This is a genomic window from Pseudomonas sp. MWU13-3659 (assembly GCF_023757525.1).
GTDB classification, from domain to species: Bacteria; Pseudomonadota; Gammaproteobacteria; order Pseudomonadales; family Pseudomonadaceae; genus Aquipseudomonas; species Aquipseudomonas entomophila_E.
This window is the reverse complement of the sequence record NZ_JAMSHW010000024.1, coordinates 1-56,815: the sequence shown is the minus strand read 5'-3', so window position 1 is coordinate 56,815 and position 56,815 is coordinate 1. Positions and strand designations below refer to the sequence as shown.

52 protein-coding genes and 1 tRNA gene (1 of these 53 cut by a window edge) are annotated in these 56,815 nt (G+C 62.4%); 28 read left to right on the top strand and 25 right to left on the bottom strand.

Going from position 1 to position 56,815, the window contains the following annotated elements; all coding sequences use genetic code 11:
• Positions 1 to 206 carry the beginning of an OsmC family protein gene (locus tag NGM28_RS22595; protein WP_213659316.1) on the bottom strand. 217 nt of this gene lie to the left of the window's left edge, so 206 of the gene's 423 nt are visible here — the first part of the coding sequence; it begins with the start codon at positions 204 to 206; its stop codon lies beyond the left edge, outside the window.
• Positions 207 to 395: 189 nt separating this feature from the next.
• On the opposite strand from NGM28_RS22595, the gene crp reads away from it, so the two are divergent.
• On the top strand, positions 396 to 1,040 hold the full coding sequence (crp, locus tag NGM28_RS22590) for a cAMP-activated global transcriptional regulator CRP (protein ID WP_011531862.1): 645 nt from the start codon (positions 396 to 398) through the stop codon (positions 1,038 to 1,040).
• On the opposite strand, the gene NGM28_RS22585 is transcribed toward crp, so the two are convergent.
• The 4 genes from NGM28_RS22585 to NGM28_RS22570 form a co-directional block, all read right to left on the bottom strand.
• Positions 1,037 to 1,741 carry a lipoate--protein ligase family protein gene (locus tag NGM28_RS22585; protein WP_240063876.1) on the bottom strand — a complete coding sequence of 235 codons (705 nt, stop codon included), beginning with the start codon at positions 1,739 to 1,741 and terminating at the stop codon, positions 1,037 to 1,039. The two genes, crp and NGM28_RS22585, sit on opposite strands and share 4 nt — an antisense overlap.
• Before the next feature lie 149 nt (positions 1,742 to 1,890).
• A complete protein-coding gene (trpC, locus tag NGM28_RS22580) occupies positions 1,891 to 2,727 on the bottom strand; it encodes an indole-3-glycerol phosphate synthase TrpC (protein WP_252091549.1) in 837 nt (278 codons plus the stop codon).
• A complete protein-coding gene (gene trpD / locus NGM28_RS22575) occupies positions 2,724 to 3,773 on the bottom strand; it encodes an anthranilate phosphoribosyltransferase (RefSeq protein ID WP_011531859.1) in 1,050 nt (349 codons plus the stop codon). The genes trpC and trpD overlap by 4 nt, the downstream gene beginning before the upstream one ends.
• Positions 3,774 to 3,782: 9 nt before the next feature.
• Positions 3,783 to 4,376: an aminodeoxychorismate/anthranilate synthase component II gene (locus NGM28_RS22570; protein ID WP_240063878.1), complete on the bottom strand. Its 594-nt coding sequence runs from the start codon at positions 4,374 to 4,376 to the stop codon at positions 3,783 to 3,785.
• 377 nt (positions 4,377 to 4,753) lie between these two features.
• Between NGM28_RS22570 and estP the strand changes: the two genes are divergently transcribed.
• On the top strand, positions 4,754 to 6,655 hold the full coding sequence (gene estP / locus NGM28_RS22565; RefSeq protein WP_252091548.1) for an esterase EstP: 1,902 nt from the start codon (positions 4,754 to 4,756) through the stop codon (positions 6,653 to 6,655).
• 171 nt (positions 6,656 to 6,826) lie between these two features.
• Here the strand turns inward: estP and trpE are convergent, their stop codons facing one another.
• The 9 genes from trpE to NGM28_RS22520 form a co-directional block, all read right to left on the bottom strand.
• Positions 6,827 to 8,305, bottom strand: coding sequence for an anthranilate synthase component I (gene trpE / locus NGM28_RS22560; protein WP_252091547.1), 1,479 nt, complete (start codon positions 8,303 to 8,305; stop codon positions 6,827 to 6,829).
• 70 nt (positions 8,306 to 8,375) lie between these two features.
• Positions 8,376 to 9,194 carry a phosphoglycolate phosphatase gene (locus NGM28_RS22555; RefSeq protein WP_252091546.1) on the bottom strand — a complete coding sequence of 273 codons (819 nt, stop codon included), beginning with the start codon at positions 9,192 to 9,194 and terminating at the stop codon, positions 8,376 to 8,378.
• Entirely contained in the window at positions 9,191 to 9,865 is a 675-nt protein-coding gene (gene rpe / locus NGM28_RS22550; RefSeq protein ID WP_252091545.1) for a ribulose-phosphate 3-epimerase, read from the bottom strand. The genes NGM28_RS22555 and rpe overlap by 4 nt, the downstream gene beginning before the upstream one ends.
• A 210-nt stretch (positions 9,866 to 10,075) precedes the next feature.
• Positions 10,076 to 10,903 (bottom strand): ABC transporter permease, encoded by an 828-nt coding sequence (locus NGM28_RS22545; RefSeq protein ID WP_240063883.1) that lies wholly within the window; start codon positions 10,901 to 10,903, stop codon positions 10,076 to 10,078.
• Between the two features lie 11 nt (positions 10,904 to 10,914).
• On the bottom strand, positions 10,915 to 12,162 hold the full coding sequence (locus tag NGM28_RS22540) for an ABC transporter permease (RefSeq protein WP_240063884.1): 1,248 nt from the start codon (positions 12,160 to 12,162) through the stop codon (positions 10,915 to 10,917).
• Between the two features lie 116 nt (positions 12,163 to 12,278).
• Positions 12,279 to 13,313, bottom strand: coding sequence for an ABC transporter substrate-binding protein (locus tag NGM28_RS22535; protein WP_240063885.1), 1,035 nt, complete (start codon positions 13,311 to 13,313; stop codon positions 12,279 to 12,281).
• 40 nt (positions 13,314 to 13,353) lie between these two features.
• On the bottom strand, positions 13,354 to 14,475 hold the full coding sequence (locus NGM28_RS22530; protein WP_252091543.1) for an ABC transporter ATP-binding protein: 1,122 nt from the start codon (positions 14,473 to 14,475) through the stop codon (positions 13,354 to 13,356).
• Positions 14,476 to 14,755: 280 nt separating this feature from the next.
• The gene (locus NGM28_RS22525) at positions 14,756 to 15,388 is read right to left on the bottom strand and encodes a response regulator (protein ID WP_240064082.1); all 633 of its coding nucleotides are present in this window, start codon (positions 15,386 to 15,388) and stop codon (positions 14,756 to 14,758) included.
• Positions 15,389 to 15,397: 9 nt separating this feature from the next.
• A complete protein-coding gene (locus NGM28_RS22520) occupies positions 15,398 to 17,785 on the bottom strand; it encodes a PAS domain-containing sensor histidine kinase (protein ID WP_252091541.1) in 2,388 nt (795 codons plus the stop codon).
• Between the two features lie 95 nt (positions 17,786 to 17,880).
• Here NGM28_RS22520 and NGM28_RS22515 point away from each other — a divergent pair, with 95 nt between their 5' ends.
• Positions 17,881 to 18,879 (top strand): alpha/beta hydrolase family protein, encoded by a 999-nt coding sequence (locus tag NGM28_RS22515; protein WP_252091539.1) that lies wholly within the window; start codon positions 17,881 to 17,883, stop codon positions 18,877 to 18,879.
• A 186-nt stretch (positions 18,880 to 19,065) separates the two neighbouring features.
• Here the strand turns inward: NGM28_RS22515 and NGM28_RS22510 are convergent, their stop codons facing one another.
• Genes NGM28_RS22510 through NGM28_RS22500 form a run of 3 tightly spaced genes read right to left on the bottom strand, consistent with a single transcriptional unit; the run spans position 19,066 to position 21,519 of the window.
• Positions 19,066 to 19,830 (bottom strand): TerB family tellurite resistance protein, encoded by a 765-nt coding sequence (locus NGM28_RS22510; RefSeq protein ID WP_240063889.1) that lies wholly within the window; start codon positions 19,828 to 19,830, stop codon positions 19,066 to 19,068.
• Position 19,831: 1 nt separating this feature from the next.
• On the bottom strand, positions 19,832 to 20,503 hold the full coding sequence (gene murU / locus NGM28_RS22505; RefSeq protein WP_240063890.1) for an N-acetylmuramate alpha-1-phosphate uridylyltransferase MurU: 672 nt from the start codon (positions 20,501 to 20,503) through the stop codon (positions 19,832 to 19,834).
• Positions 20,500 to 21,519: an aminoglycoside phosphotransferase family protein gene (locus NGM28_RS22500; protein WP_252091538.1), complete on the bottom strand. Its 1,020-nt coding sequence runs from the start codon at positions 21,517 to 21,519 to the stop codon at positions 20,500 to 20,502. Before NGM28_RS22500 ends, murU begins: the two co-directional genes overlap by 4 nt.
• A gap of 132 nt (positions 21,520 to 21,651) precedes the next feature.
• Here NGM28_RS22500 and NGM28_RS22495 point away from each other — a divergent pair, with 132 nt between their 5' ends.
• From NGM28_RS22495 to NGM28_RS22445, 11 genes are all read left to right on the top strand, one after another.
• On the top strand, positions 21,652 to 24,486 hold the full coding sequence (locus NGM28_RS22495; RefSeq protein ID WP_240063892.1) for an LPS-assembly protein LptD: 2,835 nt from the start codon (positions 21,652 to 21,654) through the stop codon (positions 24,484 to 24,486).
• Positions 24,467 to 25,786, top strand: coding sequence for a peptidylprolyl isomerase SurA (gene surA / locus NGM28_RS22490; protein WP_252091536.1), 1,320 nt, complete (start codon positions 24,467 to 24,469; stop codon positions 25,784 to 25,786). Before NGM28_RS22495 ends, surA begins: the two co-directional genes overlap by 20 nt.
• Complete coding sequence (pdxA, locus tag NGM28_RS22485) at positions 25,783 to 26,772, top strand: 4-hydroxythreonine-4-phosphate dehydrogenase PdxA (RefSeq protein ID WP_252091534.1); 990 nt, start codon at positions 25,783 to 25,785, stop codon at positions 26,770 to 26,772. Before surA ends, pdxA begins: the two co-directional genes overlap by 4 nt.
• Positions 26,769 to 27,569 (top strand): 16S rRNA (adenine(1518)-N(6)/adenine(1519)-N(6))-dimethyltransferase RsmA, encoded by an 801-nt coding sequence (gene rsmA, locus NGM28_RS22480; protein ID WP_252091532.1) that lies wholly within the window; start codon positions 26,769 to 26,771, stop codon positions 27,567 to 27,569. Before pdxA ends, rsmA begins: the two co-directional genes overlap by 4 nt.
• 152 nt (positions 27,570 to 27,721) lie before the next feature.
• Positions 27,722 to 28,102 carry a Co2+/Mg2+ efflux facilitator ApaG/CorD gene (apaG, locus tag NGM28_RS22475; RefSeq protein ID WP_011531838.1) on the top strand — a complete coding sequence of 127 codons (381 nt, stop codon included), beginning with the start codon at positions 27,722 to 27,724 and terminating at the stop codon, positions 28,100 to 28,102.
• Positions 28,102 to 28,959, top strand: coding sequence for a symmetrical bis(5'-nucleosyl)-tetraphosphatase (locus NGM28_RS22470; RefSeq protein ID WP_252091530.1), 858 nt, complete (start codon positions 28,102 to 28,104; stop codon positions 28,957 to 28,959). Before apaG ends, NGM28_RS22470 begins: the two co-directional genes overlap by 1 nt.
• A gap of 13 nt (positions 28,960 to 28,972) precedes the next feature.
• Positions 28,973 to 29,302 (top strand): thiosulfate sulfurtransferase GlpE, encoded by a 330-nt coding sequence (glpE, locus tag NGM28_RS22465; protein ID WP_240063896.1) that lies wholly within the window; start codon positions 28,973 to 28,975, stop codon positions 29,300 to 29,302.
• 285 nt (positions 29,303 to 29,587) lie between these two features.
• Positions 29,588 to 31,510: a PrkA family serine protein kinase gene (locus tag NGM28_RS22460; protein ID WP_240063897.1), complete on the top strand. Its 1,923-nt coding sequence runs from the start codon at positions 29,588 to 29,590 to the stop codon at positions 31,508 to 31,510.
• Between the two features lie 141 nt (positions 31,511 to 31,651).
• Complete coding sequence (locus NGM28_RS22455; protein WP_213659292.1) at positions 31,652 to 32,923, top strand: YeaH/YhbH family protein; 1,272 nt, start codon at positions 31,652 to 31,654, stop codon at positions 32,921 to 32,923.
• The gene (locus NGM28_RS22450) at positions 32,920 to 34,488 is read left to right on the top strand and encodes a SpoVR family protein (protein ID WP_252091528.1); all 1,569 of its coding nucleotides are present in this window, start codon (positions 32,920 to 32,922) and stop codon (positions 34,486 to 34,488) included. The genes NGM28_RS22455 and NGM28_RS22450 overlap by 4 nt, the downstream gene beginning before the upstream one ends.
• Before the next feature lie 54 nt (positions 34,489 to 34,542).
• Positions 34,543 to 35,670, top strand: coding sequence for a multifunctional CCA addition/repair protein (locus NGM28_RS22445; RefSeq protein ID WP_252091526.1), 1,128 nt, complete (start codon positions 34,543 to 34,545; stop codon positions 35,668 to 35,670).
• Positions 35,671 to 35,738: 68 nt separating this feature from the next.
• On the opposite strand, the gene folK is transcribed toward NGM28_RS22445, so the two are convergent.
• Positions 35,739 to 36,248, bottom strand: a complete 510-nt coding sequence (gene folK, locus NGM28_RS22440) for a 2-amino-4-hydroxy-6-hydroxymethyldihydropteridine diphosphokinase (protein WP_240063900.1) — start codon at positions 36,246 to 36,248, stop codon at positions 35,739 to 35,741.
• Positions 36,239 to 36,595 carry a dihydroneopterin aldolase gene (folB, locus tag NGM28_RS22435; RefSeq protein WP_011531830.1) on the bottom strand — a complete coding sequence of 119 codons (357 nt, stop codon included), beginning with the start codon at positions 36,593 to 36,595 and terminating at the stop codon, positions 36,239 to 36,241. The genes folK and folB overlap by 10 nt, the downstream gene beginning before the upstream one ends.
• 74 nt (positions 36,596 to 36,669) lie before the next feature.
• Between folB and plsY the strand changes: the two genes are divergently transcribed.
• A complete protein-coding gene (plsY, locus tag NGM28_RS22430; RefSeq protein WP_240063901.1) occupies positions 36,670 to 37,239 on the top strand; it encodes a glycerol-3-phosphate 1-O-acyltransferase PlsY in 570 nt (189 codons plus the stop codon).
• 20 nt (positions 37,240 to 37,259) lie between these two features.
• Here the strand turns inward: plsY and tsaD are convergent, their stop codons facing one another.
• Positions 37,260 to 38,285 (bottom strand): tRNA (adenosine(37)-N6)-threonylcarbamoyltransferase complex transferase subunit TsaD, encoded by a 1,026-nt coding sequence (tsaD, locus tag NGM28_RS22425; RefSeq protein WP_252091523.1) that lies wholly within the window; start codon positions 38,283 to 38,285, stop codon positions 37,260 to 37,262.
• A gap of 205 nt (positions 38,286 to 38,490) precedes the next feature.
• Here tsaD and rpsU point away from each other — a divergent pair, with 205 nt between their 5' ends.
• The 5 genes from rpsU to NGM28_RS22400 all read left to right on the top strand — a co-directional run bounded on the left by rpsU (position 38,491) and on the right by NGM28_RS22400 (position 46,843).
• The gene (rpsU, locus tag NGM28_RS22420; protein ID WP_003255575.1) at positions 38,491 to 38,706 is read left to right on the top strand and encodes a 30S ribosomal protein S21; all 216 of its coding nucleotides are present in this window, start codon (positions 38,491 to 38,493) and stop codon (positions 38,704 to 38,706) included.
• A gap of 279 nt (positions 38,707 to 38,985) precedes the next feature.
• Positions 38,986 to 40,968, top strand: a complete 1,983-nt coding sequence (gene dnaG / locus NGM28_RS22415) for a DNA primase (protein WP_240063903.1) — start codon at positions 38,986 to 38,988, stop codon at positions 40,966 to 40,968.
• A 67-nt stretch (positions 40,969 to 41,035) separates the two neighbouring features.
• The gene (gene rpoD / locus NGM28_RS22410) at positions 41,036 to 42,886 is read left to right on the top strand and encodes an RNA polymerase sigma factor RpoD (RefSeq protein ID WP_252091521.1); all 1,851 of its coding nucleotides are present in this window, start codon (positions 41,036 to 41,038) and stop codon (positions 42,884 to 42,886) included.
• Positions 42,887 to 43,005: 119 nt separating this feature from the next.
• Complete coding sequence (locus NGM28_RS22405) at positions 43,006 to 46,749, top strand: bifunctional diguanylate cyclase/phosphodiesterase (protein WP_252091519.1); 3,744 nt, start codon at positions 43,006 to 43,008, stop codon at positions 46,747 to 46,749.
• 17 nt (positions 46,750 to 46,766) lie between these two features.
• Positions 46,767 to 46,843: transfer RNA gene (locus NGM28_RS22400), tRNA-Ile, on the top strand.
• A gap of 61 nt (positions 46,844 to 46,904) precedes the next feature.
• Here NGM28_RS22400 and NGM28_RS22395 read toward each other — a convergent pair.
• Together NGM28_RS22395 and NGM28_RS22390 are read right to left on the bottom strand one after the other, a co-directional pair.
• The gene (locus NGM28_RS22395; protein WP_252091517.1) at positions 46,905 to 47,975 is read right to left on the bottom strand and encodes a phage integrase; all 1,071 of its coding nucleotides are present in this window, start codon (positions 47,973 to 47,975) and stop codon (positions 46,905 to 46,907) included.
• Positions 47,976 to 47,978: 3 nt separating this feature from the next.
• Positions 47,979 to 48,197: a helix-turn-helix domain-containing protein gene (locus NGM28_RS22390; protein ID WP_252091516.1), complete on the bottom strand. Its 219-nt coding sequence runs from the start codon at positions 48,195 to 48,197 to the stop codon at positions 47,979 to 47,981.
• Positions 48,198 to 48,308: 111 nt separating this feature from the next.
• Between NGM28_RS22390 and NGM28_RS22385 the strand changes: the two genes are divergently transcribed.
• The 8 genes from NGM28_RS22385 to NGM28_RS22350 all read left to right on the top strand — a co-directional run bounded on the left by NGM28_RS22385 (position 48,309) and on the right by NGM28_RS22350 (position 53,518).
• The gene (locus NGM28_RS22385; RefSeq protein ID WP_252091514.1) at positions 48,309 to 48,527 is read left to right on the top strand and encodes a hypothetical protein; all 219 of its coding nucleotides are present in this window, start codon (positions 48,309 to 48,311) and stop codon (positions 48,525 to 48,527) included.
• A gap of 10 nt (positions 48,528 to 48,537) precedes the next feature.
• Positions 48,538 to 51,222, top strand: coding sequence for a toprim domain-containing protein (locus tag NGM28_RS22380; protein ID WP_252091511.1), 2,685 nt, complete (start codon positions 48,538 to 48,540; stop codon positions 51,220 to 51,222).
• 492 nt (positions 51,223 to 51,714) lie between these two features.
• A complete protein-coding gene (locus NGM28_RS22375) occupies positions 51,715 to 52,077 on the top strand; it encodes a DUF7673 family protein (RefSeq protein ID WP_252091509.1) in 363 nt (120 codons plus the stop codon).
• A complete protein-coding gene (locus NGM28_RS22370; RefSeq protein WP_252091507.1) occupies positions 52,074 to 52,346 on the top strand; it encodes a hypothetical protein in 273 nt (90 codons plus the stop codon). The genes NGM28_RS22375 and NGM28_RS22370 overlap by 4 nt, the downstream gene beginning before the upstream one ends.
• 2 nt (positions 52,347 to 52,348) lie before the next feature.
• A complete protein-coding gene (csrA, locus tag NGM28_RS22365; protein WP_252091505.1) occupies positions 52,349 to 52,543 on the top strand; it encodes a carbon storage regulator CsrA in 195 nt (64 codons plus the stop codon).
• 68 nt (positions 52,544 to 52,611) lie between these two features.
• Complete coding sequence (locus tag NGM28_RS22360; protein WP_252091503.1) at positions 52,612 to 52,851, top strand: hypothetical protein; 240 nt, start codon at positions 52,612 to 52,614, stop codon at positions 52,849 to 52,851.
• A 14-nt stretch (positions 52,852 to 52,865) separates the two neighbouring features.
• The gene (locus NGM28_RS29050) at positions 52,866 to 53,255 is read left to right on the top strand and encodes an Arc family DNA-binding protein (protein ID WP_286089068.1); all 390 of its coding nucleotides are present in this window, start codon (positions 52,866 to 52,868) and stop codon (positions 53,253 to 53,255) included.
• Positions 53,252 to 53,518 (top strand): hypothetical protein, encoded by a 267-nt coding sequence (locus NGM28_RS22350; protein ID WP_252091501.1) that lies wholly within the window; start codon positions 53,252 to 53,254, stop codon positions 53,516 to 53,518. Before NGM28_RS29050 ends, NGM28_RS22350 begins: the two co-directional genes overlap by 4 nt.
• A 401-nt stretch (positions 53,519 to 53,919) precedes the next feature.
• Here the strand turns inward: NGM28_RS22350 and NGM28_RS22345 are convergent, their stop codons facing one another.
• From NGM28_RS22345 to NGM28_RS22335, 3 genes are all read right to left on the bottom strand, one after another.
• The gene (locus NGM28_RS22345; RefSeq protein ID WP_252091499.1) at positions 53,920 to 54,174 is read right to left on the bottom strand and encodes an ogr/Delta-like zinc finger family protein; all 255 of its coding nucleotides are present in this window, start codon (positions 54,172 to 54,174) and stop codon (positions 53,920 to 53,922) included.
• A 71-nt stretch (positions 54,175 to 54,245) separates the two neighbouring features.
• Positions 54,246 to 55,106 carry a phage portal protein gene (locus tag NGM28_RS22340; RefSeq protein WP_252088560.1) on the bottom strand — a complete coding sequence of 287 codons (861 nt, stop codon included), beginning with the start codon at positions 55,104 to 55,106 and terminating at the stop codon, positions 54,246 to 54,248.
• Positions 55,018 to 56,815 (bottom strand): terminase large subunit domain-containing protein (locus tag NGM28_RS22335; protein WP_252091497.1); only part of this gene is annotated, 1,798 nt, incomplete at its 5' end. The genes NGM28_RS22340 and NGM28_RS22335, both read right to left, overlap by 89 nt.

Genomic DNA, 56,815 nt, shown 5'->3' with positions numbered 1-56,815 from the left:
CTTTCCACGGCCTGGCGCGACTTCTTCAGGATGCTGACCACGTCGAAGCTGCTGCAGCCACCGAGGCCCAACAGCAGCATCTCCATCGGGCGTACGCCCAAGTTGCGGCCGCCGGCTTCGGGTGGGCCGTCCATCACGACGACATGGCCGCTCCCCGACTCGCCGAGGAACATCGCTTCACCGGCCCACTGGATGCGTGCCTTCATCTATCCGGACTCCCGATTTCGTAAAAGGGTGTCAGCTTAGTCCTTGTGGCGCTGTCGGAAAAGCTCAAGACACGTCGCTTTTATGCCGATACAAGCGAAAGTGTCTGATAAGCTGGCGCCAAATGCCTGGCGCACCGTGCCAAGCCAACTCTATAAAAGCCAATGCGTCGCATCGAACAGGATTTCGTGATGGTCTCCTCAGCCCTTCCCGCCAAGATCAAGAACATCGACAAACTGCTCGGACACTGCCAGCGCCGCCGTTATGCGGCCAAGAGCAACATCATCTGCGCGGGCGACCGGGCCGAAACGCTGTCGTTCATCGTCAAGGGTTCGGTGACCATCCTGATCGAGGACGACGAAGGCCATGAAATGATCATCGCCTACCTCAACAACGGCGATTTCTTTGGCGAGCTGGGCCTGTTCGAGCCAGTTGGCCAGGAGCATCAGCGCAGTGCCTGGGTGCGCGCCAAGACTGAGTGCGAAGTGGCCGAGATCAGCTACGACAAGTTTCGCGAACTGGCCCGCCAGGACCCGGAAATCCTCTATGCACTCGGCAGCCAGATGGCCCAGCGCCTGCGCAACACTACACGCAAGGTGGGTGACCTGGCCTTCTTCGATGTGACCGGCCGGGTTGCCCGCTGCCTGCTCGAACTGTGCAAGCAGCCCGACGCCATGACCCACCCTGATGGCATGCAGATCAAGATCACCCGCCAGGAGATCGGCCGGATCGTCGGTTGCTCCCGTGAAATGGTCGGCCGCGTGCTCAAGGACCTCGAGGAGCGCAGCCTGGTGCAGGTCAAGGGCAAGACCATGGTGGTCTACGGTACCCGTTAATCCTTCGGCAATGCCCCGATCACATCGGCATAAGCCTGGTTAAGGCGCTCGAACCAAGGTACCTCGGGCACCACTTCATGCAGGGCGATGTGGCTATCAGCGCGGCAGCGCTGTTCCAGGTCACAGCACTCGTTGAAGCGGTTCACCGCCGCCACCATCGATTCGCGCTCGTTATCCAGCAACAGTGCGCCATGCACCAGCACCACCGGGCGCTTGCCACCCAGGCCCTGGCGCCAGCGCTGGGCAGTGCCGACCAGCTTGCGGCCATTGAGGTTGACGTTGTAGCGGCCGTCACAGAATGCGCCGTCGATTTCACCGACCGAAGCCACCCCGCCCCATTCGCGCAACACATCACATAACGGCAGGCACAGACGCTCGTAGGCGTTCTCGATCCGCCCATGGTCGCCTTCGCTGCGCGGCGCCACATAGACCAGTGCGATGTTCACCGTGGCGTGGGACTGCGGCACCGGCTCACCACCGGTTTCACGCAGCAACACCGGCCAGCCGGCGATTGCCAGCTCGGCGCAGGCAGCTTCGAAGTTATCCAGGCGGCTCATGCGTCGTGGCATCACCAGGGCATGGTCGGTCGGGCGCCAGAACAGCACGCCGGATTCGCGCTCACCGCGGCACACGGCGGCCAACAGGTCCTGTTCGGCGTGCAGGCCTTGTTCGACGGTCAGGGCCAGGGGTTGATCGGTCATTGATCCACCTTTGATGTTGTTCTCTCGCCCCTTTCGCAGGTAAACCCGCTCCCACAGGAGCAATATGAGAAACCTGTAGGAGCGGGTTTACCCGCGAAAGGGCCATGGCACACAAACAAAAAAGCCGGCAAACGCCGGCTTCGACTCGATCAGTCCAGTGGCTGAACCACGGTTTTCTTCACCTGGTCCGGGAAGAATAGCCGTTGCAACTCCAGCCCCGGCTGCTCGGCGCGCATGAAGGCTTCGCCGACCAGGAACGAATACACCTCATTGATTTCCATCAGCTCGACATCGGCACGGTTGAGGATGCCGCTCTCGGTGATAGCGAGGCGATCGCGTGGGATGCGCGGCAGCAGGTCAAGAGTGGTCTCGAGGCTGACCTCAAAGGTGTGCAGGTTGCGGTTGTTGACCCCGACCAGTGGCGTGTCGAGGGTCTTCAACGCACGCTCCAGCTCATCACCGTCGTGCACTTCCACCAGCACATCGAGGCCGACGTCCTTGGCAGTGGCGGCCAGCTCGGCCATTTTTACATCGTCGAGTGCCGAAACAATCAGCAGAACGCAGTCGGCACCCAGGGCACGGGCTTCGACGATCTGGTACGGGTCGACCATGAAGTCCTTGCGGATCACCGGCAACGTAGCCGCAGCGCGGGCCTGTTGCAGATAGACGTCGGCACCTTGGAAGTAGTCCACGTCGGTCAGCACGGAGAGGCAGGTCGCACCGCCCTTCTCGTAGCTGACGGCGATGTCTGCTGGCACGAAGTTCTCGCGGATCACGCCCTTGCTGGGCGAGGCCTTCTTGATTTCGGCAATCACCGCCGGCTTTTTGCGCTTGGCCTGTTCGATCAGGGCCTTGGCAAAGCCACGCGGCGCATCGGCCGCCTTGGCCATGGCCTCGAGCTCGGCGAGGCTGACGCGTGCGCTACGCTCGGCCACTTCCTGGAACTTGCGGGCGATGATCCTTTCCAGCACCGTCGGGACACTCATGCTTCGTTCTCCACCTTGAATACCGCGGTAAACGCACCCAGCTCCTGCAGTTTTTCCCAGGCCAGCCCGGTGTGCAGCACGTCATGAGCCAGTTCCACACCTTGCGCCAGGGTCATCGCATGATCGGCTGCATACAGGGCGGCGCCGGCGTTAAGTACGATCATCTCGGCTGCCTTCTGCCCGTTCTCGGTCTTGCGCCGGCCCAGCGCGTCACGGATCAGTTCCAGCGACGCTTGCGGGCCTTCGACGGCCAGGCCGTGCAGGCTCTGGCTCTTCATGCCGAGGTCTTCCGGTTCGACCCAGTACTCGGTGATCTGGTCATTCTTCAGTTCGGCGACGAAGGTCGGCGCGGCCAGGCTGAACTCGTCCAGGCCGTCCTTCGAATGCACCACCAGCACATGCTTGCTGCCCAGGCGCTGCAGCACTTCGGCCAGTGGACGGCACAGGGCTTGAGTAAAGACCCCGACCACCTGGTGCTTCACGCCGGCCGGATTCGTAAGCGGGCCGAGCATGTTGAACAAAGTACGCAGGCCCAGGTCACGACGCGGGCCGGCCGCGTGCTTCATGGCGCTGTGGTGGGTCTGGGCGAACATGAAACCGATGCCCAGGCTGTCGATGCAACGCGCTACCTGGACCGGTGTCAGGTTTAGGTAGATGCCGGCAGCCTCCAGCAGGTCAGCGCTGCCGCTCTTGCCGGAAACCGCACGGTTGCCGTGCTTGGCCACGGTGCAACCGGCAGCCGCGATAACGAAGGCCGACGCGGTGGACACGTTGAAGATGTTGGCGCCATCGCCGCCGGTGCCGACGATGTCGACCACGCCGTCAAGGCTCTTGAGCTCGACCTTGTCGGCCAGCTCACGCATCACCGACACCGCGCCGACGATCTCGTCGATGCTTTCGCTCTTCATGCGCATGCCCATGAGGAAGGCGCCGATCTGCGCCTCGCTGCACTGGCCGGTCATGATCTGGCGCATGACGTCGCGCATCTCCTCGGTGGACAGGTCCAGGTGGCCGACGATACGGCTCAATGCACTCTTGATATCCATGATCGATCCTTAACGGCGGCCGCCGGCCTGCTTGAGGAAGTTGGCGAACAGTTCATGGCCCTGCTCGGTGAGAATGGACTCGGGGTGGAACTGTACCCCTTCCACATTCAGCGTCTTGTGACGCAGGCCCATGATTTCATCGATCGAGCCGTCTTCGTGGGCGGTCCAGGCCGTGACTTCCAGGCAATCCGGCAGCGTTTCGCGCTTGACCACCAGCGAGTGATAGCGCGTGACGGTGAGCGGGTTGTTCAAACCGGCGAACACGCCCAGGTCGCGGTGGAACACCGGGCTGGTCTTGCCATGCATCACCTGGCGCGCGCGTACCACGTCACCACCGAAGGCCTGGCCGATGGACTGGTGGCCGAGGCAGACGCCCAGGATGGGCAGCTTGCCGGCGAAATGCAGGATGGCCTCGATGGACACACCCGCCTCGCTGGGCGTGCAAGGCCCGGGGGAGACGACGATGCGCTCGGGATTGAGGGCTTCGATCTGGGCGATGGTCATTTCGTCGTTGCGAATGACCTTGACCTCGGCACCCAGCTCGCCGAGGTACTGCACGACGTTGTAGGTGAAGGAGTCGTAGTTGTCGATCATCAGTAACATCTGGAACGAACCTCTTGAAGACTGACTTTTGATTCGAGCCTTCCACTGCCGATCACAGGTGCGCGAACAGGTACGCAACAAGGCGGCAGGTGAAACGAACGGAAGGCAAACGGGGACGGGCCGGGTAAACCGGCAAGAGATAAAGTCAGGCGCGCCAACGCCAACGGGCGATGGCCTTGATCACGTGCATCAAGAGTTTGCTGACGATCAACACAGGGTAGGTCTCGTTCATACGTTCCGGCACAGTAGCCTACCGTGACGGCGGGCGCAATATGCCCGTAAACACGGGGAAACGAATAGAACGGTAGGCAAAGACCGTGAATTTGCTAAGGTCACTCGGCTTGTCCCGATAAAAACAATGAAAAGGATATCCCTGCATGCTCAAGGCTCCCTTCCTGCGTACTTTACTTGGTGCCCTCGTGTTCGCCAGCAGCCAGGCCATGGCTGCGCCCTCCCCTTACAGCGCCCTGATAGTCTTCGGCGACAGCCTCAGCGACGCCGGGCAGTTTCCTGACCTCACCGGTGGCACCGCAGGCATGCGCTTCACCAACCGCGACGCCAACGGCAATTATGCGCCGGTGTCGCCCATGATCCTCGGCGGCCGGCTGGGCTTAAGCGGCACTTCCCTGGGCCCTTCCACATCGCTCGGCAACCTCTTGCGGGGCTTGCCTGACGGTAACAACTGGGCGGTGGGTGGCTACACCACGCAGCAGATCCTCGATTCGATCACCACCACTTCGAAAGCGGTCATCCCCCCAGGGCAGCCCGGTGCCGGCACGGTATTGCGCGAACGCCCCGGCTACCTGGCCAACGGCCTGGGCGCGGACCCGAACGCCTTGTACTACCTGACGGGTGGCGGCAACGACTTCCTTCAGGGGCTGGTCACCAGCCCGGCCACCGCCGCCGCTTCTGGTGCGCATCTGGCTGCCAGTGCCCAGGCGCTGCAACAGGCAGGCGCACGCTACATCATGGTGTGGCTGCTACCTGACCTGGGCCAGACACCGAGCTTCAGCGGCACGCCACAGCAGGGGCCACTGTCGCAGCTGTCCGGCGTGTTCAACCAGTCGCTGGTCAGCCAGCTTGCCGGCATCGATGCCGAGATCATTCCCCTGAACATACCGGTGCTGCTCCAGGAAGCCCTGGCCAGCCCAGCGCAGTTCGGCCTGGCCACTGGCCAGAACCTGGTCGGCACCTGCTACAGCGGCGGCAACTGCGTGGGCAACCCGGTCTACGGCGCCAACGGCACGACACCCGACCCGACCAAGCTGTTGTTCAACGACTCCGTGCACCCGACCATCGCCGGCCAGCAACTGATCGCCGACTACGGCTATTCGATTCTCGCCGCGCCGTGGGAGCTGACGCTTCTGCCCGAAATGGCGCACGCCAGTGTCCGCGCCCACCAGGATGAGTTGCGCAACCAGTGGCAAACACCTTGGCAAGCAGTCGGCCAGTGGCAGGCCTTCGTCGCCACCGGTGCCCAGGACCTGGACTTCGGCAGCCAACGCAGCGCCGCCAGCGGTGATGGGCGGGGTTACAACCTGACCCTGGGTGGCAGCTACCGGGTTGACGACGCCTGGCGCCTTGGGCTGGCAGCTGGCGTATACCGGCAGAAGCTCGAAGCGGGGCAGCAGGACTCGGACTACAAGCTCGACAGCTACCTTGCCAGTGCCTTCGCCCAGTACCGCCAGGACCGCTGGTGGGCCGATGCGGCGTTGACTGCCGGGCACCTGGACTACCGGGACCTCAAGCGCACTTTCGCCCTGGGCGTGAACGATCGCAGCGAAAAGGGCGACACCGACGGCGAGACCTGGGCCGTCACCGGCCGCCTGGGCTACAACCTGGCCGCCGAGGGCAGCGAGTGGCAGCTGGCGCCGTTCGTCAGCGCCGACTATGCGCGGGTCAAGGTGGATGGCTATGACGAGAAAAGTGGCCGCTCTACCGCACTTGGCTTCGATGACCAGGAACGCACGTCACGGCGCCTGGGCGTCGGGATGCTGGGTAGCGTGCAGGTGTTGCAGGGCACGAAGCTGTTCGCCGAGGTCGCCCGGGAGCACGAGTTCGAGGATGACCAGCAGGACCTGACCATGCACCTGACCACGCTACCGGCCAACGACTTCACCCTGACCGGCTACACGCCACACAGCAACCTGACCCGCGCCAGCCTGGGAGTGACTCATGAACTGGTACCGGGAGTGAACCTGCGGGGGAACTACAACTGGCGCAAGAGTGACGAGCTGAGGCAGCAGGGGGTGAGCCTGGCGGTGAGCGTCGATTTCTGAATAGTGGTTCGCCGCTAAACCGGCCTTGATGGATAAAACCGTAACCGACCTGGCACGACCTCTGTAGGAGCGGCTTTAGCCGCGATCACCCGCAAAGCGGGGATCCGACACCGCGTTGTCTGAATCGCGGCTGAAGCCGCTCCTACAGTGAGTTCTGTTCCCTACGCGACATTATTTCGAGGTTTGCTCAGCCAACGCCACGGCACGGAACATCGCCCGGCGTTTGTTGATGGTCTCTTCCCATTCCAGCGCCGGCACCGAGTCGGCGACGATACCGCCACCGGCTTGCACATGCAGCTCGCCATCCTTGATCACCGCAGTACGAATGGCGATGGCGGTGTCCATGTTGCCGTTCCAGGCGAAGTAGCCCACGGCACCGCCATAGACACCACGCTTGACCGGCTCCAGTTCGTCGATGATCTCCATGGCGCGGATCTTCGGTGCACCAGACAAAGTGCCCGCCGGCAAGATCGCCCGCAGTGCATCCATCGCCGTCAGCCCTTCACGCAATTGGCCGGTGACGTTGGAGACGATGTGCATGACGTTGGAATAGCGCTCGATCACCATCTTCTCGGTCAGGCGCACGCTGCCAGTGGCAGACACCCGGCCAACATCGTTGCGGCCCAGGTCGATCAACATCAGGTGCTCGGCGATCTCCTTGTCATCCGACAGCAGATCTTCTTCCAGGGCGCGGTCGGCCTCTTCGGTGGCGCCACGTGGACGGGTGCCGGCGATGGGGCGCACGGTAACAAGGTTGTCCTCGACACGCACCAGTACTTCCGGTGAGCTGCCCACTACGTGGAAGTCACCGAAGTTGAAGAAGTACATGTACGGCGTCGGGTTGAAACAGCGCAGCGCGCGATACAGGTCGATGGGGGCGGCCTTGAAGTCGATGGACATGCGCTGCGACGGCACCACCTGCATGCAGTCACCGGCGAGGATGTATTCCTTGATGCGGCCCACCGCATTTTCGTAGTCGGCGCGGGTGTAGCTGGAGCGGAACTCGGGCTCGGCGGCCATCGGCCCGCTGAGGTCCAGGCCACGGCGTGGGGCAATCGGCTGGCGCAGCGTTTCCAGCAACCCTTCCAGGCGTGCCTTGCCATTCTCGAACGCTTGCTCTTCGGCTGGGTCGACCAGGACGATCGCGTGCATCTTGCCTGCCAGGTTGTCGAACACCACCACGGCATCGGACACCATCAGCAGGATATCCGGCACCCCGAGGGGATCCGGGTTGGGGCTCGCGCCCAGGCGTTTCTCGACATAGCGCACACAGTCATAGCCGAAGTAACCCACCAAGCCACCGTTGAAGCGCGGCAGGCCAGGAATGTCGGCGACTTTGTATCGGTCCTTGAATGCCTCGACGAACGCCAGCGGGTCCTCGACATCGTGGCTTTCCACTTCGACGCCATCCTGCTGGATGCTGACGTGATAGCCATGCACGCGCATCACGGTGCGCGACGGCAGGCCGATCATCGAGTAGCGGCCCCATTTCTCCCCGCCCTGCACGGACTCGAGCAGGTAGGAGTTGGGTTGGTCGGCAAGCTTCAGGTAGATCGACAGCGGGGTGTCGAAGTCGGCCAGGGTTTCGCAGGCCAGGGGAATGCGGTTGTAGCCGGCAGCGGCCAGGCGCAGGAATTCTTCGCGGGTCATGTGTAGCCTCGTGGCAAGCAGCAATGGGGTCGGGCAAGCGGACGGGCCGGCAGGTGCCGGCGAGCGGGAGTCAGGCGCGCCAACGCCAACGGGCCAGGGCCTTGATGACTTTCATCCAGAATTTGCCAGTGACCACCACGTTGTTATCTCTGCTTTGCGGGGCTTTAAGGTCCGCCAACGTTATCCCAGTGTCAGTGACTAAGCAACCAGGCAGCAGGCGGCGCAGATCGTCGATCACCAAGCTGGGGGATTCTTCATCGATGGGACGGCCATGGTTGTAGCCATAGCTCAGGCCGACGCATTTGACCCCGGCCGCCTTGGCTGCCAGCACGTCACTGCGCGAATCGCCGATGAACAGCGACTGCTCAGGCGCGACACCGGCCATCTTCATGACGAACAGCAAGGCCGCAGGGTCGGGCTTCTTCTGTGGCAGGGTGTCGCCACCGATGATCCAGCGGAAATAGCGGCCGATCTTCATCTGGTCGAGCAGGGGCGCGACGAAGCGCTCCGGCTTGTTGGTGATCAGCGCCATTTCCACACCCTGCTTGCTCAGCCAGCGCAGGGTGTCGCGCACACCGGGGTAGACGACGGTCAGTTCATGGCTTTCGGCATAGGCCTCCATGAACAGGGCCAGGGCACGCTCGGCCAGTTCGTCATCCACGGTGTCGTGCTCGATGCCACCGGCCAGCGCCCGGCGTACCAGGACCTGGGCTCCGTTGCCCACCCAGTGGCGCACGGCATCAAGCCCGGCAGGCGAGCGCCCGAGTTCGAGCAGCATGCGGTCGACGGCTGCAGCCAGGTCGGGTACCGAATCGATCAGAGTGCCATCCAGATCGAACATCACCAGCCTGGGCAGCGTCCCCGGGAACAGCTGCTCGAAGCCGCTCATGCGCGGGCCAGCGCCATTTCGGCACGCATCTTGTCGATGACTTCCTTGTAGTCCGGGGCGTTGAAGATCGCCGATCCCGCCACGAAGGTGTCAGCGCCGGCAGCGGTGATCTCGCGGATGTTGTTGACGTTGACGCCGCCGTCGATCTCCAGGCGGATATCCCGGCCGCTGGCATCGATCAGGGCGCGGGCTTCGCGCAGCTTGTCGAGGGTGCCAGGGATGAACTTCTGCCCGCCGAAGCCTGGGTTGACGCTCATCAGCAGGACCATGTCGACCTTGTCCATCACGTACTTCAGGGCGTCCAGGCTGGTCGCCGGGTTGAACACCAGGCCGGCCTTGCAGCCGCCGTCGCGGATCAACTGCAGCGAGCGGTCGATGTGCTGCGACGCTTCCGGGTGGAAGGTGATGTAGGTGGCGCCGGCCTCGATGAAGTCGCCGATGATGCGGTCGACCGGGCTGACCATCAGGTGCACATCGATCGGCGCGGTCACGCCGTACTTGCGCAGCGCGCTGCAGACCATCGGGCCGATGGTCAGGTTGGGGACGTAGTGGTTGTCCATGACATCGAAGTGGACGATGTCGGCCCCGGCGGCCAGAACCTTGTCGACGTCCTCGCCCAGGCGGGCGAAATCGGCGGAAAGAATGGAGGGGGCAATAGCGTAGGGCTGCATGGCGCACCTGTTGGCAGAAATCACGGTGGCGCGCATTGTAACCCAGGGAAGCGGATCGGGGCTGATTGGTATCAAGGATGCGCCGCAACCCGTTCCCCGTAGGAGCCGGCCTTGCCGGCGAACACCGGCATAGCCGGTGCACCTCACCGCGGTGCCTGGTTCGCCGGCGAAGCCGGCTCCTACAGGGGAGGTGATGAAACCGTCCTGTCGTCAGCCCGGCTGCTGGGTTCTCAACTTCTCGCTACGCCCACGCAGCCACTCCAGGGTCAGCAGCAGGATCACCGAGAACGCGATCAGCAAGGTGGCCGCCGCCGCGATGGTCGGGCTCAGGTTCTCGCGAATGCCGCTGAACATCTGCCGTGGCAGGGTCGCCTGCTCCGGGCCGGCGAGGAACAGTGTCACAACCACCTCATCGAACGAAGTGGCAAAGGCGAACAGCGCCCCGGAGATCACGCCCGGCGCAATCAGCGGCAATGTCACCCGACGGAAGGTCAGCACTGGCGAAGCCCCGAGGCTGGCCGCCGCACGCACCAGGTTGTAGTTGAAACCCTGTAGCGTGGCCGACACGGTGATGATCACGAACGGCACGCCCAACACCGCATGCACCAGGATCAGCGAGACGAAGCTGTTGCCCATGCCCAGCGGCGCGAAGAACAGGTAGCTGGCCACGCCAATGATCACCACCGGCACCACCATCGGCGAGATCACCAGCGCCATCACCAGCGACTTGCCGGGGAAGTCACCCCGGGTCAGGCCGATCGAGGCCAGGGTGCCAAACACCATGGCCAGCACCGTGGCCGCCGGGGCGACGATGATGCTGTTCTTCAGTGCGCGCATCCACTCGGCGGAGCCGAAGAAGTCCTGGTACCAGTGCAGCGAGAAGCCCTGCAGCGGATAGACCAGGAAGCTCCCGCTGTTGAACGACAGCGGCACGATGACCAGCACCGGCAGCACCAGGAACAGCAAAATCAGGCCGCACAGGATGCGCAGGCTGTAGAACCACACCCGTTCCACGGGCGACATGTAGGGGCTCAGCATGACAAGGCTCCTCAGCTCAGGCGCAGGCGGCTGGCGCCGACCAGCCAGCTATAGATCAGGTACAGCAACACGGTCGCCAGCAGCAACAGCCCGCCCAGCGCGGTGGCCATGCCCCAGTTGATGCTGGTGTTGGTGTAGAAGGCGACGAAGTAGCTGACCATCTGGTCGTTCGGGCTGCCCAGCAGCGCCGGGGTGATGTAGTAACCGATGGCCAGGATGAACACCAGCAGGCAACCGGCGCCGACACCGGCGTAGGTCTGCGGGAAGTACACCCGCCAGAAGCTGGCGAAGGGGTGGCAACCGAGGGAGATCGCCGCGCGCATGTAGCTGGGCGAGATGCCCTTCATCACGCTGTACAGCGGCAGGATCATGAACGGCAGCAGGATATGCACCATCGAGATGTACACGCCGGTGCGGTTGAACACCAGCTCCAGCGGCTGGTCGATGATGCCCATCGCCATCAGCGCGCTGTTGATCAGGCCACCCGACTGCAGCAGCACGATCCACGCGGCCACCCGTACCAGGATCGAAGTCCAGAACGGCAGCAGCACCAGGATCATCAGGAGGTTGCTCTGCCGGGTCGGCAGGTTGGCCAGCAGGTAGGCCAGGGGGTAGGCCAGCACCAGGCAGATCATGGTGATCACTACGCCCATCCACAGGGTGCGGGCGAAGATGTCGAGATAGATGGCCTGGTCGGGGGTAGCCTTGGCCAGTTCGCCCAGGTCGTCGATACGGTGATCCAGCGCGGCCAGCAGGTAGAACGGCGTGACGCTGCTGGTGTTGCGACGGATCGCCTGCCAGTAGGCAGGGTCGCCCCAGCGCTCGTCGAGCGTCTGCAAGGCATCTTTATAGGAGGCGGGCTCTTCCTTGAACGGCAGCGCCCGCGCGGTCTTGGCCAGCAGGCTGCGGTAGCCGGCCAGTTCCATGTTCAGGCGCTTGGAAAGATCGCCCAGGGTCTGGTTCTTGCGCGACTCGGCCAGGTCCTGGCTCAGGGCCTTGTAGACCTCCTCGCCGGGCAGGCTCTTGCCATCCCACTGCGTCACTGCTTCAACGGTACGCGGCAGGCCGCCAACCACCTCGGGGTTGCCGACGCTCTTGTACAGCAGTGCCGCGATGGGCACCAGGAACACCAGCAGGAGGAACAGCGCCAGCGGCGCGATCAACGCCTGGGCCTTCCAGCGGTTGACCCGCTCGGCATGCTTGAGGCGCTGCTTGAGGCTCGGACCTGCGCCTTCTTTGATTGGCATTGCAATGGCCATGACGAACTCCGGTAAACGGGAAAAAGGCTGTTCGCCGGCAAGCCGGCTCCTACGGATGGATTACGCTTTCCTGTAGGAGCCGGCTTGCCGGCGAACCACCGCGCAACGGCCCGCGACTACTTCTTCGCCGCCCAGGCGTTGAAGCGTTGCTCCAGCTGTTCGCTGTTGTCGGCCCAGAAGGCCACGTCGATCTGCACCTGGTTGGCGATGTTCTCAGGCGTGGTCGGCATGTCCTTCTTCACAGCGTCCGCCAGCAACGGGACGGCCTTGGAATTGGCCGGGCCGTAGGCGATGTTCTCGGAGTAGGTCTTCTGTTGTTCAGGCTGCACGGTGTAGGCAATGAACTTCTTCGCTTCTTCCACATCCTTGGCGCCTTTCGGAATGGCCCAGGCGTCGAAGTCGTAGATGCCACCGTTCCACACCACCTTGAGGTTGCTCTCTTTCTGCACCGCGGCGATGCGGCCGTTGTAGGCCGAGCTCATGACCACGTCGCCCGAGGCCAGGTACTGCGGCGGCTGGGCGCCAGCTTCCCACCACTGGATGCTGGGCTTGAGTTCATCGAGTTTCTTGAAGGCGCGGTCCTGGCCTTCCTTGGTGGCCAGCACCGAGTAGACGTCTTTCGGCGCGACACCGTCGGCCATCAGGGCGAACTCGAGGGTGTACTTGGCGCCCTTGCGCAGGCCGCGCTTGCCCGGGAATTGCTTCGTGTCCCAGAAATCGGCCCAGCTGGTGGGCGCGCTCTTGAGTTTGTCGGCGTTGTAGGCCAGCACCGTGGACCAGACGAAGAAGCCCACGCCGCAGGGCTGGATGGCACCTTTGACGTAGTCGCTTTCGTTGCCGAACAGCGCCGGGTCTAGCTCCTCGAACATGCCTTCGTCGCAGCCACGCGCCAGCTCCGGCGACTCCACCTCGACCAGGTTCCACGACACGCTGTTGGTGTCGACCATGGCTTTGACCTTGGCCATCTCGCCGTTGTACTCACCAGCGACGATCTTGCCCTTGCCGGCCTTCTCCCATGGCTCGTAGAACGCCTTGACCTGGGCCGCCTTGTTCGCGCCACCAAACGACACCACGGTCAGGTCCGCGGCCAGCACCTGGCCGGCGGCGAACAGCCCCAGGGCCAGGGCGGTCAGTTTCAACTGCTTGCGCATTATTATTCTCTCCACAGTACAGGGTTGGTGAAGCAAACCATCAATGGGCTTCGGTAATCGGATCGAGCGCGCGGGCGTGCTCCACCTCCCAGCCCAGCGGTACCACATCGCCCACGGCCAGGGCCGGGTCGAGCTCGGCGATCGGCTGCTTCACGAAGAAGTCGGCCTTGCCGCAGACTTCCAGGCGCACTCGCACGTGGTCGCCCAGGTAAATGAATTCGGCCACGCGACCGGAGAAACGGTTGATGCAGTTTTCGCTGTGACCGTTGAGGCGCACGCGTTCGGGGCGAATCGACAGGGTGACCGGCTCACCGGCCTGGCCAACGTTCACCGCCAGCGCCTCGACCCGCTCGCCACGGGCCAGCTGCACCTGGCAGCGCTTGCCGTCGCTGGCCAGCAGGGTGCCGTTGATGCGGTTGTTCTCGCCGATGAAGTTGGCGACAAAGGTGTTGCAGGGTTCTTCGTAGAGGGTACGCGGGTCAGCGATCTGCTGGATCTCGCCCTGGTGGAACACGGCCACCCGGTCGGACATGGTCAGCGCCTCGCCCTGGTCGTGGGTCACGTACACCACGGTCACGCCCAGGCGCTGGTGGATGTGCTTGATCTCCATCTGCATGTGTTCGCGCAGTTGCTTGTCCAGCGCGCCGAGCGGTTCGTCCATCAGCACCAGCTGCGGCTCGAACACCAGGGCCCGGGCCAACGCCACGCGCTGCTGCTGGCCACCGGACAGCTGGCCGGGGTAGCGCTTGGCAAAGGCATCGAGCTGAACCATGTTGAGCACGCGCTTGACCCGCTCGCTGATGTCGGTCTTGCTCAGGTTGCGCACGGTCAGCGGGAAGGCCAGGTTCTCGGCCACGGTCATGTGCGGGAACAGCGCGTAGTTCTGGAACACCATGCCGATGTCGCGCTTGTGCGGCGGCACGTTGTTGATCGAACGCCCGGCCAGCTGGATCTCGCCGGCGGTCGGGGTTTCGAAGCCGGCCAGCATCATCAGGCTGGTGGTCTTGCCCGAGCCGGACGGCCCGAGCAGGGTGAGGAACTCGCCCTTGCGGATATCGAGATTGAGGTCTTTGACGATCAGCGATTCGCCGTCGTAGCTCTTCTGCACGCCCCGGAAGCTGACCAGCGTCTCGCTGGCCGCGTTCGAATTCGCCTCGCTCATGCCTGTACCTTCTTGTTGGAATGACTGCATGGCTAGAAGCGTAGAAGAGGCGCGAAGCCCCGGAAATCGGGGGCGCTGAGAGAATATCATCATCCGGATGGAAGACTTGCTGTAGGGATCGCCCTACAACGATGGCGTTTTCAGGCAACTCGATCCCTGTAGGAGCGGCTTCAGCCGCGATCACCCGCTAAGCGGGTGCCAGAGACAGCGGTACCTGCATCGCGGCTAAAGCCGCTCCTACGGTGAGACTGCGTAACAACCATTGTCGCAACCAGAACACTCACACCAGCTTGTGCTCCATGGCGTACTTCACCAGTTCCGCCAGCGAGTTGACCTTGAGCTTCTGCATCAAGCGCGCCTTGTGGGTGCTGATGGTCTTGCTCGACAACGCCAGCTGTTGGGCGATGTCGTTGACGTTGGCACCCTGGGCCAGGCGCTCGAACACCGAGAACTCACGCTCCGACAGCAACGTATGCAGCGGTCGGGTCTCGGTCAGGCCTACCTCGAACACCATGCGGTCGGCCAGGGCCGGGTCGATGTAGCGCCCGCCCCCGGCCACCCGGCGAATGGCGGTGAGCAGCAGCGCCGGGTCGCTGTCCTTGGTGGCATAGCCCGCGGCGCCGGCCTTCAGCGCCCGGGCCGCCATCTGCGCCTCGTCGTGCATCGACAGCATCAGGATCGCGGGCGGATTGTTCAGCGCGCGGATCCGCGGGATCGCCTCCAGGCCATTCACACCCGGCATTGAGATGTCCAGCAACACCACCTCACAGGGCGTGTGACGCAATGTCTCCAGCAACTGCTCGCCGTTACCCGCCTCGCCCGCCACCTGCATGTCCCTGGCCAGGCCGATCAACTGCTTGATGCCTTCCCGGACGATGGTGTGGTCTTCCGCCACCAGCACTCGAATCACGATCGTTTTCTCCTACACCAAAGGAATCGCCACGCTCAGGCTGGTGCCCTCGCCAGGCTCGCTGTCCAGGCTCATGCTGCCGCCCAGCATCAGCACACGCTCACGCACACCCACCAGGCCGAATGAAGTCGGCCGCGCCTCGCCCGGCGCGAAGCCTTTACCATCGTCGATGACCGTCAAGCGCAGTTGCCCCCCCTCGCGCACGAGTTCAATCTGCACCGTGTGCGCCTGGGCGTGGCGCATCACATTGGTCAGCGCCTCCTGGAGGATGCGGAACAGCCCGGTGGCCTTCGCATCACTCAAGGGTGGCAGATTGTCCGGTACCTGCACCAGGCAGGGGATCTGCGTGCGCGCCTCGAAACGCCGGGCCTGCCACTCGATGGCCGAGGCAATGCCAGCGTCGAGGATCGGCGGACGCAAGGCGGTGGCCACATCGCGCACCAATTGGAACAGCTGGGCGATCAGGCGTTTCATGCTGGCCAGCCGCTCGTTGAGCCCGGTGTCCAGCTCACCGTAGGCCAGCTCGCACATCGACACTTCCAGCTTGAGCACCGTGAGCATCTGCCCCAGTTCGTCGTGCACTTCGCGGGCGATACGTGCTTTTTCTTCTTCGCGCACGCTCTCCAGATGCGCCGACAGCTCGCGAAGCTGTTCCTGGGAGCTGGCCAGCGCAAGTTCCGCCTGCTTGCCCTGGGTGATGTCCCAGACCACCCCGTCCCAGACCATGCGCCCATCGGCCAGGCGGCGGATGGTGGCCTTGATGTCGGCCCAGCGCTGTTTGCCTTCACGCGTCAGGATCCGTCCTTGCCAGGACCAGTCTTGGTCAGTCGCCAGGGCCAGGTCCTGAACCCGGTGGTAGTCGCCGCGATCCTCCGGATGGACCAAATTGCGCAGCCCCATCTGCGGGTGCTGGATGGCCGCCGGGGTATAGCCGACGAGGGCCTCGCTGCCCTCGCTGATGTAGGGAAACTCTGGGTCGCCTTCGGCCGGGTCGCGCTCGAGGCGGAACACCAGCCCCGGTACATTGCCGGCGATACCCTTGAGGCGCGCTTCGCTTTCGCGCAGTTCGGCCAGGGCTCGGCGGCGCTCGGTGACATCGGAGAGAAACACCACCAGGTACTCGGCATCGCGAAAACGCAGAAACGACAGCGACAGGTCCACTGGCAACGGGCTACCGTCGGCACGCACACATTGGCTCTCGAACTGCAGCTCCCCGCCCTCGCCGCTGCGCGCCCGCTTCCACAGTGCCAGCCAGCGATCCATGCTCAGGCTGGGTTCGATGTCGCTCAGCGGCCGCTCGATCAGCGCCCCCTCGTCGAACCCGAGCATGCGCTCGGCCGCGTGGTTGGCGTAACGGACGTGGCTGTCCCAGTTGACCCAGAAGATGCCAACCGTGCTCTGGTCGATGGAGAACTGGCTCAGGCGCAGCGCCTCTTCCCGCACCTGGCGCTCGACCAGCGTCTCGCGGGTCGCCAGCAAGGCCCGCTCCACCCCCCGCTGCTGGCGACGCTGCCACACCAGCGTGGCCAGGGCGCAGAGCAGCAACAGGCCGAACAACAGCGCGAGGTTCTGCCAGAAACCGGCCGACTCGGAAAAGCGTGGGTACTTGGGTTGCAACCAGCGTTGATGCAGTTGCTCCAGGCGCTTGGCCGGCATTGCCTGCAGGCCGCGCTCCAGGATGTCGGCGAGCATCGGCCAGTCTCGTCGCGAGCCGATCCGCAGCAGCTGGGGCAAGCCGATGTCGCCCACAACGGCCAGCTCACTGAATTCGCTTTCGCGGGAGAGACGGCTGAGTTGCGCTTCATCGAGCACGGCGAAACTCGCCTGACCGCCCAGTACCAGCTGCAATGCCTCCCGCTCGCTGGGCACGCCTTGCAGGTTGAGGTTGGTGTAGTTGCCACGCAGGTAATCGGCCAACCGGGAGGGCATGCGCACCGCGACCCGGTCATTGGCGGTCAACTTCTCCAGTTCCACCGCCACCGCGCCACTGCGCAGCCCCACCACCAACTGCGGCACACGCATGTATGGGTCGCTGAACAACCAGTTGCGCAGGCTGGCAGGGGTCTGGGCAAGCCCTGGGGCGAAATCGATCTCGCCCGCCTGCAAGGCATGCTCCAAGGCCGCATCGTCAGCGAAGCCGCGCCAGGTCAGGTCGAGCCTGAGCGCCTGGGCCAACTCGTCCACCAGATCGACATTCGCGCCGTAGTATTGCTGGAGACGGCGATCGAATTGCGCATAGGGTGCTTGCAGCACGAAACCGACACGCAAGCCGCGGTGCTCGTCCAGCCATTGCTGCTGGGCAGGCTCCAGCACAACCGCCGGGGGCACCTGCGGCCTTGCCAGCGCAATCAAGGGTAGACACAACCAGCCGATAACCCACAGGCAACGCACTCGCTTCATCTATACGCTCGTCTTGGCAAGGATGGCCACCTGGCGTGGCCGTCGCGGGCAAATACTATTAGGCTGCCGGTATCATTCTGGCCTTGGGTTGGTTCATGTTCACACTTTATCGCACGACGCTGGCAATCTTCTGTCTGGCCTCGCTCCTGCCCCTCGGCGCTCAAGCCGCCGACACCGAAAAAACAGAGGCTGCCACCGAGGCCGCCGCACCTACGCCGCGCCCAGCACTCGCCGAGCGCAGCCAGGACGACGCCCTGGCCCTCGAACGCCAGGCGCCCAAGGCCGAGCAACAGACCTTGCAGGCCAATGGCGAGAACTTCCTGGCACTGTGGAAACCCGCCAACGACAGCGACCCGAAGGGCGCCGTGATCATCGTCCCGGGCGCGGGTGAAACAGCCGACTGGCCGAATACCGTCGGCCCGCTGCGCCGAGGCTTCCCGGACGTGGGCTGGCACACCTTGAGCCTGAGCCTGCCGGATCTGCTGGCCGAACGCCCGCAGGCACGAGTCGAGGCCAAGCCGGCTGCCGCCGCGCAAAAGCCCGAGGGAGAGTCGGCACCGGCCAAAGACACGCCTGCGGACGCCAACGCCAACGTCGCCCAGGCCACCGCCCCCGAGGTGGACGCCGCCGAGAGCACCGACGCAGTCGAAGCCGACGAACACAGCGACCAGGCCGATGCCGAGCGGATCTTCGCCCGCCTTGACGCCGCCGTGGCCTACGCACAACAGCAGAAGGCGCGCAGCATCGTCTTGCTGGGCAATGGCAGTGGCGCTTACTGGGCCGCGCGCTACCTCAGCGAGAAGCAGCCGCCACAGGTGCAGAAACTGGTAATGGTCGGCGCGCAGACGCCGGCACGGGTCGAGCAGGACCTGCAAAGCCTGACACCGACCCTGAAAGTACCGACCGCCGACATCTATTTCGCCGGCCGCCCCCAGGACAACCAGGCCGCCCAGCAGCGCCTGCAAGCGAGCAAGCGGCAGAAGAACAGCCAGTATCGCCAGGTGTCGCTGATGGCCATGCCGGGTAACAAAGCGGCAGAGCAGGAACAACTGCTGCGCCGGGTGCGCGGGTGGCTGACGCCCAAGGAAGAGTGAAGCACCTTGCGGGGTATTCGGAATTCACGTCTGCCCCTGTAGGAGCGGCCTTGAGCCGCGATAGGGCCGCCTTGCGGCCCTGGCGATCTTTGCTCAGTACTGAAACCTGGGGCTGCTACGCAGCCCTTTCGCGGCTCAAGGCCGCTCCTACAGGGATCGTGCAAGGTTTGACGTTGCGATCCCTGGCTAGATACCCCGCCGCTTGCGGATCAGGGCAAAGGCCTGGTGCAGCTCGCGCGTCAGCTCGGTCGCCTCGCGCACCTTCGCCTCGCTGGCCCCACTGCCCACCAGCTTGTCCGGGTGATGCCGGCTCAACAGGCGACGATAGGCTTGTTTCACTTGGTTGGCATCGGTATCCGGCTCCACGCCCAGCAGCCGCAGGGCTGCCGCATAGGTCATCGTGCCGCCGTCGAGCGACGCCTTGCGCGGCTCATACTCCAGCGACAATGCCTGAACCTGGCCGCGACTGAGCCCCAACTGCTCACCCCAGCCCAGCAGCAGGTCACGCTCATGCCGCCCCACCTTGCCATCGGCCCAGACCATCCGCCAGCAGGCGCGCAAAGTACCTTCCGCGGCATGGGGCTGCTGCTTGATCCGCCGCAGGTGATGCCCCAACCGATCCTTACCCGCCTTGCCACGGTTGAACGCAGCAATGGCGCGCCGTCGTGCAGGTTCCGCCAGGTCGAGACGGGTCATCTCCTGGCGGGCCTGCTGGATATGCCCCTCGGCCACCCGACCATCGCTCTTGGCCAGGCGCCCCAACAGCACGAACAGCAGTTCGTCATCACGCAGCGCAGGGCGACCGCCCAGACGCTCGCGCATATCGTCCCATCCCTGAAGACGCAGGCGCCGATCCATGGCCTGGCCCAGTAGCGCCCCGAGCAATGCCCCAGGGATGCTGGCCACGGCAAAACCGGCCCCGGCACCAATCACTGTGCTTGGCCACCACATTTCAGGTATTCGCTCCGATCAGGCGCTCGACATCGGCCAGACGCTCCAGGGTGCCGACATCGACCCACTGCCCGCTGAAATGCTCGCCGCTCACTTGCCCATCGGCCATGGCCTTGCGCAGCAAGGGCGCCAGTTTGAAGGCGCCCGCCTGGCACCCCTCGAACAGCGCGGGGTCGAGCACGGAAATGCCACTGAAGGTCAGCGTGCCCGGGCTATCGTCGCCATCGACCACTTGCCCATCCTGCAGGCGGAAGTCACCGCGACCGTGATGCCCGGGGTTTTCGACCAGCACCAGGTGCGCCAGGCCCGACAATGGCGCATTCAACGACCGGAAGTCGTAATCCGTCCAGATATCGCCGTTGACCAGCAGGAACGGAGCATCACCCAGCAGAGGCAGGGCCTTGAAGATTCCGCCCCCGGTTTCCAGGGGCTCGCCTTCCGGCGAATAGCGGATGTTCAGCCCGAAACGGCTTCCATCCCCGAGATGGTCCTCGATCTGCTGGCCAAGCCAGGCGTGGTTGATGACGACATCGGTGATACCGGCCCGGGCCAGTGCCTCGAGGTGATACTCGATCAGTGGCTTGCCGGCGGCAGGTACCAGTGGCTTGGGTGTATGCAGGGTCAACGGGCGCATGCGCTCGCCCTTGCCCGCGGCGAGAATCATCGCCTTCATGGGCGCGCCTCGCCCTTGAGTTCGGCGATCAGTTGCCCCAGCTCGGCCAGTTCAGGACGCCGGGCGATCACTTCATCTATATAGGTGAAGAACCGTGGCACGTCCGCCAGGTAACGCGGCTTGCCGTCGCGGTGGCAGATGCGCGCGAAGATACCGATCACCTTGAGGTGACGCTGCACGCCCATCAAGTCGCTGGCACGGTGGAACACCTCGAAATCGTCCTGGACCGGGATGCCCGCAGCCCGCGCCTTTTCCCAATAATTGCGCAACCAGCCTTCGACACGCGCCTGGGGCCAGCTGAGGAAGGCATCCTTGAACAGGCAGGTGATGTCATAGGTGACCGGGCCGTAGACCGCATCCTGGAAGTCCAGCACACCAGGGTTGGGGGCACTGTGCATCAGGTTGCGCGGCATGTAGTCGCGGTGCACCAGCACCTTGGGCTGGGCCAGGGCGCTATCGATCAGTTGCTGGCTCACCCGTTGCCAGCTGGCTTGCTGGGCCTCGCTCAGTTGCAGGCCGAGCGCCCGGCCGACGTACCACTCGGGGAACAACTCCAGCTCACGGCGCAGCAGCGCAACATCGTAGCTGGGCAGCGGTGCGTCCATCGGCAGGCGTTGGAAGGCCAGCAATGCCTCGATGGCATCGGTAAACAAGGCGTCGGCGTTGTCCGGGTCGATGATGTCCAGGTAGGTCTGGCGCCCCAGGTCGCCCAGCAACAGGAAGCCGCGTTCCAGGTCCTGGCCGTGGATCACCGGGACGTTGACCTTGGCACTGGCCAGCAGATGGTCGATATCGACGAATGGCTGGCAGTTTTCCTGGGGAGGCGGGGCGTCCATGATCACGAAGCTGCGGCCGGCGCCCTCCCATCGGAAGTAGCGGCGGAAACTCGCATCGCTACTGGCGGCGGTCAGGCTGCCTGCCGGCACCTCGCCCCAGGCGTTGTCGCGGAACAGGGTCTCGAGCGGCCCGGCGAGCCAGGCGGTCAGTTGTTGCAGGCGTACATCGTGATCGGGCATTACAAGGGTTCTCCGACGGCCCTAGCCGTCAAGCGGGTCATGCTTTATTATCCAGCATCTTTTTCAGACCATCGAGAGGCGTGCGGCCCCCACACGCGGGCAGATGGCACGCAGGAAGCCCGGACTAATAAGATGGCATTGAAATCCCCCGCGTTTCGTAGAAAGTTTCCGTTGCTGGTGACTGGCGGTCTGCTGGCACTGCAACCCCTGGCCACCTCGTACGTGGTAGCGGCCGAGCAGTTCGACTGCCAAGTGTCCGCTGCCGGCGGCTGGGACTGCAAGCCCAAGGCCACAGGCAACCTGCCGCCACGCCCGGTGCACCCAGGCGCTGCCGCCGCAAGCTCGGGTGCTGAAGCACCGGGCGAGGCTGGCGAGGCGCAGGCCGAAAAACCAATGCTGGTCACCGAGTCGAAAGGCCGCGCTCTTAAGTCGCGCAGCGAAGACTACAGCCATCTGGACTGGGTACCGCGCGAGAAGCTTACCGCTGCACAACTGGCCGAGACCGGTCCTTACTGCGGCGGCGCCTACATCGAGCCGACCCGCCCGGGCATGAACGACACCACGCCCAAGGACGAGTCGCCCACCTACATCAACGCCAAGGTCTCCAAGTACCAGCAAGAGCAGCAAATCGCGACGCTCGCCGGTGACGTGGTCATGCGCCAGGGCAGCATGCAGGCCGAGGCCGACGAAGCCAACCTGTATCAGGCCGAGAACCGTGGCGAGCTCAAAGGCAACGTCAAGATCCGCGACAACGGCTCGCTGGTGGTCGGCGACGAGGCGCAGATCCAGCTCGACACCGGCGAAGCCCGGGTCGACAACGCCGAATATGTGATGCATAAGTCGCACATCCGCGGCAACGCCCTGTACGCCAAACGTGCCGAAAACGCCATCATCCGCCTCAAGGACGGTACCTATACCACCTGTGAGCCGGGCAGCAACGCATGGCAGCTCAAGGGCAACAACATCACCCTGAACCCGGCCACCGGTTTCGGTACCGCGACCAACGTGACGCTGCGGGTCAAGGATTTCCCGGTGTTCTACACACCGTACATCTATTTCCCGATCGACGACCGTCGCCAGTCCGGCTTCCTGCCACCTTCGTTCAGCTCCAGCGGCGATAGTGGCTTCATGCTGGTCACACCGTACTACTTCAACCTGGCACCCAACTACGATGCCACGTTGTACCCACGCTACATGGCCAAGCGCGGCTTGTTGATGGAAGGCGAGTTCCGCTACCTGACCAAGTCCAGCGAAGGCCAGTTCGGCGGTGCGTATCTCAGTGACGAGAGCGATGACCGCAAGCTGCAGACGGACTACAAGAAAGAACGCTGGATGGTCAACTGGCAGCACAAGGGCGGTCTGGACGAGCGCCTGATGGCCGAAGTGGACTACACCGACATCAGTGATCCGTTCTACTTCCAGGATCTGGAATCGGATCAGATCGGTGTGGAGAAGAAAGACTACGTCAACCAACGGGGCGCGCTCACCTATCGTGGTGACAGCTATACCGCTGGTTTGAATGTCCATGCCTACGAAATGGCGACCATTTCGCAGATCACTCCGTATGACAGGCTGCCACAGGTCACCTTCAACGGGATGTTGCCTTACCATCCGGGCGGGCTCGACTTCAGCTATGAAACCGAAGCCGTACGCTTCGACCGCGACCTGAAGAATGACCTTGTGTTCAACAAGGATGGCCAACCCGACGGCTCGCTGGGTTATGTATACGATTCAAATGGCAACATCATCGGCGGTCGCCGCATCGATGAAAGTGTCAGTGGTATTGCCCGCGCCAACGGTACTCGCTTGAATGCGGCACCTGCGATCAGCCTGCCGATGGAGGCCAGCTATGGTTTCCTGACACCAAAACTGAAGTACGTCTACACCCACTACGATCTTGACCTGGACAGCCAGGGCAAGCAGCAAGCGATTGCCCAGTCGGCAAACCCAGCCTATGGCAGTTACAACAGCACGCTGAACCGCGACATCCCGGTCTTCAGCGTCGACAGCGGGCTTTACTTCGACCGGAAAACGCAACTGTTCGGCACGAATTATCGCCAGACACTCGAACCGCGCCTGTTCTATCTGTACGTCCCCTACAAGGACCAGAAAGATATTCCGCTCTTCGACAGCGGCGAAACCTTGTTCAACTATGCCTCGCTGTTCCGCGACAATCGCTTCGCTGGCACTGACCGCATCGGCGATGAAAACAAGTTGTCACTCGGCGTGACCAACCGCTGGGTCGAAGACAATGGTTTCCAACGCCAACGCTTCAGCATCGGCCAGGCCTATTACTTCAAGGATCGCAAGGTCCAGTTGCCAGGCATCGACTACCGCACCCGCAAGGACAGCCTGTCGGATGTCTCCCCGTACGCGCTCGAATACGAGTACGCCTTCAACCGTGACTGGCGCTTCAACTCGGACTTCAACTGGGATCCGGACAGCCGCAGCACCCGCTCGGGCAGCGCGATGTTCCACTACCAGCCTGAAGACAACCCGAACAAGATCGTCAACCTCGGTTATCGCTATCGCAATGACACGATCACCTATGACTCCCTGACCGGTGTCTGGAAAGTGGGCGGCGGCAGCTATGGTACGAAGGGCCAGCCGGGCTACATCGAGGACTACTACAAGATCCAGCAGCACGACTTCTCGGTCATCTGGCCGATCGTGCCGCAATGGAGTGTCATCGCACGCTGGCAGCATGACTACAACCGCAACCGCACCCTGGAAGCCATGGGTGGTTTCGAGTATGACAACTGCTGCTGGAAACTGCGTCTGATCAACCGCTACTGGATGGACTACGACGACTTCAGCCAGGCCACCCCAAGCAACGAGAAGGGTGACCATGGCATCTTCCTGCAAGTCGTGCTCAAGGGCCTCGGCGGTGTAGTGGGCAACAAGGTCGAGTCGTTCCTGGACCAAGGCATTCAAGGTTATCGTACACGTGAAGACCAAGCTTATTGATCGTCTGCGCCCGCTAATGCTGGGCGCCGCTTTACTCAGTGGCGCGGCGCATGCCGCACCGCAGCCCCTGGACCGTGTAGTGGCCATCGTCGACAACGACGTGGTCATGCAGAGCCAGCTGGACCAGCGTGTGCACGAAGTGCAGCAAACCATCGCCAAGCGTGGCGGTGGCGTGCCACCGGCAGGTGCGCTGGAGCAGCAGGTGCTGGAGCGCCTGATCGTCGAGAACCTGCAACTGCAGATCGGCGAGCGCTCGGGTATCCGCATCACCGACGAGGAACTGAACCAGGCCGTCGGCACCATTGCCCAGCGCAATGGCATGTCGCTGGAGCAGTTCCGCGCCGCCCTGGCCCACGACGGCCTGTCGTACGACGACGCCCGCGAGCAGATCAAGCGCGAGATGATCATCAGCCGCGTGCGTCAGCGTCGGGTGGCCGAGCGCATCCAGGTTTCCGAGCAGGAAGTGAAGAACTTCCTCAACTCGGACCTGGGCAAGATGCAGCTCTCGGAAGAGTACCGCCTGGCCAACATTCTCATCCCGACCCCGGAAAGCGCCAACTCCGACGCGATCCAGGCAGCAGCTCGCCAAGCGGGCGACGTCTACCAGCAACTCAAGCAAGGTGCCGACTTCGGTCGCCTGGCCATCGCGCGCTCGGCCAGCGAGAACGCCCTGGAAGGCGGCGAGATGGGCTGGCGCAAGGCCGGCCAGCTGCCACCTGACTTCGCCAAGATGCTCAGCAGCATGGCTACCGGTGACATCACCCAGCCAATCCGCATCCCCAACGGCTTCATCATCCTCAAGCTCGAGGAGAAGCGCGGTGGCGAAAGCAGTGTGCTGCGCGACGAAGTGCACGTACGCCACATCCTGATCAAGCCCAGCGAGATCCGCAGCGACAAGGCCACCGAGCAGTTGGCCGAACGCCTGTACGACCGGATCAAGAACGGTGAAGACTTCGGCGAACTGGCGAAGAGTTTCTCGGAAGACCCGGGTTCGGCGCTCAACGGTGGCGACCTCAACTGGGTCGACCCGAACAGCCTGGTGCCGGAGTTCCGCGAGCAGATGGCCAACGCCCAGCAAGGCGAAGTCACCCGCCCGTTCCGTACCCAGTACGGCTGGCACGTGCTTGAAGTGATGGGCCGCCGCGCCACCGACAGCACTGCTCAGGCACGCGAGCAGCAGGCCATGAACGTTCTGCGCAACCGCAAGTACGACGAAGAGCTGCAGACCTGGCTGCGCCAGATCCGTGACGAAGCCTACGTTGAAATCAAGCTGCCTGGCGCCGACCAGGCCGGCCAGTGAAGCCCCTGCGCTTCGCCGTTACACCCGGTGAACCAGCCGGCATAGGCCCCGACCTGTGCCTGCTGCTCGCCGCCGAGGCCCAGCCCCATCCTCTGATCGCCATCTCCAGCCGTGACCTGCTCGTCGAGCGGGCCACGCAGCTGGGGCTGGCCGTCGACCTGCGCCCAGTCACGCCTGGCAGTTTCCCGGATCACCCGGCCCCCGCCGGAAGCCTGTACGTCTGGGACACTCCCCTGGCCAAGCCAGTGGTGGCCGGGCAACTGGACAAGGCCAACGCTGCCTTCGTCCTGGAGACCCTCACCCGCGCCGGCCAAGGCTGCCTCAACGGTGATTTCGCCGGCATGATCACCGCCCCGGTACACAAGGGCGTGATCAACGAGAGCGGTATCGCCTTCTCCGGGCACACCGAGTTCCTCGCCGACCTCACCCATACCGCGCAAGTGGTCATGATGCTGGCGACACGAGGCCTGCGCGTGGCACTGGTGACCACTCACCTGCCCCTGCGCGACATCGCCGATGCCATCACCCCCGAACGCCTCGAGCGCGTCACCCGCATCCTGCATGCGGACATGCGCGACAAGTTCGGCATCGACAACCCACGCATCCTGGTCTGCGGGCTCAATCCGCACGCCGGGGAAGGCGGCCACCTTGGCCGCGAAGAAATCGATATCATCGAGCCCGCCCTGGAGCGCCTGCGCCAGGAAGGCATGGACCTGCGCGGACCACTGCCGGCCGATACCCTGTTTACCCCCAAATATCTGGAGCACTGCGACGCGGTGCTGGCGATGTACCACGACCAGGGCCTGCCCGTACTCAAGTACAAGGGCTTCGGCGCCGCGGTCAACGTGACGCTGGGCCTGCCGATCATCCGCACGTCGGTCGACCACGGCACTGCCCTGGACCTGGCCGGCAGCGGCCGGATCGACACCGGCAGCCTGCGCGTCGCCCTGGAAACCGCCTACCAGATGGCCGAGAACCGACCATGAACGAGCACTACCAACACCGGGCGCGCAAGCGCTTCGGCCAGAACTTCCTGCATGACGCCGGAATCATCGACCGCATCCTGCGGGCGATCAACGCCAAGGCCGGCGAACACCTGCTGGAAATCGGCCCTGGCCAGGGCGCGCTCACCGAAGGCCTGCTGGGCAGCGGCGCACAGCTGGACGTGGTGGAGCTGGACAAGGACCTGGTGCCGATCCTGCAACACAAGTTCGCCGGGCGCGGCAATTTCCGCCTGCACCAGGGCGACGCCCTGAAGTTCGACTTCAACCAGCTGGGCGTGCCGGAGTACAGCCTCAAGGTGGTGGGCAACTTGCCCTACAACATCTCGACACCGCTGATCTTCCACCTGCTGGCCCACGCCAACCTGATCCGCGACATGCACTTCATGCTGCAGAAGGAAGTGGTCGAGCGCATGGCCGCAGGCCCGGGTGGTGGGGACTGGGGTCGCCTGTCGATCATGGTCCAGTACCACTGCCGCGTGGAGCACCTGTTCAACGTAGGCCCCGGTGCGTTCAACCCACCACCGAAAGTGGACTCGGCCATCGTGCGCCTGGTCCCCCACGAGGTGCTGCCGCACCCGGCCAAGGACCCGCTGCTGCTCGAGCGCGTGGTACGCGAAGCCTTCAACCAGCGCCGCAAGACCCTGCGCAACACGCTCAAGGGCCTGCTCGACAGCCAGGCCATCGAGGCTGCCGGCGTCGATGGCAGCCTGCGCCCCGAGCAGCTGGACCTGGCCGCATTCGTGCGCCTGGCCGACAAGCTGGCCGAACAGCAGGGCTAATCGCCTACTGTTCGCCGGCAAGCCGGCTCCTACAGGCTAATGTAGGAGCAGGCTTGCCGGCGAACGGGGCCCGTAGCCCCCTGCACCGCTGGCCCTCCCCCCCGCCAATGGCCTAGACTGCATTATTGCGTCAGTTCGCCCAAGGCCCTTGCATGTCCGACCCCCGCTACCAGATCGACGTCAGCGTCGTGACCCGCTACCTCAAAGATCAATCCGACCCCGAGAACGACCGTTTCGCCTTCGCCTATACCATCACCGTGCAGAACAACGGCACGGTGAAAGCCAAGCTGATGTCCCGGCACTGGCTGATCACCAACGGCGATGGCGAAGTCGAGGAAGTCCGCGGCGCGGGCGTGATCGGCCAGCAACCGCTGATTGAGCCCGGCCAGAGCCACACCTACAGCAGCGGCGCGGTGATCAGCACCCGCGTCGGCACCATGCAGGGCAGCTACCAGATGTTCGCCGAGGACGGTAAGCGCTTCGACGCCACCATCGCACCGTTCCGCCTGGCCGTGCCCGGAGCACTGCACTGATGGCCACCTACGCGGTCGGCGACCTGCAAGGTTGCCTGCAGCCACTCAAGTGCCTGCTCGAACGCGTGCGCTTCAACCCTGCGGTCGACCGCCTGTGGCTGGTAGGCGACCTGGTCAACCGCGGCCCGGAGTCGCTCGAAACCCTGCGCTACCTCTATTCGATTCGTGATTCGCTGGTCTGCGTGCTGGGCAACCACGACCTGCACCTGCTGGCCGCCTGGCACAACGTCGAACGGCTGAAGAAAAGCGACACCCTGCGCGAAATCATCGAGGCCCCGGACGCCGACCAACTGTTCGACTGGCTGCGTCGGCAGAAGCTGCTGCACTACGACGAGCCACGCGGCATTGCCATGGTCCATGCCGGCATCCCACCGCAGTGGACGCTGGGCAAGGCTTTGGAACTGGCTGCCGAAGTCGAGGAAGTGCTGCGCGACGATAGCCGGCTCAAGCTGTACCTGGATGGCATGTACGGCAACGAACCCAACAAGTGGAGCAAGGACCTGGCCGGCGTCGAACGCCTGCGAGTGATCACCAACTACTTCACCCGCATGCGCTTCTGCACCGCCGCCGGAAAGCTCGACCTCAAGAGCAAGGAAGGGCTGGAGAGCGCGCCCAAGGGCTACAAGCCCTGGTTCGACCACCCGGACCGCCGCTCGCGGCACGTGAAGATCATCTTCGGCCACTGGGCCGCCCTCGAAGGCCGCGTCGACGTACCGGGCGTGATTGCCCTGGACACCGGTTGCGTCTGGGGTGGCGCGATGACCCTGTACAACGTCGACAGTGGCGAATATCACCGCTGCGACTGCACCCGCGAGGGCACCCCTCGCCCCGCAGCACTCAATAACGATCAGCCCTGAAGGAACCGCACCCATGAGCGAATTCAAGCGTATCAGCCCCGAGCAAGCCCTCGCCCTGCGTGCCGAGGGTGCGGTCGTGGTCGACATCCGCGACCCGCAAGCCTATGCCGCCGGCCACATCACCGGCGCCACTCATCTGGACAACCACTCGGTGGCCGACTTCATCCGCAACGCCGACCTCGACGCGCCTACACTGGTTGTCTGCTACCACGGCAATTCCAGCCAGAGCGCCGCCGCCTACCTCGTCGGCCAGGGCTTCTCCAACGTCTACAGCATCGACGGTGGCTTCGAGCTGTGGCGCAGCACCTACCCAGGCGAGACGGCCCAGGGCAGCGCCGAATAACTTTTTTTCATTTTTCCTGCAGCCCGCGCTCCGTGCGGGCTCGCGCCAGACCTGACGAACGGTCGTAGGCGTCTTCTTGGCTCCCCGCCCTTGACCTTGCGTATAACCAACTATCCTTAAGCCCAGGCCATCCAAAAAAAGGGGAGAGCCGGTACACCGGCGTGCGGGTCATCGGTAGCGTTTCAAGGTGTTCTGGGGGGTATACAGCAATCGGCAAGCCCGGTTGCATGCCAGCATCAGCTGACTGATCCGGCGTCGTCTCAACGTATCGAGCGAGGTGACGTCATGAGCATTTTTAGCCACTTCCAACAGCGTTTCGAATCTACTCGGCAGGAAGAACTCTCCCTGCAGGAGTACCTCGAACTGTGCAAGCAAGATCGCAGTGCCTATGCCTCGGCGGCCGAGCGGCTGTTGATGGCCATCGGTGAACCCGAGCTGATCGACACCTCCAGCAACTCCAGGCTGTCGCGGATCTTTTCCAACAAGGTGATCCGTCGATATCCAACCTTTGCCGACTTCCACGGGATGGAAGAATGCATCGACCAGATCGTCTCCTACTTCCGTCATGCCGCTCAGGGCCTGGAAGAAAAGAAACAGATCCTCTACCTGCTGGGCCCGGTGGGCGGCGGTAAATCGTCGCTGGCCGAAAAACTCAAGCAGTTGATGGAAAAAGTTCCGTTCTACGCTATCAAGGGCTCGCCGGTGTTCGAATCGCCCTTGGGGCTGTTCAACGCCACTGAGGACGGCGCCATCCTGGAAGAAGATTTTGGGATACCGCGACGTTATCTGAACACCATCATGTCGCCCTGGGCCACCAAGCGCCTGGCGGAGTTTGGCGGTGATATCAGCCAGTTCAAGGTGGTCAAGCTCTACCCCTCTATCCTCAACCAGGTTGCCATCGCCAAGACCGAACCGGGCGACGAGAACAACCAGGATATTTCAGCCCTGGTGGGCAAGGTGGATATCCGCAAGCTCGAGGAATTTCCACAGAACGATGCCGACGCTTACAGTTACTCGGGCGCGCTGTGCCGGGCCAACCAGGGCCTGATGGAATTCGTCGAGATGTTCAAGGCACCGATCAAGGTCCTGCACCCGCTGCTCACTGCCACGCAGGAGGGCAACTACAACAGCACCGAAGGCTTGGGAGCCATCCCCTACACCGGCATCCTGCTGGCCCACTCCAACGAGTCGGAGTGGCACACGTTCCGCAACAACAAGAACAACGAAGCGTTCATCGACCGGATCTACATCGTCAAGGTCCCGTACTGCCTGCGGGTCAGCGACGAGATCAAGATCTACGACAAGTTGCTGGTCAACAGCTCGCTGGCCAAGGCCCACTGCGCGCCCGACACCCTCAAGATGCTGGCCCAGTTCACCGTGCTCTCGCGCCTGAAGGAACCGGAAAACTCCAACATCTACTCGAAGATGCGTGTCTACGATGGCGAGAACCTGAAAGACACCGACCCCAAGGCCAAGTCGATCCAGGAATACCGCGACTCAGCCGGTGTCGACGAGGGCATGAACGGCCTGTCGACGCGTTTTGCGTTCAAGATCCTGTCCAAGGTGTTCAACTTCGATCCACACGAAATTGCGGCCAACCCGGTGCACCTGCTCTATGTGCTGGAACAGCAGATCGAGCAGGAGCAGTTCCCGGCCGAGGTGCGCGAGCGCTACCTGCGTTACCTGAAGGAGTACCTGGCACCGCGCTACATCGAGTTCATCGGCAAGGAAATCCAGACTGCCTACCTCGAGTCCTACAGCGAATACGGCCAGAACATCTTCGACCGCTACGTGCTGTACGCCGACTTCTGGATCCAGGACCAGGAATACCGCGACCCGGAAACCGGCGAGATCCTCAACCGCATCGCCCTCAACGAAGAGCTGGAGAAAATCGAGAAACCGGCCGGCATCAGCAATCCGAAGGACTTCCGCAACGAGATCGTCAACTTCGTGTTGCGCGCCCGGGCCAACAACAATGGCAAGAACCCAAGCTGGCTCAGCTACGAGAAACTGCGGGTGGTGATCGAGAAAAAAATGTTCTCCAACACCGAGGACCTGCTGCCCGTCATCAGCTTCAACGCCAAGGCCAGCAAAGAAGATCAACAGAAGCACAACGACTTCGTCACCCGGATGGTGGAGCGTGGCTACACCGACAAACAGGTGCGCCTGCTGTCGGAATGGTACCTGCGGGTCAGGAAATCGCAATAACGCGGCAAGCGTCAAGCCGCAAGCTGCAAGCTGTTCAGCGCCGCCGTCAAGGTGGACGCTGCAGCTTGCCGCGGCGGTGGCTGCTCTTTCTTGCAGCTTGAAGCTTGAGGCTTGCAGCTGCATCCAGTCACCGGAGGGCCCATGAGCTACGTAATCGACCGACGCCTGAACGGCAAGAACAAGAGCACGGTCAACCGCCAGCGCTTTCTGCGGCGGTACCGCGAGCACATCAAGAAAGCCGTCGAAGAGGCCGTGAGTCGCCGCTCTATCATGGACATGGAGCATGGCGAACAGATCAGCATCCCGGGTCGCGATATCGATGAGCCGGTGCTGCACCATGGTCGTGGCGGCAAGCAGACCATCGTTCACCCCGGCAACAAGGAATTCACCGCCGGCGAACACATTGCCCGCCCTCAGGGTGGCGGCGGCGGTGGCGGGCGCGGCAAGGCCGGCAACTCCGGCGAGGGCATGGACGACTTTGTCTTCCAGATCACCCAGGAGGAGTTCCTCGAGTTCATGTTCGAGGACCTCGAACTCCCCAACCTGGTCAAGCGCCACCTGACCGGGACCGACACCTTCAAGACCGTACGCGCCGGTATCGCCAACGAAGGCAATCCCTCGCGCATCAACATCGTGCGCACCCTGCGCTCGGCCCATGCCCGGCGCATCGCGCTGACCGGCAGCAGCCGCGCCTTGTTGCGGGAAGCGCAGAAGGAGCTGGACCGGCTGAAAGTCGAAGAGCCGGACAACTTCACCGACATCCAGGAAACCGAGATCGAGATCGAACGCCTCAAGGCGCGCATCAACCGCCTGCCGTTCCTCGACACCTTCGACCTCAAGTACAACCTGCTGATCAAGCAACCCAACCCCAGCTCCAAGGCGGTGATGTTCTGCCTGATGGATGTTTCCGGCTCCATGACCCAGGCCACCAAGGACATCGCCAAGCGCTTCTTCATCTTGCTGTACCTGTTCCTCAAGCGGAACTACGACCGCATCGAGGTGGTGTTCATCCGGCACCACACCAGTGCCCGTGAAGTGGACGAAGAAGAATTCTTCTACTCCCGCGAGACCGGCGGCACCATCGTTTCCAGCGCGCTGAAAATGATGCAGGAGATCATGGCCGAACGTTACCCGGCCAGTGACTGGAACATCTACGCCGCCCAGGCCTCGGATGGCGACAACTGGAATGACGACTCGCCGATCTGCCGCGACATCCTCGCCAACCAGATCATGCCGCACGTGCAGTACTACACTTATGTCGAGATCACTCCACGCGAACACCAGGCGCTGTGGTACGAGTACGAGCGCATAGGCGAAGCCTATCCGGACACTTTCGCCCAGCAGCAGTTGGTATCGGCCGGCGATATCTACCCGGTCTTCCGTGAACTCTTCCAGCGCAGGTTAGCCACATGAGCGCCAGAGAACAGAGACGCCAACCCATTTCCGTCGGTTCGGAGTGGACGTTCGAACTGATCCAGACCTACGACCGCGAGATCAGCCGCCTGGCCGCGCGCTATGCGCTGGACACCTACCCGAACCAGATCGAAGTCATCACCGCCGAACAGATGATGGATGCCTATGCCTCCGTGGGCATGCCCCTGGGGTATCACCACTGGTCGTATGGCAAGCAGTTCCTCAGCACCGAGAAGTCCTACAGCCGTGGGCAGATGGGCCTGGCCTACGAGATCGTGATCAACTCCGACCCGTGCATCGCCTACCTGATGGAAGAGAACACCATGTGCATGCAGGCACTGGTGATCGCCCATGCCTGCTACGGCCACAACAGCTTCTTCAAGGGCAACTACCTGTTCCGCACCTGGACTGATGCCAGTTCGATCATCGATTACCTGGTGTTCGCCAAGCAGTACATCGCCCAATGCGAGGAGCGCCACGGTATCGACGCCGTGGAAGACCTGATCGACTCCTGCCACGCCCTGATGAATTACGGCGTGGACCGCTATAAACGCCCCTACCCCATCTCTGCGGAAGAGGAGCGGCGCCGCCAGAAAGAACGCGAGGAACACCTGCAACGGCAGATCAACGATCTTTGGCGCACCATCCCCAAAGGCGCGGAGAAAGGCAGCGAAAAAGATGACGCGCGCTTCCCGGCCGAGCCGCAGGAAAACATCCTTTACTTCATCGAGAAACACGCCCCGTTGCTCGAACCCTGGCAGCGCGAAGTCGTGCGCATCGTGCGCAAGATCGCCCAGTATTTCTACCCGCAGCGCCAGACCCAGGTGATGAACGAAGGCTGGGCAACGTTCTGGCACTACACGCTGATGAACGACCTCTACGACGAGGGGTTGATCACCGAAGGCTTCATGATGGAGTTCCTCCAGTCGCATACCAGCGTGGTGTTCCAACCCGGCTTCGACAGCCCGTACTACAGCGGCATCAACCCCTATGCCCTGGGCTTTGCGATGTATACCGACATCCGTCGCATGTGCGAGCACCCGACTGAGGAAGATCGCCGCTGGTTCCCGGAGATCGCCGGCAGCGACTGGCTGTCCACCATCAAGTTCGCCATGAGCAGCTTCAAGGACGAGAGCTTCATCCTTCAGTACCTCTCACCGAAGGTGATCCGCGACCTCAAGTTGTTCAGCATCCTCGACGACGACCAGCGCGACGATCTGCTGGTACCGGCGATCCACGACGAAGAGGGCTACCGGACCATCCGCGAACAGCTGGCCGCCCAGTACAACCTGGGCAACCGCGAGCCCAACGTGCAGATCTGGAGCATCGACCGTCGTGGCGACCGCTCCCTGACCCTGCGCCACCAGCAACACAACCGCAAACCACTGGGCGACTCCACCGACGAAGTGCTCAAGCACCTGCACCGCCTGTGGGGCTTCGACATCCACCTGGAAACCGTGCAAGGCGACCAGGTCATGAAGACCCACCACATGCCGCCCCGCAGCGAGCATGGCGAGGCCGGTGAATACGGACGCATGGACCTGGCCGTGGTTCATCACCTCTGACCCTCCTCCATGCGTGCCGACACGGTATCCTGTCGGCACTCATGGAGGTTTCATATGCAGATCTACAAGGTTGGCGGCGCCGTGCGCGACCGCTTGCTCGGCCGCCCGGTCAGCGACGTCGATTGGCTGGTGGTCGGTGCCACGGTCGAACAGATGCAGGCTCAGGGCTTTCGCCCGGTGGGCGCTGATTTCCCGGTGTTCCTTCACCCCAAAACCGGTGAGGAGTACGCCCTGGCCCGCACCGAGCGCAAGAGTGGGCGCGGTTATGGCGGGTTCACCTTCCATGCCAGTCCGGATGTGACCCTGGAAGAAGACCTGATCCGCCGCGACCTGACCATCAACGCGATGGCCGAGGACGAGCACGGCAACCTGTACGACCCCTACCACGGCAAGGTCGATCTCGATCAGCGCATTCTTCGCCATGTTTCCCCTGCGTTCGCCGAAGATCCACTGCGTGTCCTGCGCGTGGCACGTTTCGCCGCCCGTTATGCGTCGCTGGGTTTTCGCGTGGCCGATGAAACCCTGGAACTGATGCGCCAGATCGCTGGATCGGGCGAGTTGCAGGCATTGACCGCGGAGCGCAGCTGGAAGGAGATCGAGCGCGCCTTGATGGAGGAGCAGCCCCAGGTCTTCATCGAAGTGCTGCGCGCTTGCGGCGCACTCAAGGAGTTGATGCCTGAGGTCGACGCCCTGTTCGAAGGCGAGGCCGGCCAGGGCGCTCATACGCTCGCTGTGTTGCAACAAGCCGCAGAACACCAGCAGCCGCTGGCTGTGCGCTGGGCCTGCCTTCTGCTTGCACTTGGGGAGAAGCAGATCAAGGCAGTCAACCAACGTTTCAAGGCACCCCGCGAGTGCCAGGAACTGGCGATGCTGGTGGGTGAATTCCATGAGCAAGGGCACCGCGCCATGGATCTGGCCCCGGAAGTGCTGCTGGAACTGCTGCAGAAATTTGACGTATACCGACGCCCGCAACGCTTCGAGGAATTCATTGAGGCGTGCAGGATGGATGCCTTGCGCGAAGGCCAGGATTATCCACAGGCCGAGTACCTGCGAGGTGCGGCAACGGCAGCCAAGGCGGTGGATGTGAAGCCGTTGCTGGACAGTGGGTTGACGGGGCAGGCTCTGGGTGGAGCGCTCAAGGCAGCGCGGCTCAGCGCGCTACAGGCTTACAAAACCCTCTGAACTGTTCGCCGGCAAGCCGGCTCCTACCTGACCGTGTAGGAGCCGGCTTGCCGGCGAACCACTTCGGATCAGATCCGGGTCAGTTGCAAACCCCGCCATTCGAACGGCACTGGCGCCAACACCTGCTCGATGCTCGCCTCACGCCACAACTGCCCCATGGGCTTGCCCGCGCCCGGGTGCACCAGCTCCGGCGCCAACAGCGACAGTGGCCACAGCACAAAGGCGTTCTTCAGGATTTCCGCCCGAGGCAGCACAAGCCCGTTGAACGTGCCATGCAGGTCGTCGTACATCAACACATCGATATCCAGCGGCAGGCCCTTGCGGTCCGGCGCATAGCGGCCATTGTCCGCTTCGATGAACTTGAGACGACGATCGAGCTCCAGCAGCGGCAGATCGGTCTGCCCACGCACCACCAGGTTGTAGAAGGGCCCGCTCTTGATGCCCACGGCCTGGCTTTCGAACACCGCTGAACAGTGCATGTCACTGAGAATGCCCGCCAGCGCATCGAGCCCCGCGCACAAATGCCGTTCGCGGTCGATGTTACTGCCCACCCCCAGGTAAACCGTGCTCAGAGACATCCGCGCTCGATCTCCACGCCAACGCCGCCACGGGCCGCCGGTACCGCGCCCGGCTTGGTCAGCTTCAGGCGCACCCAAGGGATCTTGAACTCGTCCATCAGCACCGCCACCAGGCGCTCGGCGAAGGTCTCCACCAGTTCGAAGCGCGCCTGCTCGGCAAAGGCCTGGATACGCGCCGAAACGCTAGCGTAGTCGAGTGCCAGTGAAAGGTCGTCACCCGCGGCGGCCGGACGGTTATCCCAGGCGAAACTCAGGTCCAGGCGCAGGCACTGGCGAATATCCCGCTCCCAGTCATAGGCACCGATGACGGTATCGACTTCCAGGCCTTCGATGAACACTCTGTCCAAGCACTTCTCTCCACAGCACGACAAGGGCGACGGGCGCCGTTAGAATCAGGGCGTCCTCGCCCGGAATAGTTAGCATGTTTTGGTCACTGGCGCTGCTTGCCTACCTGCTCGGCTCTCTGTCCTTCGCCATCGTCCTGAGCCGCCTCACGGGCAGCCCGGACCCGCGTTCCAGTGGCTCGGGCAACGCCGGCGCAACCAACATGCTACGCCTGGCAGGGCGCAAGCTGGCGATCCTGACGCTGCTCGGCGACCTGTGCAAGGGCATGTTGCCCGTGCTGTTGGCACGCCTGGCTGGCCTCGACCCGCAGGAGCAGGCCTGGGTGGGCATCTGCGCGGTACTCGGTCATCTGTTCCCAGTCTACTTCCGCTTCCAGGGCGGCAAGGGCGTCGCCACGGCAGCCGGCATGCTCATGGCCCTGTACTTCCCGGCCGCGTTACTGGCCATCGGCGCCTGGCTGCTGACCTTCTACCTGACCCGCACCAGCTCGCTGGCCGCCCTGATCGCCACGCCACTCACCCTGCCATTGCTGGCCTGGCGCGAGCCCGAGGCCTTGCTGCCGATGACGGTGCTCACCCTGATGATCGTATGGCGACATCGCAGCAACCTGCGCGACCTGTTCGCCGGGCGCGAACGCCACTTCTGACGCCCGCCCCCTGACCCATCTCACACGGGTGGCAACTGTTCCATCGGCCAGCGCGCCTGCACACTGATCGCCAGGTCCTGCTGCTGACCGGCCAGCAAACGCTGGCAGCCCGCATAGGCGATCATCGCGCCATTGTCGGTACAGAAGCGCGGGCGCGCGTAATAGACGTTGCCCTTGATGCCGGCCAGCATGTCCTCGAGGGACGCGCGCAGGGCCTTGTTGGCACTTACGCCACCGGCGATGACCAGGCGCTTGAGGCCGGTCTGCTTGAGGGCGCGCTTGCACTTGATGGTCAGAGTCTCCACCACCGCCTGCTGGAACGCCAGGGACACGTCGCAACGGGTTTGCTCGTTGTCGTCCCCGACGTCGCGGCATTGCTGCCAGGTGTTCAGGGCGAACGTCTTCAGGCCACTGAAGCTGAATTGCAGGCCAGGCCTATCGGTCATCGGCCGCGGGAAAACGAAACGCCCCGGCGTACCCTGCTCGGCCAGGCGCGCGATCTCCGGGCCACCTGGGTAGTTGAGACCGATCAGCTTGGCGGTCTTGTCGAAGGCCTCGCCAGCGGCGTCATCCAGGCTCTCGCCCAGTAGCTCGTATTGGCCGATACCATCGACCCGAACCAACTGCGTATGGCCACCCGAGACCAACAAAGCGACGAACGGAAATTCCGGTGGCTGCTCCTCGAGCATCGGCGCCAGCAGATGGCCTTCCATATGGTGCACACCGATCGCTGGAATATCCCAGGCGAACGCCAGCGCCTGGGCGCAAGACGCACCCACCAGTAGTGCGCCAACCAGGCCAGGACCCGCGGTGTAGGCGATGGCGTCGATCTCGGTGGCGACGCAGCCGGCTTCTTGCAGCACCTGGCGGATCAGCGGCAACATGCGCTTGACGTGGTCGCGCGAGGCGAGCTCGGGGACTACACCGCCATAGACGCGGTGCAGGTCGATCTGGCTGAACAGCGCGTCGGCCAGCAGGCCGCGTTCACTGTCGTATAATGCGACGCCAGTTTCGTCGCAGGATGTTTCCAATCCCAGTACTAGCATGGGTCCGTGCCTTGTGGAGGCTGAATTCGAAGGCGCGCATGATAGTCCCCACACCTTGTGCCGACCAGCGGTTTTCGATCAGAGGCTTTGCATTCCTGCCAGCTAAGGGTTAACATCCGCAACCCTTGAAAACCGACGTTCTCCAGCACACCTTATGTTTTGCCAGGAGCACGTCTACCCCGGTAATGAATTAAGGTAGCCCTGGATGCCAGCCGTCAAAGTTAAAGAGAACGAACCCTTCGACGTAGCTCTGCGTCGTTTCAAGCGCTCCTGCGAAAAAGCCGGTGTACTGGCTGAAGTTCGTAGCCGCGAGTTTTACGAGAAGCCGACTGCCGAGCGTAAGCGCAAAGCTGCTGCCGCTGTTAAGCGTCACGCCAAGAAGGTTCAGCGCGAACAGCGCCGCGCCGTTCGTCTGTACTAATACAGGCGTTCTACGCAAAGCTTCTGCCCCGCCCGGCCTCGTGCCGGGCTGATGGCAGCGGTCGCTTCAAACCCTTGGCCATGCGCCTTGGGCGCCCCGGCACAAGCCATGGGCAACCTGCCTCAACACGTCAGAACTGGTCTTTGGCCAGGCGTGCACGTCCTCTCTGACGAGCCCTTTCCGGGCTGGTGACGAGCACAACACCTCTTCCTGCGACACCCCACGCCAAACCCGCGCACAAGCGTTTAGACTTGCCAGTTGCCAGATGACGAGACTGCCATGGCCGGGCTGATTCCCCAGAGCTTCATCGATGACCTTCTCAACCGCACCGACATCGTCGATGTGGTGAGTTCGCGCGTCCAGCTGAAGAAGACTGGCAAAAACCTCTCCGCCTGCTGCCCGTTCCACAAGGAAAAGAGCCCCTCCTTCACCGTCAGCCCCGATAAGCAGTTCTACTACTGCTTCGGCTGTGGCGCCGGCGGTAACGCGCTTGGCTTTGTCATGGACCACGACAACCTGGATTTCCCCCAGGCGGTCGAGGAACTGGCGCGCGCAGCGGGCATGGAGGTACCGCGCGAGGAAGGCCGCCGCGGGCAGAAGCCGCGCCAGCCGACCGATTCGCCGCTGTACCCGCTGCTCGAGGCAGCCGCAGAGTTCTACCGCCAGGCCCTGCGCAACCACCCCACCCGCAAGGCGGCAGTGGAGTACCTGAAGGGTCGCGGCTTGTCCGGCGAGATCGCCCGCGACTTCGGCCTGGGCTTCGCTCCTCCGGGCTGGGACAACCTGCTCAAGCACCTAGGCGCCGACACGCTTCAACAGAAAGTGATGATCGACGCTGGCTTGCTGATCGAGAACGCAGAAAGCGGCAAACGCTATGACCGCTTCCGCGACCGAGTGATGTTCCCCATCCGCGACAGCCGCGGCCGGGTCATCGCCTTCGGCGGCCGGGTGCTGGGCGACGACAAGCCCAAGTACCTGAACTCACCGGAAACCCCGGTATTCCACAAAGGCCAGGAACTATACGGCCTGTACGAAGCACGCAAGCACAACCGCAACCTCGACGAGATCATCGTGGTCGAGGGCTACATGGACGTGATCGCCCTCGCCCAGCAGGGCTTGCGCAACGCCGTGGCCACGCTCGGCACAGCCACCAGCGAGGAACACCTCAAGCGCCTGTTCCGCGTTGTGCCCAGCGTGCTGTTCTGCTTCGATGGCGACCAAGCCGGCCGCAAGGCCGCCTGGCGTGCCCTGGAGTCGACCCTGTCGAGCCTGCAGGACGGTCGCCGCGCGCGCTTCCTGTTCCTGCCCGAGGGCGAAGACCCGGACAGCCTGGTCCGCGCAGAAGGCACCGACGCCTTCCAGGCTCGCATCAACCAGCATGCCCAGTCGTTGGCAGACTATTTCTTCGAGCAGTTGAGCAACGAGGCAGATCCCCGCTCGCTGGAAGGCAAGGCGCACATGGCCACATTGGCCACGCCACTGATCGAGCAGGTGCCGGGCGCGAACCTGCGCCAGTTGATGCGCAACCGCCTGAAGGAAATTACCGGGCTCGATCCGCAGCAGATGGAACAACTGGCCCAGAGCGCGCCCGCTCCCAGCGTGCCGGATTATGATCCCGGCTACGACTACGACGCCATGGCCAGCTATACGCCGGACTTTGGCGACCAGCACCAGCCCGACTACGCTCCGGCGCAGCAGGAGCAACGCCCCTGGACACCAAACAAGGGCGGCGGCAAGAAACAGTGGGATGGCAAGCCGTGGGACAAGAAAGGCGGCAAGCCTTGGCAGCGCGATGGCCAGCGCGAAGCGCCACCCCGGGTGCCGGCGCCGGTGGAGCCACCAACCTTGTCCGCTCTGCGCACCCTGCTGCATCACCCGTTGCTGGCCGGCAAGGTCGAGGACGCCGGCCACTTCGCCGACGAGAAGCAACTGTACAGCCAACTGCTGGTGGCCCTGATCGAAGCCGCGCAGAAGAATCCTAAGCTAAGCTCTATGCAGTTGATCGCACGCTGGCACGGGACCGAGCAAGGCCGCCTACTGCGGGCCCTGGCGGAAAAGGAATGGTTGATCGATGCCGACAACCTTGAACAACAGTTTTTCGACACTATAACTAGCTTGTCCGCTCGCCAGCGCGAGCGCAGCCTGGAACATTTGATCAGCAAGTCACGTCTAACAGGCTTGGACGAGGACGAAACTTCGAAGCTTCGCGACTTGCTCCGCCGCAATGTTCCCGCACAAAACCCGACCTCATCTGGCGCGTGAGGTCCATGCTCGGGTATAATCCTCGGCTTGTTTTTTGCCCGCCAAGACCTTCAGTGGATAGGGTGTTATGTCCGGAAAAGCGCAACAGCAGTCTCGTATCAAAGAGTTGATCACCCGCGGTCGTGAGCAGGGCTACCTGACTTACGCGGAGGTCAACGACCACCTGCCAGAGGATATTTCAGATCCGGAGCAGGTGGAAGACATCATCCGCATGATCAACGACATGGGGATCAACGTATTCGAGAGTGCTCCGGATGCGGATGCCCTGTTGTTGGCGGAAGCCGACACCGACGAAGCCGCAGCCGAAGAGGCCGCCGCCGCGTTGGCGGCCGTTGAGACCGATATCGGCCGCACGACCGACCCGGTGCGCATGTACATGCGTGAAATGGGTACCGTCGAGCTGCTGACCCGCGAAGGCGAGATCGAAATCGCCAAGCGCATCGAGGAAGGCATCCGTGAAGTCATGGGCGCCATCGCTCACTTCCCGGGCACCGTCGACTACATCATCAGCGAATACGACCGCGTCACCGCCGAAGGCGGCCGTCTGTCCGACGTCCTCAGCGGTTACATCGACCCTGACGACAATATCGCCGCGCCGACCGAAGAAGTACCGATCCCAGGTGCCAAGGCCGCCGCCGCGAAGGAAGAAGAAGACGACGACGACGAAAACGCCGAAAGCAGTGATGACGAGGAAGAGGCCGAAAGCGGTCCGGACCCAGTCGTTGCCGCACAGCGTTTTGGTGCCGTCAACGATCAGCTGGTCATCACCCTCAAGGTGCTGAAGAAGCACGGCCGCACTCACGCCGAAAGCATTAGCGCCATGCAGGCCCTCGCTGACCTGTTCATGCCGATCAAGTTGGTGCCAAAGCAGTTCGACGCACTGGTTGAGCGCGTGCGCAGCGCCCTCGACCGCCTGCGCCAGCAAGAGCGCGCCATCATGCAGCTGTGCGTGCGTGACGCCCGCATGCCGCGCGCCGACTTCCTGCGCCTGTTCCCGAGCAACGAGACTGACCAGACCTGGTCCGGCGACCTGGCCAAGCGCAACACCAAATGGGCTGCCGCCCTGGGTGAGAAAGACGCCGCGATCGTCGCCTGCCAGCAAAAGCTGATCGACCTCGAGACCGAAACCGGCCTGACTGTCGCCGAAATCAAGGAAATCAACCGTCGCATGTCCATCGGCGAGGCCAAGGCCCGCCGCGCCAAGAAGGAAATGGTCGAGGCGAACCTGCGTCTGGTGATCTCCATTGCGAAGAAGTACACCAACCGCGGCCTGCAGTTCCTCGACCTGATCCAGGAAGGCAACATCGGCCTGATGAAGGCGGTGGACAAGTTCGAATACCGTCGCGGCTACAAGTTCTCGACCTACGCCACCTGGTGGATCCGCCAGGCGATCACCCGCTCGATCGCCGACCAGGCGCGCACCATCCGTATTCCGGTGCACATGATTGAGACGATCAACAAGCTCAACCGAATTTCCCGCCAGATGCTGCAGGAAATGGGCCGTGAACCGACCCCGGAAGAGCTTGGCGAACGCATGGAGATGCCTGAGGACAAGATCCGCAAGGTATTGAAGATCGCCAAGGAGCCGATCTCCATGGAAACGCCGATCGGTGACGACGAAGACTCGCACCTGGGCGATTTCATCGAGGACTCCACCATGCAGTCCCCGATCGACGTGGCCACGGTCGAAAGCCTCAAGGAAGCGACCCGCGACGTGCTCTCGGGCCTGACCGCGCGCGAAGCCAAGGTGCTGCGCATGCGTTTTGGCATCGACATGAACACCGACCACACGCTTGAAGAAGTCGGCAAGCAGTTCGACGTGACCCGCGAGCGGATCCGTCAGATCGAAGCCAAGGCGCTGCGCAAGCTGCGCCACCCGACGCGAAGCGAGCATCTGCGCTCCTTCCTCGACGAGTAAAGACGAACCCCGGCCCAGGCCGGGGTTTTTCTTATGTGACAAATGGTCGTGAACGGCGCCACGCCGCTGGCCAGATGCCCGTCTACACTCGAGTCAGACCCCCTGATCGAGAGGCCGCTATGCCCTTGATGCCGGCCCTTCTGTTGCTGCTCCTGCTCGCTTGGAACACAACGGCCGGCGCGCTCACCCTGACTGACGAGGAACAAGCCTGGCTCAGCGCTCACCCGCAGCTGCGCCTGGGCGTCGACGCTTCATGGCCGCCATTCGAATTTCGCGACCAGGAAGGCCGCTACCAGGGATTGGCCGCCGATTACATCGCCTTGATCCAGGACCGTCTTGGCATCAAGCTCAAGCCCATCGAGCCCAGCAGCTGGACCGAGGTGCTTGCGCAGGCCCGCACGGGCCGCATCGACCTGTTGCCAGGGATCATGTCCACCCCGGAACGCCAGGCCTACCTGGCATTCACCCGTCCCTACCTGGACTTCCCGATCGTCATTCTCGCCCACAAGGGCGGCGCTCAACCGCGCAACCTGGAAGATCTCTATGGCTTGAAGATCGCCGTGGTGGAGAACTACGCCCCCCATGAATTGCTGCGTACCCACCATCCGGACCTGAACCTGGTCGCCATGCCCAACGTCAGTTCCACACTCCAGGCCCTGGCCACGGATGCAGTGGACGCGGTGGTCGGCGACCTCGCCTCGAGCATCTGGAGCCTGCGCCAGCTCAAGCTCGACGGCCTCTACGTCAGTGGCGAGACGCCTTACCGCTATCAGTTGGCCATGGCCGCACCACAAGAACAGAAGATTTTCATCGGTATCCTCGACAAGGTCATGGCCGACATGAGCAGCAGCGAGGTCAGCCATATCCAGCAACGCTGGGTGGGCAATGTCATCGACCAGCGCACGTTCTGGCACGACATGCTGCTCTACGGCCTGCCGGGCGTCCTGTTGCTGGTGGCTATCCTCGCCGTGGTGATCCGCATCAACCGCCGGCTCAGCTCGGAGATCTCCCGGCGCATCGCCCTGGAGCAGGAACTGCGCAGTAGCGAGTACCACTACCGCGGCCTGGTCGAGAGCCTGTCGGCGATTGCCTGGGAGGCCGACGCCAATGACTTCACCTACAGCTACGTCTCGCCCCATGCCGAGGACCTGCTCGGCTACCCTCTGGGCGAATGGCTCCAGCCCGGGTTCTGGCGCAGCATCCTGCACCCGGAGGACGCGCTCTGGGCCCAGGCCTACTGCGACAGCGAAACCGCGGCCGGGCGCGATCACAGCCTCGACTATCGGGTGATCCGCGCCGATGGCCATTCCCTGTGGGTGCGCAACATCGTCAGCATGATCGAGCATGGCCACAAACCCCTGATGCGCGGCCTGATGATCGACATCAGCGAAACCAAGCACACCGAGGATGCCCTGCGCCTGTCGGAACAGAAGTTCGCCTCGGTGTTCCAGCAGTGCCCCGACATCCTGCTCATTGCACGCCACAGTGACGGCTGCCTGATGGAGGTCAACGAAGCGTTCGAGGAGCAGATCGGCCTGGGCCCCGCACAAGTACTAGGCCGCACGGCCACCGAGCTTGGCCTGTGGGGCGTGGCCGGCACCGGTCCACTTCTGCTCGAACGCCTGCACCAGGGCGGTATCCGCAACCTGGAAATGACCTTCCGGCGCAGTAACGGCCAATTGTTCACCGGCCTTGTCTCCGCCGAGACCTTCGAGCTGGACGGCACCAAAGCCCTGGTGGTGGCGGTACGCGACATCAACCAGCTCAAGGAAACCCAGCAGCAGCTGCAAATATCCGAAGAAAAGTTTGCCAAGGCGTTCCACGCCTCGCCTGACGGGCTGCTGCTGTCACGCCAGAAGGATGGCCTGCTGCTGGAGGTCAACGAAGGCTTCTGCCGCCTGACCGGCTACGACATCAGCACGACCGTCGACCAGACATCCCTCGACCTGGGCATCTGGGTCGACCTCAACGAGCGCCAGCGCCTGGTCGAACAGCTCAACCGCGATGGATTCGTGCGCGATTTCAGCTGCCATATCCGCCGCAGCGACGGGCAGATCCGCCTGTGCGAACTGTCTGCCCGCCCCCTGCCGATCGGCGGTGTCGACTGCATGCTGACCATTGCCCGCGACATCACCGAACGCCACCTGATGCAGGAAAAACTGCAACTGGCCGCCACCGTGTTCGAGAACACCGCCGAAGGCGTATTGATCACCGACACCGACCAACGCATCAGCGCGGTAAACCGCGCCTTCAGCGAGATCACCGGCTACAGCGAGATCGAAGCCCTTGGCCAGACCCCGCGCCTGCTCGCCTCCGGCCAGCATGACAGCGCCTTCTACGCCGCCATGTGGCACCAGCTGACCGCCGAGGGCCACTGGCAAGGCGAGATCTACAACAAACGCAAGAACGGCGAGCTCTACCCCGGCTGGCTGACCATCAGCGCCGTGCGCAACAGCGAGCGCGAAACCACGCACTTTGTGGCCGTGTTCGCCGATATCTCCAGCCTCAAGCATGCCCAGGCCAAGCTCGACTACCAGGCCCACCACGACCCGCTGACCGGCTTGCCCAATCGCGCACTTTTTGAAAACCGCCTGCAGTCAGCCCTCACCTGCGCGCAGGTCTCCAACCGCCAGGGCGCCGTGCTGTTCCTCGACCTGGACCGCTTCAAGCACATCAACGACAGCCTCGGCCATCCGGTTGGCGACCTGCTGCTCAAAGGCATCGCCCAGCGCCTGAAGGAACAGGTGCGCGATGTCGACACTGTGGCCCGCCTGGGCGGCGACGAGTTCATTATCCTCCTGCCCGGCCTGCACAAGCCCAGCGACGCCAGCGCCATCGCCAACAAGCTGCTGGCCTGTTTCCACGCCCCGTTCCAGGCCGGTGAACACGAGTTCTTCACCAGCGCCAGCATCGGCATCAGTCTTTATCCACAGGACGGCAGCGACGTCGCCACGCTGATCCGCAACGCTGACGCCGCCATGTACCGCTCCAAGGCCAAGGGCCGCAACCGTGTCGAGACCTACACCCGCGACCTTACCGCCCAGGCCAGCGAACGCATCGCCCTCGAGCACGAACTGCGTCGCGCGATCGAACGCAACGAACTGAGCATGTGCTACCAGCCCAAGTTCAGCCTCAAGACCCAGAGCCTGGTCGGCGCCGAAGCCCTGATCCGCTGGACCCACCCCACCTTCGGCGAGGTGCCGCCCGAGCAGTTCATCCACCTCGCCGAAGAAAACGGCACCATTCTCCAGCTGGGGGACTGGGTGCTGGAGCAGGCCTGCCGGCAGATGCACGCCTGGAAAAAAACCTACCAGGCCTTCGGCCCGCTTTCGATCAACCTCGCCGGCGCGCAGTTACGCCAGCCCAGCCTGGCCAAGCGCATCGAACAACTGCTCAAGAGCTACCAGCTCAAGGCGGGTGACCTGCAACTGGAGATCACCGAGAACTTCATCATGAGCCAGGCCGAGGAAGCCCTGAGCGTGCTGCACCAGCTCAAGCACCTGGGCGTACAGCTGGCCATCGACGATTTCGGCACCGGCTATTCTTCGCTCAGTTACCTCAAACGCCTGCCGCTGGACATTCTCAAGATCGACCAGTCGTTCATCCGCGGCCTGCCGGACGACCCCCACGACGCCGCCATCGCCCGCGCCATCATCGCCTTGGGGCGCAGCATGCAACTGACGATCATCGCCGAGGGGGTGGAGAACCAGGCCCAGCAACGCTTCCTTGCCGCCGAGGGTTGCGAGCAGATCCAGGGCTACATCGTCAGCCTGCCCCTGCCACCCGCGGAATTCGCCGCTACCTTTCTTCGTATAGCACTATCAGATCTTTCGGATGGCACGGTATCGAAACCCTCGTTATAATCCGGCCTTCCTGCTGAGGGCCTATAGCTCAGTTGGTTAGAGCAGAGGACTCATAATCCTTTGGTCCACGGTTCGAGTCCGTGTGGGCCCACCAACCTTGAAGCCGCGTATTACGCGGCTTTGTCGTATCTGGACCCTATGAATTTCCACGCTGTTCACTCTTCACAAGCTGTGGAAGTGTCCACAATGTGTCCACGCGCACCCGCCAAGGGGTTGAGATTGACCACGTCGGCCAGGTGACCCGGGCTGAAGTGGGCATACTTCTGGGTCATGGCCAATGTGGCGTGGCCTAACACTCGCTGCAGGGTCAGTATGTCCCCGCCGTTGCGCATGTAGTGGCTCGCGAAGGTGTGGCGCAGAACGTGCGTTAGCTGGCCATCAGGTAGATCGAGCTGCAGCTGGTCCACCACCTTCCGAAAGATGTTGTATCCAGGACGGAATGGCAGTGCCGCCTGCAGGCGTTTTTCGAAATCGGCAGTGATCGGAACCGACCTGTTCTTGCTCGACTTGGTCTTGAGGTACTGGATAAGGCCATTTCGCACCTGGCGCGGCAGCAGCACTTCAGCCTCGCCCCAGCGCGCCCCAGTGGCTAAGCAAACCTCGGCAATCAAGCCAGCATCGGAGTCTTCTGCAGACAGCGCATCGAGCAGAGGCAGGATTTCGTCGGCCTCAAGGTAAGCCATCTCCGCCTCGTCAAACTTGAGCTTGCGCACCGTCGCCAGCGGGTTTTCCCCAACCCACTCCCCCAGCCTGGCCAGCTCGTTGAACACAGCACGCAGGTAGGCCAGTTCATGGTTCAGCATGTTCGCGCTGATGGGCTTGCCCTTCCCCTCGGCTTTGCTGAACCCACGACCAGGTGTAGCCCTGGTGTGCTTTCCTTCGGCCCGCTCGGCACGGTAGGTGGCAAAGTGTGAGGAACTGAAGCTGTGGGCCTTGGGGTCTCCCATCCGCTCGGCCATGGCCAGGAGCAGCTGCAGACGCTCATCGCCCGTCTTCAGATTCTGGCCATGCAACTTGTGCCAAAGCTTCACCAGCTCGGAGAGCGTCCGATCGTCTCGCTTCGAAGGAGCTTCGAACTCCCCGCGTGACCCATCCCCCATCACCCGCCGCTCCAGGTGCGTCGCTTCGTTCTTCGACTTGACCCGTTTACGGAAACGCGGGCCGTCCCTCCCCTCTGGGCGACAGTCGACCAGCCACACACCTGACTCCAGTTTTTTGATAGCCATGGCCTACACCGGGCTCACCTGGCCGATCTCGACCGCCGTCCTGCCAGTGGTCATCCATAGCGCGTACTTGGTGAAGCGTTCGTGGTTGGCCACGACCAGGAACGGTGCCAGTGCCACCTCCGTGATCCCCGCTTCGTACTTCTTCCAGGTGCTTAAGCTGAAGCCCAGCAACTGACAGAACTCACCCTGCGTTAGCCCTTCCCTAGACCGAATCGCCTTCATTTTCGCCGGCATATCCATGTGCTGCTCCTCTCTTGACAGGTTCCAGAATTGGAACCATCATGGTTCCAGATCGGGAACTTTGATCCCCAATATTCGCGAGAGGTTAGCAGAATGCAGATAGTTATCGACACGCCCTATGTCACCGTGGGCGAGTACGCCAAGCGCTCGGGACAGTCGGATTCCGCAGTACGCCGTGAGATCGAGCTGGGCCGTTACATCATTCGTCCAAAGGCCGAGGGCTCGAAGTCGGCGGTTCTGATCAACCTGGTGCACCTGGCCATGGAAGCTGCCGACCAAGCAGAGCGCGTTCGCAAAGCTGGTAAGCGTTAAGGGTTCCGAAATGACTGCACGTATGACTCCAGAGCATTTCGACCGCATCTATCTCGAAGACGTTATCCCCGCCATCGAGCACGATCCGGAATTGGGCTTCCAGGCCAAGGACGAGACGAAGGAATACCTGAACAAGGGTGTGTGCCCGAGTTGCGGTAAACGCTCTGTGTTCGTCAAGAAAGAGAAGCCGTATCAGCTCAAGTGCAACAGGCTGAACAACTGCGGGTATGAGGAACGGACACGCGATCGCTACCAGCACCTGTTCGAGAACCTCAGCGAACGCTTCCCATCGACGCCGGACAACCCCACCGCCACGGCCGATGCCTACCTGAGCCGTGCTCGTGGGTTCGACATTAGCAAAATGAAGGATTGGTACACCCAGGGCCGCCGACAAATGAAACCGTCCGGCGTATGGGCAGACACCGTCCGTTTCCCGCTCTGCGACGGCTACTGGGAGCGCATCATTGATGCGCGGGCCATTGCTGGCAATGAGGACCAGAAGGCGGGCATTAAGTCTGGCATGCGCTACACGAACGCCGGCTGGGTGCCACCAGGCCAGACGATCGAGAAGCACGACCGGGTTTACATCGTTGAAGGGATCTTCCATGCGATCGCGCTCCACCTAGCCGGTTTCAAGGCAATCGCCGCTATCAGTTGCGTGAACTTTCCCTGGGACATTGTCGAGGCCAACGATGGCAAGCTCGTTACCTGGGTGATCGCCCTGGACGATGACAAGGCGGGGCGAACCTACATCCGCAAGCACCTCAAGGAGCTGCGTTCGAGGAAGGAAATCGGCTGGGTCGCGCTGGCAGGAAAACTCGACTGGGACGATGTCTACCGAGACGGCAAGCTCGACCAGGTCTTCATCGAGGATGCGTGCTACCGCGGTCGTCTGTTCACCGCTGAAAGCGCGCGCAAGCTCGCTTACCTGGTGTACCTGCGCAAGCCTGCTGGCTTCTACCTGGTCGAGTTCAACAACCAGTTGTTCTCTGTTCGAGTTAACCAGGCCGAGCTGACCAAAGCCCTGGACGATCAGAAATTGGAGGGCAACCGCGATATCTTCTACGGCGCGTCGCGGGTGGAACAGGTATCCAACTGCGTGCCGGATCTCGACTATCTGGAGAAGGATGTCATCACCGGCGAGCAGCGCTACCACTTCAGTTTTGCCTTCCCTGACCAAACCCGCAATTGCCAGGCGGCCCTGTCCTCTGGATCGATCGCAGATCCTCGTGGCTTCGTAAAGGGCATGCTGGACTTCACGCCTGGCGGCAACTTCGAAGGCGGCACCCGGGAACTGGCCTGGCTCAAGGCCAAGTGGCTGAACGACGAGTATCGCCCAGTACGGACCGTGCGCAGCCTCCCCTTCTTGGGGTACGACGAAGACACCGGCACGTACTGCTTTCCCGACTTCGGGTTTCAGGGCGGTCGCGAGCTGCAGGTGAACAACCACGGCTTCATCGAGGTAAAGGGCCGGGGGATCAAGACTGCACTGGCCACCGTCAAGTTCGAACGCGGCGAGGAGTTCGACCCGTCCTGGTTCCGTGACTTCCTGGACGTTACCGGGATGAATGGGCTCAGTGCACTGGCCTGGTGGACCGCCTCCTTGTTCGTGCAGCAGATCGCCAGCCAGCAGGCGTCGTTCGGCTTCCTGGAACTGAGCGGCGAACCTGGCTCTGGCAAATCGATGCTGCTGCGCTTTCTCTGGCGCCTGCTGGGGCGGGAGAACACCGAGGGCATCAAACCAAGCGGATCGGGAGCGAGTGCCGTGGGTCTGCTCCGTTCATTCGCAGAAGTCAGCAACCTGCCGCTGGTATTGATTGAGTCCGATCGGACCTATATCGACGCCCAGGGCCGCACCGTAACGATCCAGTTCACCTGGGACGACGTGAAACCGATGTTCGACTATCACGCTCAGTTGCGTGTAACAGGCGCAAAGACGACCGGTAACGAGAAACGGGTAGACCTTTGGCGCGGGGCGCTGGCCATAGCTCAGAACGCGAGCGTCACCGGTGACGAGGCGACACTGTCGCGGATCGTGCACTTCCACTTCACAAAGGACGGCCACAGCCTGGCGCTCAAGCCAAAAGCCGATCGCCTCAAGGCGATGCGGGCGACACAGCTCGGCGGCTACCTGCGCCGCTGCTTGTCCAACGAAAAGGTCTGGCTAGATCGGTACTTCGAAGCCTTCCCGCGTTACGAACGCAAGCTGATGGAGAACCCGGCCATTAGTGAAATGCGGATCTACCAGTCCCATGCCCAGGTGCTGGCAGCGGCTTACGCCACACAAATGTTCTTCCCCGATTGGAGCAGCCACGACCTGGCCCAGCTTGCAGCCCATATCGAGTCCCGCGCTATCGATCGGCAACAACGGTGTAAGTCAGAAGATCCAACTGCCGCGAAGTTCTGGCAGATCTACCACTACCTCAACGAGGACGTGGTGACGACCATCGACGGCGACGGCGAGCGTGAGGAAACCCGGGAGACGCTGAACCACAGCATCGACAAAGGCCTGATCGCCATCAACATCGAGCACTTCCAGCAGCGTTGCAAGATGGCAGGCCAGGAAGTCATTCCCGATGTTCAGCTGCGCCGCGCCCTTTACAGCAGCACCACGCACAAGTTCATCGAGATCCGCAAAGCGCGTTCCCGCATCGAGAAGCGCTCCCTGAACCTCTGGTTCTTCAGCAAACGTTGAGGGGCTTGAAACGTACGGGGTCAACCTGGGCTGGGGGTGATCCGTGGGGGATGGGGTATTTGTGCGAAGTCCCCTGTTCTATCCGGAATATCCAGAACATTTAGTAAATAGATAAAGAAATATCAATAAATACAGGTAGTTGGGAGTGGCCAACGTGTTCCGGTAGCACCAGAACTTACCGGAACAGGCCAGAACAAATTCCGTTCCGCCATGTTCCGACAATGTTCCGGCCAGGACTTTAACCGGAACATGGCTGCAGCCCAGTAACGACGGGGCCTACAGCGCTTTTCGAGAAACCACCTGTTCTGGAATGTTCTGGTACTACCGGAACAACGGAATGCAGCGCTAGGCCCCGTAGTTCAAGGGGTCTAGAAATTGGCCTTATCAATGTTCCGGATGTTCCGGACGTAAGGCGGGACCACACAAACTCTTTTCAACAGCAACGCAAGGAGAAACAACGATGCACGCAGACCAACCAAGGGGGACAGTTCAATGAGTAAAGGACTACACACAATTGCCACGGCGCTGGCTGCCGCCAAAGCCCACCAAGCGCAGGTGCCAGCTATCCGCGTCGCAGGCACCCAAGCGCTCAATCGTTTGGTACCGATTGCATTGCGTGACAGCGGCCAGAGCCGCGTCCTGGGCCGCTTCCTGCTGGGGGTCTACAACGGCGAGGACTTCCCCTTTGAACTCAGCGCTCTGCGCGGCCTGGACCTGCCGCTGTTCGAAGACTGCTTGAAGGTGCTGATGATGGACTACACCCCCGACCTGGAGGTGCACGAACGCATCCAGGGCGGTAGCCAGATTTGGCAGCAACTGATGGAGCGCTGGGCGCCGGAGGTCGTCGGGGAATGATCGTCCGCTACCTGGTCAACGGTGCCCCCTGCGCACTACCGCTGCCCTCGGTCTACCTGGAGAAAGCCCGAGCGGAGGACCTGGCGGAGCTGGTAGCCAGCGACTACTGGCGTCAACGCCAGGAAGAAGTGCCAGCCGACCGAAGCCTGGTCCACCTGGTCGACGTGGACGGCACCGATCTTGGGATTTTCGAAGTACGGAGCGAGCTGCGGGCCGTGTTCACAGCCACCGCACTTTTCACAGAACAGAACCAACCCAGAAGGAAATGAACATGCTGATTCTGACCCGCCGTATCGGCGAAACCATCCGCATCGATGACGACATTGAAGTCACGGTACTGGCCGTCAAGGGCAACCAGGTGCGCATTGGCGTCACCGCGCCTGACACCGTCGATGTGCACCGCCAGGAGGTATACGAGCGCATCCACGGCATCGGCGCGAGATTCGATCCAGCCCTGCAGGGCTAGGTCGGAAATGAACGGTGCCTAGGAGCAGCAACTCCAGGCACCAGCCACTACGAGAAGGAGAAACACCCTTGAAAGCATCCACCCCAAGCAGCAGCGGTTCGAAGGCTACCACAACGCCGCGCCACCTGCAGGCGACCGCTGTTGTCGGCGGCGCCTTGATTGGCTTCCTGGTCATGAAGACCCGCGAAGCCCGGAGCCAGCTGGAAAGAGTGACCGACGCGGCATGCCTGCAAGGCGACCTGTCCGTCCAGGACGCCGCCCTGGTTCACCAACTACTGGCTGCAACGCCACGTCCCACTCAGATCTGAAGGAGCAAGCAACGATGACGATTACATTTACCAACTCCCGCACCGCTGACAAATTCGTAATCCGTCTGCCAGACGGCATGCGGGAGCGCCTTGCCGGGGTGGCCCGTGCCCGCCTGCGCAGCATGAATTCAGAGATCGTGGCGCGCCTCGCCAAGTCGATCGACGCTGAAGACACCGAGAACCAGACGGGTTCGATCACCATCTATCTACCTGACGCGGTCACGACCGAGATTGCCGACCTGGCCCGGACCAATGAGCGGTCGGTGAACGGCGAGATTACCTACAGGCTCAAGCGCTCCGCCGTGACCGACCAGCTCAACGATGAACAGGCGCGCATGATCGGCATCCTGCAGCGGCGGATCGAGGAGCTGGAATCGCAGGTGCAGTTAAAGGGGGCCGCATGATGCTGATCGACGGCAACCTGGTGGCGGTGACGGATATTGAGGTGGACGAAGCGCGGCGACAGCTGGCCCTGCCGGGTGACTTCTTTCTGATGCAAGCCACCCAGCGCCTCTACCACGATCCTGGTGATGGCACCGTGATGATCCCACTGCCCTCCGACATGCTAGTGGTCAACTTTGAGAACGATGTAGGCGACCGAAGGTTCGGAGTCGTGAGAATCAACTCACTAAAGTACAAGTTAGAGGGATACCTAAAGGATATCTAAAGGATATCTAAATGGGCGCTTCGGCGCCCATTTTTTTCAATTCCATGCAAAGATATCCACAGTTATCTATAGATATAAATTGATATCCACAGGCCGCCCTATCAAGAAACCAAATCCCACAATTTCCGTGGAATTTCAATACCTTTAAAATACTTGACGACCACAACTTTGGATCACAAAATATTAGCCATGTGCCATCATGCAAAACGGAGTTACGCCATGACACACCCAGCGCCCTGCCTTACTGAGCTGGCCGACGACATCGAAAGCCACGGCAACATGCTGGCCTTGCTCACCGACGTTCATACTTCTGAACTTTCACCACGGGGTAGGGTTGGGCTTATTCAGTTGTCGTCGGATTTGATGAGGGACTTCACAGACATTGAAACTCGCTTCAAAAGCTACCGCGCATCGTTGACCCCGAGCTGCTGAAAGATCTCCTGCTGCCGGGTTCTGCTCATGCTGCTGAGGCGGTCAAGCACCAGGCGATCCATCATCTGCTCGGAAGGTCGCAACGTGTGGGAGAACGTCAGGTGTGAAACAAAACGGTGACCACAATTCTGACAGTCGCAATAGAGGGAAACGAACTCCTTAGAGATATCGTTCCTGGAAGAGATCCGGCACTTCCCGCCGCACTCCCTGCAATAAACTCGCATACACCACCCCGGTTCCTGATTGGGCACTATTCTGCCACAAACTAGTGCCCATCGCCTCTAAGCCTATGGGTTCATTGCGTTACCGGCGCAGGATCTCGCCAACTTATACGACGATCCTCACGCAATAGATCATTCACCTGGTTGAACAGCTGGCAGATCGGTCTGATTTCATTGTTGGTGTATACACGGTCGATCTTCTCGATATCACCAAACCCGCCAGAGTTTTCTGGAATGATGCCAGCCAACGCCGGGTTCATCCGCCAGGCCGCGATAATGTCGTTCCTGGTGATGTTCTTCACCTTCTCCAGCTCGTCCCGCGCTTGGAAGTCTCCCACGGGGATTATCTTGATCGCGTTTTCTTGCCCCCCCGGAATATTGACGAACATTGACCGGAAGTTACCTACCCCCTTACTCGCGCTGATCTGCGCCTGCAGGTTGTCTTCGTCCTCCTCGGACAGGTTGGGGTCGTTGGTATAGAAGATGTAGCCCGCGTGAGCACCGTTGCTGTAGTAGCGCCGGCGGAACAGGGTCGCCGCCTCGTTGAGCAGCAGCGCCTGGAGCCCGCCCAGGTAGTCCGGTACTCCGTAAATGTTCTGCTCTACGTCGTAGTCCTTGATGTGGATGATCTCGTCCTGGTCGAATTCCTCTTCCTTGCTGTGCGGCAACAGCATAACGAAGCCGCCATCCACCTTTACCCGCATGTTGAGCGCCGGTAGGTGCTCCAGCTCCAGGGCCTGGTCCGCGAAGTTGAAGTGCACCAGGAAGAAGGCTTCTCCGAACACCATGTAGTCCATCGCCGCGCAGCCCATGGTGTGAGTGCTGCAGCCCGCCGAGGGGATGAACTCACGCAGCAGCAGGTTGCGCTTGAACTTGGGGATGGCGCCGTGGTGCGCGTTGGCACGCAGCAGCCTTGCCAGGCCAGCCCGCGACACCGGCGGCTTGTACAAGCGCCCGTCGTCGGTGGGGAACACGCCCAGGTACTCGCCCATGTTGGCGGTAAGCACCTGTTCCGGCTCGCCGAACGTGAACACCCTGGTTCGCTGTGCCGCGCTCTGCTGGGTGGGCCGGGTTTTTCTGCGTCGATTGGGCATGGGTTGTGCTCATCAGGTAGCGGCTACGGCGCCGCTTGTTGGTGTTCAAGGGTTCGTTGTGCAGGGCGTGCATCACCGCCCAAGCGATGTCGGCGTGGCCGGTGGCGTCGGTCCGGGAGGCGCTGAATGTGATCTGCCCGCCGCCAGTGGTGCCGCGCTTGATGGTCAGGAAGGCCTGGGCAATGTCGGTCCAACCGGCGTCCCACTCGATCCGCGCCGCACGAACCACGTCCTGAGCCTTGAGGACCAGCGTGGTTTTCGTCTCCAGGCTGTAGTGAATTTGCGTGGCCCGTGGGTAGAAGTCGTGCACCAGGTCGAACACACCGATGCCCACCCCGGTGGTGTCGATGCCGATGTGCTGGACGTTGAAACGTTCGGTCAGCAACTTGACCTGGTTGGCCTGGTAGGTGAACGACTGGCCCCGCCAGCTGTGCTTCTCCAGGATCCTGAATTTGCCGCCCTGCTCCGCCGGCGGCGCCACCACCACACAGGTCGCATCGTCTCGGGTTCGGCTTGGGTCGTAGCCCAGCCACACAGGGGCATCGCCAAACGGTCGGGCTTCGTTGGGCTTGTAGTCCTCCCATAGACCGAGGTCGGAGTAGCAGCGCTCCAGGTCGGCCAGCGCAAACGCCGACTGCGTGCTATCGATGAACTTGCACATGAACAGCTGCTGGAAGCGCTCTTCGTCGTTCTCCAGACGCAGCCGATCGATATCGAACAGGTTGCAGCCGCCGGCGATGGCGTCTTCCAGAGTGATGACCTTGCGCCATTGACCATCCGGGCAGAGCGTACCGGCGTGGATCTCGGCATCGCTGGGCCAGGCGCCGGCTTTCTTGGCCCGCTTGTCGTTACGGAAGGTCTCGCCCGTCCAGAACGGATAGGCCTCATGGGTGACTGCGCTGGGGGTCGAGAAATACGTCTGCCGCCACTTCGCATGGGAGGCCATGCCGCTGGCTACTGTCTGGATCTTGTCGAAGCGCGGAATCCAGAAGATTTCGTCCACGTACAGGTGCCCGTGGTAACTCTGCGCGGTGTTGGCGTTGGTGGACAGGAAGCGCAGTTCCGCCCAGGGCTTGCCGTCCTTGCTGAGCTTGATCGGGTTGCCGGTCAGATCGATGTCGAACCACTTGCTGGCAAACTCCACGATGTAGCTGCGGAACACTTCGGACTGGGCACGGCTGGCGGACAGGAAGATCTGGTTGTCCCCCGTCAGCACGGCGTCCATGAAGGCCTCGGCGGCGAAGTAGTAGGTTAGGCCGATCTGCCGCGACTTGAGGATGTTGCGGATTCGCGCCGTCAGCGGGTTCTTCTTGGCCTCGAACAGCTCCAGCTGGTAGTTGAACATCCTGGAAGTGAACTTATCCAGGAAGTCCACTTCGGTCAGCTGGCTGATGTCGTTCTTCAGTACCTTTTCCCGCTTCTTACCGCCGCGCTCGCGGCGCTCCTGGCGTGGCTCCTGAGTGGAGTCCTGGCGCCGGCTCGGGGCAGCACTGTCCGCCGAAGCAGGTGGCCGACTCGACTGCTTCAGCAACTTATCGCGGACCGATGCC

Excerpts from the sequence above, each read along its gene's own strand:
- NGM28_RS22385 (WP_252091514.1), top strand. The coding sequence starts at position 48,309 with ATGCAGATAGTTATCGACACGCCCTATGTCACCGTGGGCGAGTACGCC.
- glpE (WP_240063896.1), top strand. The coding sequence starts at position 28,973 with ATGAGCGAATTCAAGCGTATCAGCCCCGAGCAAGCCCTCGCCCTGCGT.
- trpD (WP_011531859.1), bottom strand. The coding sequence starts at position 3,773 with ATGGATATCAAGAGTGCATTGAGCCGTATCGTCGGCCACCTGGACCTG.
- NGM28_RS22470 (WP_252091530.1), top strand. The coding sequence starts at position 28,102 with ATGGCCACCTACGCGGTCGGCGACCTGCAAGGTTGCCTGCAGCCACTC.
- NGM28_RS22495 (WP_240063892.1), top strand. The coding sequence starts at position 21,652 with ATGGCATTGAAATCCCCCGCGTTTCGTAGAAAGTTTCCGTTGCTGGTG.
- NGM28_RS22500 (WP_252091538.1), bottom strand. The coding sequence starts at position 21,519 with ATGCCCGATCACGATGTACGCCTGCAACAACTGACCGCCTGGCTCGCC.
- trpC (WP_252091549.1), bottom strand. The coding sequence starts at position 2,727 with ATGAGTGTCCCGACGGTGCTGGAAAGGATCATCGCCCGCAAGTTCCAG.
- NGM28_RS22460 (WP_240063897.1), top strand. The coding sequence starts at position 29,588 with ATGAGCATTTTTAGCCACTTCCAACAGCGTTTCGAATCTACTCGGCAG.
- csrA (WP_252091505.1), top strand. The coding sequence starts at position 52,349 with ATGCTGATTCTGACCCGCCGTATCGGCGAAACCATCCGCATCGATGAC.
- estP (WP_252091548.1), top strand. The coding sequence starts at position 4,754 with ATGCTCAAGGCTCCCTTCCTGCGTACTTTACTTGGTGCCCTCGTGTTC.
- rpe (WP_252091545.1), bottom strand. The coding sequence starts at position 9,865 with ATGCAGCCCTACGCTATTGCCCCCTCCATTCTTTCCGCCGATTTCGCC.
- NGM28_RS22345 (WP_252091499.1), bottom strand. The coding sequence starts at position 54,174 with ATGCGAGTTTATTGCAGGGAGTGCGGCGGGAAGTGCCGGATCTCTTCC.
- NGM28_RS22380 (WP_252091511.1), top strand. The coding sequence starts at position 48,538 with ATGACTGCACGTATGACTCCAGAGCATTTCGACCGCATCTATCTCGAA.
- NGM28_RS22515 (WP_252091539.1), top strand. The coding sequence starts at position 17,881 with ATGTTCACACTTTATCGCACGACGCTGGCAATCTTCTGTCTGGCCTCG.
- NGM28_RS22570 (WP_240063878.1), bottom strand. The coding sequence starts at position 4,376 with ATGTTACTGATGATCGACAACTACGACTCCTTCACCTACAACGTCGTG.
- rpoD (WP_252091521.1), top strand. The coding sequence starts at position 41,036 with ATGTCCGGAAAAGCGCAACAGCAGTCTCGTATCAAAGAGTTGATCACC.
- NGM28_RS22510 (WP_240063889.1), bottom strand. The coding sequence starts at position 19,830 with ATGTGGTGGCCAAGCACAGTGATTGGTGCCGGGGCCGGTTTTGCCGTG.
- NGM28_RS29050 (WP_286089068.1), top strand. The coding sequence starts at position 52,866 with ATGACGATTACATTTACCAACTCCCGCACCGCTGACAAATTCGTAATC.
- NGM28_RS22445 (WP_252091526.1), top strand. The coding sequence starts at position 34,543 with ATGCAGATCTACAAGGTTGGCGGCGCCGTGCGCGACCGCTTGCTCGGC.
- NGM28_RS22350 (WP_252091501.1), top strand. The coding sequence starts at position 53,252 with ATGATGCTGATCGACGGCAACCTGGTGGCGGTGACGGATATTGAGGTG.
- NGM28_RS22395 (WP_252091517.1), bottom strand. The coding sequence starts at position 47,975 with ATGGCTATCAAAAAACTGGAGTCAGGTGTGTGGCTGGTCGACTGTCGC.
- apaG (WP_011531838.1), top strand. The coding sequence starts at position 27,722 with ATGTCCGACCCCCGCTACCAGATCGACGTCAGCGTCGTGACCCGCTAC.
- rpsU (WP_003255575.1), top strand. The coding sequence starts at position 38,491 with ATGCCAGCCGTCAAAGTTAAAGAGAACGAACCCTTCGACGTAGCTCTG.
- NGM28_RS22370 (WP_252091507.1), top strand. The coding sequence starts at position 52,074 with ATGATCGTCCGCTACCTGGTCAACGGTGCCCCCTGCGCACTACCGCTG.
- NGM28_RS22455 (WP_213659292.1), top strand. The coding sequence starts at position 31,652 with ATGAGCTACGTAATCGACCGACGCCTGAACGGCAAGAACAAGAGCACG.
- NGM28_RS22520 (WP_252091541.1), bottom strand. The coding sequence starts at position 17,785 with ATGAAGCGAGTGCGTTGCCTGTGGGTTATCGGCTGGTTGTGTCTACCC.
- NGM28_RS22390 (WP_252091516.1), bottom strand. The coding sequence starts at position 48,197 with ATGAAGGCGATTCGGTCTAGGGAAGGGCTAACGCAGGGTGAGTTCTGT.
- NGM28_RS22405 (WP_252091519.1), top strand. The coding sequence starts at position 43,006 with ATGCCCTTGATGCCGGCCCTTCTGTTGCTGCTCCTGCTCGCTTGGAAC.
- NGM28_RS22535 (WP_240063885.1), bottom strand. The coding sequence starts at position 13,313 with ATGCGCAAGCAGTTGAAACTGACCGCCCTGGCCCTGGGGCTGTTCGCC.
- NGM28_RS22375 (WP_252091509.1), top strand. The coding sequence starts at position 51,715 with ATGAGTAAAGGACTACACACAATTGCCACGGCGCTGGCTGCCGCCAAA.
- dnaG (WP_240063903.1), top strand. The coding sequence starts at position 38,986 with ATGGCCGGGCTGATTCCCCAGAGCTTCATCGATGACCTTCTCAACCGC.
- NGM28_RS22585 (WP_240063876.1), bottom strand. The coding sequence starts at position 1,741 with ATGACCGATCAACCCCTGGCCCTGACCGTCGAACAAGGCCTGCACGCC.
- plsY (WP_240063901.1), top strand. The coding sequence starts at position 36,670 with ATGTTTTGGTCACTGGCGCTGCTTGCCTACCTGCTCGGCTCTCTGTCC.
- trpE (WP_252091547.1), bottom strand. The coding sequence starts at position 8,305 with ATGACCCGCGAAGAATTCCTGCGCCTGGCCGCTGCCGGCTACAACCGC.
- folK (WP_240063900.1), bottom strand. The coding sequence starts at position 36,248 with ATGTCTCTGAGCACGGTTTACCTGGGGGTGGGCAGTAACATCGACCGC.
- NGM28_RS22450 (WP_252091528.1), top strand. The coding sequence starts at position 32,920 with ATGAGCGCCAGAGAACAGAGACGCCAACCCATTTCCGTCGGTTCGGAG.
- NGM28_RS22530 (WP_252091543.1), bottom strand. The coding sequence starts at position 14,475 with ATGAGCGAGGCGAATTCGAACGCGGCCAGCGAGACGCTGGTCAGCTTC.
- murU (WP_240063890.1), bottom strand. The coding sequence starts at position 20,503 with ATGAAGGCGATGATTCTCGCCGCGGGCAAGGGCGAGCGCATGCGCCCG.
- crp (WP_011531862.1), top strand. The coding sequence starts at position 396 with ATGGTCTCCTCAGCCCTTCCCGCCAAGATCAAGAACATCGACAAACTG.
- NGM28_RS22555 (WP_252091546.1), bottom strand. The coding sequence starts at position 9,194 with ATGAGCGGCTTCGAGCAGCTGTTCCCGGGGACGCTGCCCAGGCTGGTG.
- NGM28_RS22540 (WP_240063884.1), bottom strand. The coding sequence starts at position 12,162 with ATGGCCATTGCAATGCCAATCAAAGAAGGCGCAGGTCCGAGCCTCAAG.
- rsmA (WP_252091532.1), top strand. The coding sequence starts at position 26,769 with ATGAACGAGCACTACCAACACCGGGCGCGCAAGCGCTTCGGCCAGAAC.
- NGM28_RS22545 (WP_240063883.1), bottom strand. The coding sequence starts at position 10,903 with ATGCTGAGCCCCTACATGTCGCCCGTGGAACGGGTGTGGTTCTACAGC.
- tsaD (WP_252091523.1), bottom strand. The coding sequence starts at position 38,285 with ATGCTAGTACTGGGATTGGAAACATCCTGCGACGAAACTGGCGTCGCA.